This is a genomic window from Rhodococcus opacus, assembly GCF_012396235.1.
Taxonomy (GTDB): domain Bacteria; phylum Actinomycetota; class Actinomycetes; order Mycobacteriales; family Mycobacteriaceae; genus Rhodococcus_F; species Rhodococcus_F opacus.
Window position 1 is genome coordinate 55951 of the sequence record NZ_JAAXPA010000031.1, and the last position, 50926, is coordinate 106876.

Below are 50926 nucleotides of genomic sequence, written 5' to 3' on the forward strand. Positions count from 1 at the left end.
CTGCGCTACTTCAACGTCGCGGGCGCGTACGCCGGACTCGGCGAGAACCGTCTCGTGGAAACACACCTGATCCCGCTGGTGCTGCAGGTCGCTGCCGGGCGACGGGACGAGATCTCGGTGTTCGGCACCGACTGGCCCACCCCGGACGGCACCGCCGTCCGCGACTACATCCACATCCGCGACCTGGCAGAGGCGCATATCCTCGCGCTCGAATCGACCCGGCCCGGAACGCACCGCGTCTACAACCTCGGTACCGGCACCGGGTTCAGTGTGCGGGAGGTGATCTCGTCCTGCGAACGCGTGACGGGCCGAACTATCGCCACCCGGGACGCCCCGCGGCGCGCCGGCGATCCGGCGGTGCTCGTCGCGTCCGGCGCACGTGTGCAGGCCGAACTGGGCTGGCGGCCGAGACACCCGGACCTCGATGAGATCGTGGCCGATGCGTGGACGTATCTGCAGTCGCTGGGCGCGCGGGAACGCTACCGTGGTGCAGTGCGGTCGTGACGAGGCGTGTGGCGCCCCGTGGACCGCGAGAAGGAGGCTGGTGTGGACGTCGCCGATTCCACGAGGCAGGGTCGGATCGTGGAGGTCCTCGTCGAGGCCTTCGCCGATCTGATGGAGGCGGACCCGAGCGCGTTTCGCACGAAGTTCCGGAAGATGGCCGCCGATCCGTTCGCCTTCTTCCGGGGCAGCGCCTGCCTCTTCTACGACGATCTGCGTGACTTCGACGATCCGTGGGCGGACGAGCGCACCGGCCGAGTGTGGATTCACGGCGATCTACACCTGGAGAATTTCGGCACGTACATGAACTCGGAGGGCACCCTCGTCTTCGACGTCAACGATTTCGACGAGGCGTACGTGGGGCCGTTCAGCTGGGATCTTCGTCGGTTCGTCGCGAGTCTCGCACTGATGGGCTGGCAGAAGGCCCTCCCCGAGAGCGATGTCCGGGCACTCGCCGACACGTACCTGCGCAGCTATGTCGAGCACGTCCTGCACTACGTGCAGCGGGAAGCGGACGACGCGTACGCGCTGCGCCTGGACAATTCGCGCGGCGCCATCCAGGACCTGCTGCTGAGCGCGCGCCTCGCCACCCGGGTGGACCTGCTCGAGTCCGTCACGGTGATCGAGGACTACGACCGGCGTTTCCGGCGGGGCCGCGGTGTCCGCGAACTCGACGAGAAGGAACGCAGGACCGTGTGCGAGGCGCTGGACACGTACATCGAGAGGGTGCCCCGCAGCAAGCGATCCGCGCGACCGGTGTTCTACCGAGTCAAGGACGTGGTCGGGCGGAAGGGTTTCGGGATCGGCAGCGCCGGCCTCCCGGCGTACAACGTGCTCATCGAAGGGGCGACCCAGGCGCTCGAGAACGACATCGTGCTCTCCCTCAAGCAGGGCAACGTCGCCGCACCGAGCCGCATCGTCGACGAACCCCGGGTCCGCGACTACTTCGAGCACGAAGGCCACCGCACGGTGGTGAGTCAGCGCGCGTTGCAGGTCCACACGGATCCGCTGCTCGGCTACACGGAGATCGGCGGCACCGGTTTCGTGGTCGCCGAACTCTCCCCGTACGAACTGGACCTCGACTGGTCGGATCTCACCGAACCGGAGGACATCGCGCCGGTGCTCGAAGACCTCGGCCGGGCCACGGCGAAGGTGCATTGCGTCTCCGACGAGGACAGCGACCAGACCCTCGTCACGTTCCAGACCGAGGACGCCATCCAGAACGTGGTCGACGGCAGGCTGGACGAGTTCGTCGGCGAGATCATCGACTTCGGCATCGCGTACGCCGAGGTGAGCCGCAAGGATCACCAGCTGTTCGTGAACGCCTTCCGGGAGGGCGAGATCGCGGGCGTCTCCGCGACGTAGCCGAACTACAGACGGACGGTGTTCAGTTCCTCCAGAACACCTTCCGCGCTGCGGGCCGCGACGGTGCAGGCCCTCGCGGTGAACTGGTCGAGCAACGGGTGGCGCGCCCGTTCGCGCCACTTCCGGACCGCGGCGAGGGCCCGCATCCGCTGCAACTCCACGGAGTCGTGGCCGTCGGTGCCCAATCGTTCGGCGATCTGGATCCCGAATCCGCCGATCAGGCGTTGCAACTCGGCCACGTCGTCGGCGGGCAACCCCACGTCGGTGGACCGCAGCCGCCCGAGCAGCCGCAGTTCCTGGAAACCGTGCACGTCGGAGAGCAGCCGTTCGGCCGACATCAGGATCTCACCCGCACCCTGCACCGGATGTGCCGTGAGCACCCGCTTGAGTGCCACGAGTGCCGAATGGGTCTTCAACTGATCGGTCCGCTGCCCGAACTGGATGTCGATCACCTGACGCAATTCGTCGAGGCCGCTGCGTTCCACCAGTTCCGCCGCCAGCGTCGGCGAGTCCTTGGTGCCCAACCGGATCAGGGTCACCGCCATCCGGATCCCGAAGAGCCCGAAGCGGTCTGCCAACTGAGCCCGCATCCGGGCGTCCACGGGAAGCGGACTGTCCTCACGCGCGAACCGGTCGGCCGACAGCATCGCCAGGTTCAGATCGTCCACCGGAACCTCGGCCAGATGCTGGAACGCGCTGAACTCCGCCTGACGCATCGTGCGCGCGCCGAGCGCCAGCAGACCCGCGACGGGGACGACGGCCTGACACAGCCCGGTGCGCTCGAGCTCGCCCGCGAACCGGGACGCCACCTCCTTCGCGGACATCATGGCGTCCAGGCGTCCCGCCCCCACCTCGTCGGCCCGCGACACGACACCGACCACCCCGAGCGGTCCCGATTCGTCGCCCACGTGGTCGCCGATCTGACCGAGGAACTGGACGTCGGTCGCGTTGAGCGTGCGCAGCAGGTAGACCACGGCGTCGGCGCCGGACGCCTCGTTGTCGGGTGTGAGCATCTCGAGGGTGCGGGCCGAGACGTCCCGCGACAGTGAGGACGTGCCCGGGGTGTCGATGATCGTCGTGTGCGCCAGGGCGGACGACGGCCACTCCACGTCGAGGCGGTCCACCCGGTCGGCGGTGAGGTGGCCGAGGTCGAACGTGAGATGTCCGTCCCGGCGCAGCACCGGGACGTTGGCGGAACGCTGAGCGCCGCTGCCGTTGTCCGGCTGATACCAGGCCGTCACGGTGGGCGTCGACCCGCTCCGATACCAGGTGACGACGCGGGTGCACTCGGTCGCGTCGGTGGGCGCGATATCCTGCCCCACCAGGGAATTGAGCAGAGTGGACTTGCCGGCCTTCAGCGAACCGGCCAGGGCCACGCGCAGCGGTTGTTCCAGTCGCCGGGCACATTCGGTCAGCTGATCCCGAATCTCGGGTCTGCCCGCGTACAGCTGCCGGGCGGACGCGATGAGTGCCCGGGCCTCGTGAAGTGGAGCGGCCGTCATGCCGTGACCGCTCCCGCGTCGCCTGCGACGAGTTGCGCGGCTTGCTGTTTCAGTTCGGATGCGACGTGGAGATCCTTTTCGAGCTGCGCGATCCGACGGGTCCGTTCGGTGGACTCGAGGTTCGCCGCCTCCTGCGCGCCGCGCAGCGAGTCGTTGATCGACCGCAGCGCCTGCTCGGCGATCGCGCTGAAATGATCGCGCAGCAAGCGCTGGATCGACCGGAGCCGATCCTTCGACTCCTTGCCCACCTGGAAGCTGGCGTCGTCGGCGAACCGGCGGATCGCGGCCTTCGCCTCCGCACGCCGCTTCAGGATCCGGCTCTCCTTGTCTTCCCGGTACGCCTTGGTGCCGAGGAGGACTCCGGCGCCGATCGAGATCGGATTGACCAGGGCCATCCCCATCATCGTGGTGATCAGACCGAACATGAGGACGCCGCCGTACGATCCGCGCATTCCGACGAGAACCTTCTGCGTGATGCCGATGCGTCCGGCCTCGAGGTCCGCGAGCGAGGCCACCGGTTCGAGAACACCGTCGACGTTCGCGACGTCCAGGTGCGGCAGTTCGACGGCACCCGTCTCGGCGAAGTGCTGCGCCACCACCTCGGCCAGCCACAGCGCGCGGTCGTGGGCCCAGACGAAGTTGTCGCCGATCGCGGTGGCGAATTCCTGCTCGAGCCACTGGCCCAGCGCGTCCCAGTCCTTGCCGGGGTCGCCCTCGTCTACGGTCTCCTCCGCCTCACGGGTGACGCGGCGCAACCGGTCCCGGAGGTCGTGGTCGATGTCCGCGGCCAGGTCGGCGATGCCGTCGCCGAGCGTCTGCTGCCACAGCGACGTCTTCTTGTGCAGCTCCTCGGCGGCGGCCTTCGCCTTCTGCAGTTCGGCGACCGCTGCGACGCCCTTCGCCGGATCACGCAGGGCGGCAAGCTCACTGCCGATCCCCAGGGTGAGATGCTCGGCCGCGGAGGACACGTCCAGCGACACGGCCCGCCGTGTGTTCGCCTCCGCCCGCGCCACCACCCGTTCGCGCAGGAACGCGTACAGGTCGACGAAACCGGATTCGGTGTTGAGTTCCTCGTCCTGCAGTCGCAGCGCGTGCGACCGCAGCACCGAGGAGATCGGGATCAGGGGAACGTCGAGACCGGCGCGCGCGAGGTGCCCGCGGTCGGCCTCGACGATCTCGCGCCAGTGCGGGTACAGGTCCGTCTTGCTGATCAGGCACGCCACCGACGGGCACAGGCTCGTGACCTGACGGATGAAACCGAGCTCCGGTTCGGTGAATTCCTGGCTGGCGTCGGAGAGAACGAACACGGCGTCCGACGCCGGAATCAGCCCGAGTGTGCTCGCGGCGTGCGGGTTGCCGGCGCCGCCCACGCCGGGTGTGTCGACCAGGACCAGACCGTCCGCGAGCAGCGGACTCGGGACGTTGACCTCCACCCGCAGCACCTCCCGGCCCTCGGCGCGGGGCGAGGCCGGCGTGATGCCGTTCAGCTCGTCGAGCGGAAGAGGAACCCGGATCGGGTCGGCGCCCGGATCGGCGAGGAGCAGTTCCGCCGACGCCGTCTCGGCGTTCTGGACGACGGTCGGGATCGCGGTGGTCTCGTCGTCACCCACCGAGCACACGGTGAGGTTGAGAAGGGAATTCACGAACTGGCTCTTGCCCTGCTTGAGCGGTCCGACCACCACGATCCGCATCCGTGGGTCCTGCACCCGGGTCCGGGCCGAGTCCAGGCGCTGCGCCAGGTCGCCGCGCCCGAACCTCTTCGCCACGTCCAGGGCCTGCTCGAGCAACGCCGTCATCGACTGGGACCCGGCTGGACTCTTCTCGGCGGCTGCACTGTCCATGAGCTTCGTTGACCCGCAATTCTTCCGACCTCTGTGCGGACACCACGTTCAGTGCACCGACACCCGACTGTGAAACAGCCCCGCACGCATAACGCGTCCGGGGCTGATTTCGTTACATCGTACGGCGGTTCCGGCCGCCCCGTCTGGGGGATGCCGGAACCGCCGTCTCATCACGGCTCGAGGTGATCGACCACGTCCGTGACGTCGTGCGTCGTGGCCACCGAGGAGTCGGTGTCACCGAACAGCGAGCCGTCGGTGTCCGCGTGCAGGCCCGAGTCGGCGCCGAACGCGTTGTCCGCGTCGATCGACGACCAGGTGTCGGCGCCGGTGTCGACGGCACCGCCCAGGGTGGACCCCAGTCCGCCTGCGATCGACCCGGTGGTGTCGGCCACGACCCCGCCGACCGCACCGAGGTCGGCCGCACCGTCCGTGGTCGCGTCCGCGTCGGCGGAACCGCCGGCCGACGCTCCACCGTCGACCGAACCACCGGCGGACGCTCCGCCGTCGACGGCACCGCCCACTGCGGCTCCACCGTCGACCGCTCCGCCGACCGCACCGTCGAGTGCGCCTCCGACCGAGGTGCCGAGCGATCCGAGGCCACCCACGCCACCGGACAATCCGGCGCCGAGGTCGGTGACCGCGTCGGTGGTGGCGTCCAGGCCACCGGTCAGACCGGCAGTGGCGTCGACCGCGCTGTCCAGGCCGCCTTCGACTCCACCGGCCACGTCGCCGCCGATTCCGGCCGCGGCATCCACGGTGCCGCCGAGACTTCCGCCGACATTCGCAGCCGTGTCCAGAGCGCCACCGACCGTGCCACCCAGATTGGCCGCCGTGTCCAGCGCGCCACCGAGATTCGCGTCCACGTTCGCACCGGCGTCGGCGACCGCGCCGACCGAGGCGCCGGCCTCACCCACCGCGTCGACGGCACCGCCGACGCTGCCGGTCAGTGCCGAGCCGAGGCCCGCACCGGTTTCGAAGATTCCACCCAGACCACCGGTGAGGCCGCTGGTCAGACCGGCGCCCAGGCCACCGGCCGTGTCCAGTCCGCCGACCAGGTTGGTTCCGAGGCTGCCGCCCAGGTCCGCTCCGGCGTCGGCAACCGCACCGACACCCGCCGCGACACCGGCACCGATGCCTGCCGCGGCGTCCGCGCCGCCTGCGACGCCGCCGCCGACCGCGCCGCCCACGTTGCCCGTGACGTCACTGCCCACGTCGAGCAGTCCGCCGAGCGCGCCGTCGATGCCGCCCGTCAGGCCACCCGCGAGATCGGTGCCCGCGTCGAGCGCACCGTCCAGGGCGCCGCCCACGCCTGCTGCGGCGCCGAGTCCGAGGTCGGCGTCCAGAGCGGAGTCCAGATCGAGTCCGCCACCGGCCTCCAGAGCCGTCTCCAGTGCGGAACCGAGGGTCGCGCTGAGATCGCCGTCGGTTCCGAGGACGCCGCCGAGCGCGGTGCCCAGCGTGCTGCCGATGCTGCCCTCCGCGCCGAGAACGCTGTCGAGGTCGAGGGCGCCGCCGGTCTCCAGCGCACCGCCGAGCACTCCGCCGAGCGCCGCGCCGAGGTCGGCGCCCGCGCCGCCACCGACACCGAACGCACCGCCGAGCAGGCCGCCCAGGTCGGTAACGCCGCCGAGGTCGACTCCGCCGTCCGCGCCGAGCACCGCGTCGAGGGCCGCACCCAGACCGGCGGTGGCGTCACCGTCGACTCCGAGCACCCCGCCGAGCGCGCCACTGATGGTGGTGCCCAGGTCGGCGCCCGTGTCGAGGACACCGCCCAGCCCGAGGCCGCTCTCCAGGGCGCCGCCCAGGACCGTGCCCAGATTCGCGCCTGCCTCGCCACCCAGCCCGAGGGCTCCGCTCAGCGCCGTCGTCAGCTCCGACGTCAGTTCTCCGCCGAGACCGAGGTCGGCGCCCAGTCCGCCGTCCAACAGACCGCCCAGGTCGATGTCCGTCACGCCGCCTGCGCCGAGCACGGCGTCGAGGGTGCTGCCCAGTTCCGCGGCCAGGCCGCCGTCCAGGCCGAGGGCTCCGCCGAGGACCGTGCCGAGTGCGGCGTCCAATCCCAGTCCGCTGTCGAGTGCGCCGGACAGGGCTCCGCCGAGGCCACCCTCCAGATCGAGGGCGCCGCCGAGCAGACCACCCAGGGCTCCACCGAGATCGCCGCTGACGTCACCGCCCGCGCCGAGGACGCCACCGAGGATGCCGCTCAGCGCGCCACCGAGGTCGCCGTCGGCACCGAGAACGGCGCCGAGGTCGAGGCCGCCACCGGCACCGAGAACGGCGTCCAGTGCGGTACCCAGACCGGCCGTGAGGTCGCCGCCGACTCCGAGTTCACCGCCGAGCAGTCCGCTCAGCGCACCGCCGAGGCTGCCGCCCGCACCGAGGATCGCGTCGAGGTCCAGTCCGCCGCCCAGGTCCGCGATCGAACCGAGGGTCGCGCCGAGTGCGCCACCGAGGTCTGCGCTGAGGTCGCCGCCCGCACCGAGGACGCCACCGAGTGCGCCACCGAGAACCGCGCCGAGGTCGGTGCCGAGGACTCCGCCGAGCGAGCCGGCGACGTCACCGAGCAGTTCACCGCCGAGCAGCCCTTCGAGGGTGGCGCCCAGTCCGCCGCCGGCGCCGATCGCCGCGTCGAGGGCACCGCCCAGCGCGCCACCGAGACCGGCGTCGACCCCGAGCACGCCGCCGAGGGTCGTTCCGAGCACCCCACCGAGGTCGAGGCCGCCACCGAGTCCGGCGAGGATGTCACCGTCCAGGCTGCCACCGAGGTCGACGACGCTTCCGAGAGCGGCACCGAGAGCCGCACCCAGCTCGGCGCCCAGGTCGCCGCCGATCGACAGTGCGGGGGCGAGGATCCCGGTGAGACCACCGGCCACGTCGACCACCGGCAGGGCCGTGATCGCCGCGGTGAGGGTGGTGGCGAGCTGCGCGGTCAGGTCGGCGCCCAGTCCGAGGGCACCTCCGAGGGCTCCGCTGATCGCGGCGCCGATGTCGAGGGCGCCGCCGAGATCGAGGCCGCCGGTGAGGGAGAGTGCTGCGTCGAGGGCCGCACCCAGCGCGGCGCCGAGCTCCGCACCGATCTCGCCGCCGATCTCCAGGGCCGCACCGAGCGCTGCGCTCAGGCCGGCGGCCAGTTCCGCGGCGAAGTCGAAGTCGCCGCCCAGTCCGGCACCGAGACCGAGGCCTGCGCCGGCACCGATACCGACCGCACCGCCGAGTCCGCCGCCGAGACCGAGGCCACCGCCCAGGCCGCCACCGACACCTGCGCCGATACCGCCCGCGACGTCACCGGCGACGTCGGCACCGGCGTTGACGATCGCGGCCAGGTCGGCCCCGCCGCCTGCGAACAGTCCCGACTCCGCGACCAGGGGAGCGACGGACACGATGTCCGCGTGGCTCACACCCTGCAGGCCGGCGGCGCACAGCGCCTCGGTCGGGTTGGCGCAGTAGGCCGCCGCAGCCTGCTCGTCGCGAAGAAGTCCGAGGATGAAGTCGAGGACGGCGTTGGTAGCCATGGCAGCTCTCCTGTAGTCGAGGTTCGGGGAGTTCGGGTGGCCACCACAACTGCTGTGACGGCGAGTGAAATACACGTTATGGATCGGCGGCCCCCTTCCCAACGGGGCGGCGCCCCCTATTCGGGGACCCCGGCATCGGGGATCTCCCATCGGGGGTCGGGTCCTCCCCGTTAGGGGATAGGGGGCCATTAGGGGATCGGCCCCGTGACTGCCGTCGACCAGCGGCGTCGCGTAACGAAACGGCCGCCACCGGCGACAATTCGAGTGACCACGACGGCATCGGCCGTTACATACGACGGCGGCACCGTCCGCCTGACGCAGGCGGCGTGACGCCCGCCCGGACCACAGGAGTGGAACATGGCTGCAGCGCTCGGCATCGGTGTCGGATCGGTCAATACGGTGGCCGCCGTCGACACGGACGGGGCGAGCGTGACGGATGCCGCCGACCTCACCGTCCTGTCCCGCGCAAGTGTTCTCCACCTCTCCCCCGACCGCGCACCCGTCCTCGGCGACGACACGAGCGAACCGGACGCGGTGACGGTCTCCGACTTCGCGAACCGGGTGGGCGACCCGGTCGGGATCCTCACTGACGACGGCTCGACCTACTCCGGTGAAGACCTCGTGGCCACCGCCGTGAGCTGCATCGTGCACGAGGCCGCGTCGGGTCGGCACGGCCTCCCGACCACCGTCGTCGCCCACCCGACCGTCTGGCCGCCGTACACCGTCGGTGTCCTCGCCGACGCGCTCGAGCAGGCCGGCGTCACGGGTGCCACCCTGGTCTCGGAGGCGCAGGCGGTGATGACGTGGCTCGAACGGACCCGCGGCACCCTCGGCGACGCGTTGACCGTCATCTACGACCTCGGCGGCACCTCGCTCGACATCACCCTCTTCCGTTCGGACGCACACGGCACGGAGACCGGCGTCCTCGGCAAGCCGGTGCGGTCCGAGGACTTCGGTGGCGCCCACTTCGACCACGCCACCATGCAGTACGTCCTCGGCAACGTCGCCGAGGAGTTCGGCGACATCGACCCGTTCGCCCCCGACACGGTCGCCGCCCTGACCCGGCTGCGGACCCGCTGCACTACGGCGAAGGAGGCCCTGTCGTCCGACACCGAGGCCACGATCGGCATCGAGCTGCCCGGCATCTCCACCGACGTGCGGCTCGTGCGCTCGGAACTCGAAGACCTGATCCGCGAGTCCCTGCAGGAATCGGTGACGCTGGTGCGCGAGAGCATCCACGCCGCCGGCCTCGAATCCAGCGACGTCACCCAGGTGGTGCTCACCGGCGGCAGCGCCGCGATCCCGCTGGTCGCCGAACTCCTGTCGGCGGAACTGCGTGTTCCCGTCGTCGCGGCCGAACGTCCGGGCCATACCGCGGCCCTGGGCGCCGCCCTGCTCGCCGCCGACGACGATGCGGGACGCGCCGCCGCCCCGACCGTCGCGCGGATGCCGGTCGTCGTGCCCACCGCGGCACCCGCAGCGCCCGTCGCCGCCCCGACCGTCGAGCCGGACGCCGAGACCGTCGTCCTCGCCGCCCGCACCCCCGCACCGACCCTCGCCGAGCCCGCCGCCACCGGCATGTCGCGGAAGAAGAAGGCCGGGATCATCACCGCCTCCGCCGCGGCCATCGCCCTGCTCGCCGCGGGTGGGCTGTCGCTCGGCACGGCCCTCGACATCGCCCCGTCGTCGTCCGGCTCGGGTTCCACCACCTCGCAGTCGTCGAGCACGTCGGCGGGCGCGGCGTCCACGTCCGGTGTTCCTGCCGAGGCCGCCGCGACGGGCGCCACCACTCCCGGCACCGAGGCGGCGGGCATCGCCGCCGCGACCGGTGTCCCCGGCACCGCTGCCGGCGTCGCCACCCCGGTCGCCGCACCCGGCACCGTCCCACCCGGCACCGTCGCACCGGCCGCGGCCGCACCGGTTGCCGCAGCTCCCGGTACCGCACCGGCTCCCGCGGCCGAAGTACCCGCACCCGCACCGGCCCCTGCTCCCGCACCCGCCCCGGCCCCCGCTCCGGCCCCGAGCGTTCCCCAGACCGACGGCGGCGCCGCGATCGCCAACACCATCGTCGGCGGAGCCGGCGCGGTGGGTGACACCGTCAACGGAGTAGGCGACACGGTCGGCGGCGTCGTCGGCGGAGTCACCGGCCTGGTGCCCGGCGTCCTCGGTAACGGCGGATAGGGCGCCGGTGTCCACGCTGCCCTCACCGCTTCCTCCCACGGAACTCGCGGAGCTCGACGGCCCCCAACTGTCCGCTCTCGCACTGGTTCTGCTCGGCAGCGACCTCGACGAGATCGTGGTCGCCCGAGTACTCGACATCGAACCCGCTAGTGCCCGTGCCGCCGTGGACGCGCTCCGCGCGGACGGCTGGGTCGACGAACGGGACACGCTGGTTCACGCGGACCGCACGCATCTCACGAAGACGCTCGGCGAGAACCGGCTGAACACGCTCGCTCGCCGCCTGCTCACCCATCACGTCGACAGCGGAACGCTCACGCTGCCCGTCGCCCGCGCGGTCGCCGCGACCGGCATACCGAGTGACGAACTGAGCCGATTCCTCTGCGCCCAGGCCGGACTCGCCGAGCCGGCCACCGCCGTCGCGCTGTATGCCGAAGCCGGCCGGGCCGGCAGGCTCGGCGACACCGCAATCGTCGCATACGCCGAGGCCTGCGCCCTGAACGGCGACCTCGACACCGCGGTCGGGCTGGCCGATTCGGTCCTCGAACGGTCCGGCACCGTCGACGATGCGGAACTCGCTGCGGCGGTCAGGATTTCGGCCGCCGGCGCCGCGTTCTGCGGCATGATCGATCGCAGCGCCGAACTGTACGCCTGGCTCGGCGCGGACCGGGCCGGCGCCGACGCCTCCCTCGCCGCCTCCGTCCTGGTGGTCGCGGGGCGACTCGACGACGCCGAAGCCGTCCTCGCGACGAGCGCGGGCGCACCCCCCACTGCCGCCACCGCCGGCGCCGCACTCGTCGCGACCGGACTCGTCCAGTCGGTGACCGCGTCCGCAAACGCGGCACTGAACTCACTGACGCGTGCGCTGTCGCTGCCCGGTCGCGCGTCCCGGCCACGGGTGCTGCCCGACTCGCCCGCCGCGATCACCGCCCTCGCCGCGCTCCACTGCGGCGAACTCGCCCACGCGGACGCCGTCCTCGCCCGGGCACGGGAAGCCGAACAGCCCGGCAGTGTCACCGCGAACCGGCATCAGCTGCTTACCGCCTGGACGTCCATGGTCCGCGGCGACCTCGCCGCGGCGCAGTCCCGGCTCGACGGTCTCGACGCCGCGTCGATGCGGCAGCGCGATCTGCTGTTCGTCCACGGTCTGCGGGTCGGGCTGGCCCGGCGCACCGGCGACAACGCGGCACTGCTCCAGGCCTGGGCGGGCGCGCAGGGCGTGCTCGCCGAGTACTCGGTGGACCTGCTGAGTCTGCTGCCGCTCGGCGAACTGTGGCTGACGTCGATCCGGGTCGGCGAACCCGCCCGGATCACCCACCTCGTCGAGGACGCGCAGTCGTTGCTGCGGACGCTCGGCGAGCCGGCGATGTGGGGATCGGCGCTGCACTGGTACGGCGTGCAGGCCTCGATCCTCGCCGAATGCCCCACAGACCTGATGCCCCACGCCCGCGCGCTCGGCGAGGCCGCCCAGGTCAGCACGTACGCGTCCGGGCTCGCCACCGCCGGTCGCGCCTGGCTGCGTGTGCTGCAGGGCGACATCGACGCCGCATCCGTCGAAGACGCGGCCCGCACCCTCGACCGGATCGGCCTGCCGTGGGACGGTGCACGCCTCGCGGGTGAAGCCGCGCTGCGCGCGTCCGACACGCGGGTCGCGACCACGCTCCTGCAGGTCGCGAGGGCCCTGCGACAGCCGACGTCCGCGGGCAACGACACCGACTCCGCGGTCGTGTCGAGTCCGAGCACGCCGGGATCGCTCACCGACCGCGAGGCCGAGGTGGCCGAATTGCTCGTCCAGGGGCTGACGTACCGGGAGATCGGGTCACGCCTCTACATCTCCGCCAAGACGATCGAGCACCATGTGGCCCGGATCCGGCGGCGGCTGGGCGCCGGGTCGCGGTCGGAGCTGCTGTCGATGCTGCGTGCGATGGGCCACGGGTATTCCGCCGACTCCTGACCCGTGAGTACTTATCAACCGCGGGTGGTTGACAAGTACTCACGGCGCCGAAGGCGCAGCAGCGCCCCGTGTAACCATTCGACTGCGACAGGCGACACACTGTGCATGGTGCGATGACGCACTCCCTCGAACCGTGCCAGTAAGGATCTTTCATGACCACCGGAGTCGGACTCACCGTCGGCGATTCGGTTTCCACAGCGGTGGTGACCGCTTCCGGAACCGATGTGAGGACGATCGAACACCCGTCCGTCCTGTTCACGGCCCCGGACGGCACGGTTCAGCTCGGCGACCCCGGCACGGAATCGACCGGCGCCGTCCGCGACTTCCTCGCCCGCGTCGGTGAGCCCGCGGGCATCGAGTACGCGGGTTCGTTGACCCGCGCCGAGGACCTCGTCGCGACGGCGATGTTCTGCCTGTTCCGGGAGGCCGCAGACGGACTGTCGGGGACGGTGAAGGTCACCGCGACCCATCCGTCGGACTGGGCACCGGAGATCGTCACGAAGCTGCGCGAATCCCTCGACTACATGGGTCTGGGCGAGGCGACTCTCATCCCGGAGTCGGTGGCGCTCGCCGCTTCACCGGAATCCCCGGCCCACGGCGCGGCACTGCTGGCGGCCGGGCTGGCACTGACCGACGAGGACACGAGCGCCGACACCGAGTCGATTCCGGTCGTCGAGGCCCCGATGCACACCGCGTACTCCGCCGTGACGGCGGTGCCCGCGGCCGCTGCCGCCGACGCGTATCCGCCCGCCGAGACCGAGGCGTCCGCTCCCGCGAGTACACCGACGCCACCCGCCAAGCGCACGAACCGTCGGCCGCTGATCATCGCCGGTGTCGCCGCGGCCGCACTGGTGGCGGCCGGTGGGGCGCTCGCGTTCGCGCTCACCGGCAACGGCAGCACCGCGGTCCCGACGATCCAGGACGCCCAGACCGCGTCGGTGACGACGTCCAGCGCACGACCCACGCAGGCTCCACCCGCGGTCTTCCCGACGGCGAGCACGCAGGAGGTGGCCGTGACGACGGAGGTTGAAGCCCCGGTCCCGGTCGCTCCCCCGCCTGCACCGGTGGAGACGACACCCGTGTTCGTGCCGCCGCCTCCGCCCTCGACGACGCCGGTCATCACCCTCCCCTCGATCACCACGGTCCCGCAGACCACTACGACCACGACCGCCGCGACGACCACGACGACGCCGCCGGAGACGACCACCACCACAACAACGACAACAACCACGACGACGACGATGAAGGAACCCGCGGCCGCGATCACCACCACGACAACGCCCGCGAAGCCCGCTGCGAAAAGTCCAGGTCAGTGAGGCTTCGGTCACACCTCCCCGACGGGCCGACCCGTCCGTAGCTTAAGGTGGGGCGCTGATACCCACCCCAGAAGGAATCCTCAGTGAACGGATTCCGTGCAGAAGGGATTTCATGCGTAACGTGCTGGCGCACCGCGCCGCTGTTGTAGGCGCCTCGGCAATGCTTCTTCTCTTTCCGTTTTCCACTGCCGCCCAGGCCGACCCTGTTACGCAGCCCGACACCACTCAGCTGAGCGCCGACAAGTTGCCGGCCGAACTCGTCGAGGCCATCACCCGCGACCTGAAGATCAGCCCGCAGGAGTACCTCGACCGCGCCGCGAAGGCACAGGAGCTGGGCAGTTACGCCGAGGACTTCCGGGAGCAGCATCCCGACGACTTCGCCGGGGCCTGGATCGGCCTCGACGGTCAGCCCGTCGTCGCGGTCACCACGGACGAGGCCGCCGACGCCGCAGCCAAGGCCGGGTACGACACCCGCATTGCGCCCGTGTCCGCGAACGGCCTGGAGAAGACCCTCTCCGACGTGAACGGCTGGATCGCGGGACTGCCGAAGGACGTGGCTTCCCAGGTCAACTCCGCGTCGATCGACGTCCTCGAGAACCGCGTCGTCATCGACGTCGTCAACAGCCCCATCGGCCAGGCGTTGAACCTGCCGACGCTGCTCGCCAACGTCAAGGTCATGCTGAGCCCTGGCGGCGGCGGTCCGGTGGAGCGGGGCCCCCTCGCCGGTGACACCTACATCACCACCGCGGGTGAGCTGCCGAAGACGCCGATCTCGGAGATCTCCGTCTGCTCGCTGGGCTTCAACGCCGTGGACGACAGCGGCCAGGCCGTGAACATCAGCGCCGGACACTGCAACCCCGCCGAGGGTCAGCCGTCGCCGGTGTTCCTCCCCAACCACCAGAACGTCGACGACAGCCAGCAGATCGGCGCGTTCTCGAAGTCGTCGGTGGGCAACCCGGCCGACAAGCTGGACTACTCGGTGATCAAGCTCAACGAGGCGGGCGTCAAGGCCGGTCTGGACCGTCCCGCGGTTCGCGGCGCGAACGGCACCACGCTGGAGATCACCGGCACCGCCCGGCCCGTCGTCGGCGCCCCGATCTGCAAGTCGGGTCAGACGTCGTCGTTCACGTGTGGCGTGGTGGCAGCCGATCACGTCGAGACGCAGCTGTTCGTCGCCGACGGTTCGAGCCGCGTGGTCAACGGTTTCGCCGGCACGGCCTGCACTCTCGCGGGTGACAGCGGCGGCGCCATCGTCACCGGAACCCTCGCGCTGGGTATCACCAGTGGTTCCAACGCCAGTGGCGCCCCCAACTGCACGGAGGCGAACCTGGTGCTGGCACCGGAGGGTGGCACCGCCAGCCTGGGCATCCCGGTCGCGGACATCGTGGACACGATCGGATCCGGGATGCGCGTGCGCACCATCTCCGACTAGTTCTCCCTTGCTCCACCCGGTGCCCGGTGTCCGTTGCTCTCGGACACCGGGCACAGGTGCATTCAGGGGTGGTGTCCGCTTTGTCCTGCTGCGCCGTCCACCGAGAGTGTTACAGGTGGGAATAGACGGGGCGAACCCATATAGTCGACTCCGACTGTGTACGGCCTTACCTGTCGGGGGGTCGTATTCGTATGCGCCCGCGAGGCAACTGCGAACAAACAAACATCAGAAAGGCCCCCATGCGAAGCTCCATCGCACGTCGTGCCGCCGTGTTCGGCTCCGCCGCGCTGCTGCTCCTAGGTCCGGTCGCCGCCTCCGCTCAGGCCGATCCGGTCGAGCCCGGAGTGTCCGACCAGGCCGCCAAGCTTCCCGCGGAACTGATCGACGCTATCCAGCGTGATCTGTCGCTGAGCCCGGACCAGTACCTGGAGCACTCCGAACTGGGCCAGAAGCTGGCCGAGTTCGCGAAGATCGCCCGCACCCAGTTCCCGGATGCGTTCGCCGGAACGTGGCTCGACAATGCCGGCACCCCCATCGTCGGGCTCGCCGACGGTGCGGACAAGGACGCCGCCGTCGCCGCGGCCGAGAAGGCCGGCTTCCAGGTCAAGGATGTGGCCCAGAGCGAGAGCAGCCTGCAGGCTCAGGTGAAGTCGCTCGACGGGTGGCTGGACACCCAGCCGCCTGCCGTCGCGGATCTCGTTCGCGGCGTGGCCATCGACATCGTGAACAACGATCTCGTGCTCCGTGCGGACAACGTGGGCGGGTTGCAGCTTCCGGACTTCCTGAAGGGCGCACGCGTCGTGCAGTCGCCTGCCACGGCCGCTCCGCTGCCGTCCACCGACCTCACCCCCATCGCCGAACCGCTCCCCGCCGACGCCCTGCTGGGCGGCGACGCGTACGGCTCGCTCGGCGGCGGAGTCGGACTGCGCTGCTCGCTCGGTTTCAACGGCACCGACAGCTCGGGCGGTCCGGTGAACATTACGGCAGGACACTGCGACCCCAACCGGGACGCTGCCGGCACCTCGGAGGCGTCGGAGGCGTTCTCCCTGGTCCCGGGTGGCACCGGTCCGCGAATCGGCACCTTCGCCAAGACCAGCCTGGACATCCACGACTACTCGATCATCCGGGCCGACGACAGCGCCGCACACCGGTTCGAGAACAACGGCGTCCGGGTTCCCGGCGCAGCGCCGGTCGCCATCACGGGTACGGCCGACCCGATTGTCGGCGCCCCGGTGTGCAAGTCGGGTCTGACCACCGGTTTCACCTGCGGTGTCGTCACGTCTGTCGCGCAGACCGTCTCGGTCGGTGAACGCACGCTGGCCGACAGCTTCTCGACGAGCATGTGCGCCCTGCAGGGCGACAGCGGCGGCACGATCGTGACCGGCACGCTGGCACTCGGAATTTCGAGCGCCTCCAACGTCGGGCAGTACCCGATCTGCCAGGTCGCGGACGTCGTCACGTTCGTCCTCGGCGAGAGCCCCGAGTTGTTCGCCACCCCGATCAACGAGGTGCTGGCCGAGAACCCGGGTCTGCGCGTGCGCACCTCGTAACGCACTCCACCTGCGACAGCGGCCCGCTTCCCATTCGGGAGGCGGGCCGCTGTCGTCGGACGCGCACTCAGGCCGCGTTGGGCCGGACCGCCCGGGCATCCCGCAGGGTGGTGCCCCACCATTCGATCTGGTCGAGCATGTTCTTGACCGCACTCGAGCTGACTGCCGGGTCCAGCGGCTCCCCGTGCTCGTCGAACACCGCCCACGCACCGTGAAAGCTGACACTGTCGCGGACCGTGACCGCGTGGAGTTCCGCGAACACCAACCGCAGCTGTTCCACCGCACGGACCGAGGCCGACGTCTCCACGCGCACGATCTACAACCACTTCGAGGGCAAGGAACAATTATTCTTCGCCGTGATCGAGGACAGCGCGACGCGGGTGGCCGACAGTCAGACGGACATGATCGACCGGCACCTCGGCGAGGTGAACGACCTCGAGTCGGACCTCGTCGCACTCGGCCGTGAGTGGGTCACGATCCCGACCCAGGTCTTCGCGGACCACTTCGCCACGGCGCCGTCCCCCTCGGCGAACGAGGTGTCGGCCATCGTCACCGACGGGGTCGCGGCCTTCCTCGACGGCTACCGTGGGCGCGGGAACTGATCAGGCGGTGGGCTCGGGCGCGGGCGGGACGAACGGCGTGTTGATGGTGACGAGGTACTGGATTCCGAGGATCACCAGTGCGGCGCCGCCCACGAAGATGGTTCCGGCCAGCCCGCCGGCGGCGAAACCCGCCAGCAGCCCGCCGAGGCACCCGACCGGCGTGCCGATCACGGTCACGGCGAACAGGCCGCACCCGACCGCGAGACCCACGGCGCCGAATATCACACCGAAGATCAGGCCGCCGATCAGCGTCGCGTAACCGAGGTAGCTGTTGAAGTCGGCGAGCGCCGAGTCGTCACGCTCTTCCTGAGTGTCGAATCCGTCCTGCGCAACCGATTTCACGGACGACGCGACGTCGGCGGGAACCTGCGGGGTGAGCGTCACCCTCCGCCCGTCGAGGTCGGCGTCGATCGGATAGACGGCGTCGCCGACCCGAATCGTGAGCGGCAGTGCAGCCACCAGCTTGCCACTGTCGTCCACCACCTCGATCGCTTCCCGTGTGTCGGCGATCCGGAAGGCGCCCGCGTCGATCGACGTGACGACGGACTCCCCCTCGGCGTGCGCCTCGTAGCCGATGTCCGACGAATCCTGCTGCGTCAGTGGAGCTGTGTGTGCGGTCCCGGCGGAGATCCCGAGGGCCGCGACGACGAGGAACACTGCTCCGGTGACGGCCCGCAGGTTCCGTGCGAACCGGCCGCTCATGCCGTGGGTTCCGGTGCGACGAACGGACTGTTGATGGTGTTGAAATACTGAATGCCCAGAACCACCAGGGCGCCACCGCCGACGACGATGGTGCCGGCGAGCGCGACGACGGGTGCGACGATCAGCGCACCCCCGATGCACCCAGCCACGGGCCCGGCGAGGCCGAGGAAGGGAATCACCAGCGCAGCCGTGCCGGGGATGACGCCGATCGCGCATCCGATCGCCCCGCCGATGATGGCGGCGACGATCGCGGTGATCGCGCTCGTGATCCCGAGTTGCTGCTGGAAGTCGTCGAGTGCGCGGTCGTCGCGTTCCTGTTTGTCCTGCGGTGCGGCGACGTCGTCGAGGGTGAGGCGTTCCGACACGGGGACGGGGGTCGCTGCCGACGGATCCATGTTCGGGACGAGTCGCAGGACGCGAGCGGACTCGTCGACCGCCACGGCGAAGGGATGCTGCAGGTCGTCGACCCGGAAGAGAGTGGGAATGGAGGCGACGACGCGTCCGCCGTCGTCGACCACGTCGACGGTGTCGTTCGCGGCGTTGATCGAGAAGGCGCCGGCGTCGAGGGTGGCCACAGCGGCGTCACCGTCGCGAGCGGTCTGGTAGTTGATGTTCGGGATGCCCTGTTCCGCACCCGGCTGGGGTGCGGCGGCCGGATCGGCGTATGACGTGGCCGCTCCGACGCCCATCGCCGCGACGACGAGCATGGAGGTGGCAGTAATCCGTCGGAGGTTCATCGAGATCCGTTTCGAGAGCAGCGCTGTGACGGACGAAGGTTAGCCTAAGCATGGGCCGGTCAGGCAGGTCAGCTCTGCGGGTGTGACGAGGTTCACGGTCGCGAGGTCACACAACGACGAACCGCCCGCCTCCGAAGGGAGACGGGCGGCGTCTGAGGTACTGCGGGGTGCGGCTACTTCACCCACTTCGTGGTGCCGGGCGGTGCGTTCAGCGTGTTGATCAGGTCGATACCGGCGATGGCCAGCGTGGGGCCGCCCACCACGATCGTGCCGAGAAGGGCACCGATTCCCGCGCCCGTCACACCGAACGGCAGGCATCCGAAGACCGCGACCGGCGTCCCGACCACGCAGCCGACGGCGAATCCCAGGATTCCGCCCACGATGGTGCCGCCGAGACTGCCGACCGTCATCGCGATGCCGAGCTGCTGCTGGAATGCCGACTGGGCCCGGGTGTTCTCGTCGATCGACGCCACGTCGTGCAGCGCGATGGGCGTGATCCGATCCTCGGGCGAAATCGGCATCGCCTCGGCCTTGTCGACGCTCGGCGTCAGGCGCAGGGTCTTTCCGTCTTCGGTGATCTCTTCCTCGAACGGGAACTGCAATCCGTCGAACCGGTACGCGAGCGGGAGGGAAACGACAGTTGCCCCACCCGCATCCTTGATCGCGACGGACTTCCCGTCCGATGCAAGCGCGAAGGCGCCGGCGTCGATCGTGGTCACGACCGTGCGGTCTTCGATGTGGGACTCGTATCCGATTTCGGTGCCGGGCTCGGCGACGGGTTCCGCGACCGCCACCCCGGACCCAGTCGCGAGCACACCCACCAAAAGTGCCGAAGTCGTAACGAAACGACGCAACTTCATTCCATCCCCTTAAGGTTTCAACCCCATCCGTTGCTAAACAGTAACTTGTGGGTCTGACAGATCCCAATTGAGTCTCGACTCGAGGAAATGGCGCTCCGGAAATAGTCTGCGCAGGGCTATGAAAAACTGCGCTCAGAACTGCAGCGGGATCGAATTTCAAGAATTGCACCAGTCAGGGATGTAGTTATTCCTACACAAAGCGGGGAACCGGTCGGTTTCTTCCCGGCGGCCCCCACGCACGACTCGGCCCCGCCGTGCGGGACACGACGGGGCCGGGCGCCGAGGCGTGGCGCTCTACTCGTCTCTGTCCGCATAGATCGACGTCCCCGGAGCGGCGTTGTACGTCTCCCACAGCTGGTACGCACTAACGCCGAGGGTGGGGCCACCGGCGACGATGGTTCCGACGACCCCGCCGATACCGGCCCCAGTCACCAGTCCGGCGACGCAGCCAGCGGGAAGTGTTGCGATACAGCCGATTCCGGCCCCGGCAATCGTTCCGACCAGGCTTCCGACCGTGACGGCAATGCCGACCTGCGCACCGAACTGGCCGAACGCCCTGTCATTCTCCTCGCGGGACGCGACGTCGTGGAACGGCAGCGAAGGAACCGCGGGCGCCGCCGTTGCCGGGACGGGCGCCGCAGGAGCGGGTGCTGCCACTGGCCCCGCATGCGACACTCCGGCAGCAAGACCCATGGCGGCCACCGCCATGCCTGCCGTCACTGCAGCTTTTCTCACGATCATTGATGCCTCATTTCAGGAGCGTCCCGACGAAGTACTGGTGTGATCGAAGTGCACTGCACGGCCCCCCGTGCGGCCGCTGGCCAGGGCCGGAAAACACGCTCAGAGTAACAGCGGAATCACGGCCGAAATGTTCATTGACGAAAAATTCATCGCGCCCGCAAGTTACCGATCGGTAGCAAATCGAGCGGGTGTAATTCGCGCGAATTACACGAGATGAATTACGTCACTCGGCGTGGTTATCGACAGGACGGACGTGAGTGCGCGGAATATTTGCCCATCGTTATCCGGCCGCAATGCAACCGCGTCGAATTCGTGACGAAAACGACCCCTGAAGCCCTCTCACGAAGCCGCTCGGACGGCCTCCGGCGGCTGCCGGCCGAAGTTAGGGCGACCTTGGGTGAGCGCCGCAATTCCGACCCTTTAACGTGACGAACAGAAAGTCCGATTGTGGCATGCACCACATGCCCTATCGGCGCCCGAGCTGCAGAGATCCCGCCGAACACCGGTATGTTACCCACAGGTAGACTAATTAAGTTACTAGCCGGTAACTTAGCAAGCGTTAGGATCACGAGCAGTCCCGAGGTGGCCGCCCTGCCGCCCTGAAACGAAAGGCCGCGACATGAATGCCCTGACGATCACGTTGGGCACCATCGGCGTGCTGCTGAGCCTCGTATGTTGGTTCTCCTTCATCACTGGCGCATTGAAGATGGTCAACGTCGTCCGGATCGGCCAGTCGGCCCCGGACCGATGGCGCCCCTTCTTCCCGCGCTTCAAGCAGATGTGCGTCGAGTTCATCGCGCACACCCGCATGAGCAAGTTCCGCACCGTCGGCTGGGCTCACTGGCTGGTCATGGTCGGCTTCATGCTCGGAGCCATCGTGTGGTTCGAGGCGTACGGGCAGACGTTCGACCCGGCGTTCCACTGGCCGCTGGTCGGCAACACCGCCGTCTACCACTTCATCGACGAGATCCTGGGTCTCGGCACGGTCATCGGTATCACCACACTGATCGTGATCCGCCAGCTCAACCACCCCCGCGTGCCCGCCCGGCTGTCCCGTTTCAGTGGTTCCGACTTCAAGGCCGCGTACTTCGTCGAGGCCGTCGTCCTCATCGAGGGCCTGGGCATGATCTTCGTGAAGGCCGGCAAGATCGCCACCTACGGCCACGCCAACCCGTGGACCGACTTCTTCACGATGAACCTCGCGAAGCTGCTGCCCGCGAGCCCGAACATGGTCGCGTTCTTCGCCTTCGTCAAGCTGATGTCGGGCATGATCTGGCTCTACGTCGTCGGCCGCAACATCACCTGGGGTGTCGCCTGGCACCGGTTCGCGGCGTTCGCGAACATCTACTTCAAGCGTGAGGACGACGGCGACGTCGCCCTCGGTGCGGCCAAGCCCATGATGTCGGGCGGCAAGCCCATCAACATGGAGGACGCCGATCCGGATACCGACACGTTCGGCGCCGGCAACATCGAGGACTTCTCCTGGAAGGGCTGGCTGGACTTCACCACCTGCACCGAGTGCGGGCGCTGCCAGTCGCAGTGTCCCGCGTGGAACACCGGCAAGCCGCTGTCGCCGAAGCTGCTGATCACGTCGCTGCGCGACCACGGTTATGCGAAGGCCCCGTATCTGCTGGCCGGTGGCCGCAAGGACATGGGCGGCGACGAGGTAGGCCTGGTGAACGGTGACGGCGCCGTGGACGAGGCCAAGCTGGCTGCGATCCCCGAGGCTGCACGCCAGGAGGCCGAGCGCAAGCTGGTCGGCGACACCGTCGAAGGCGAGCTGGCTCCGGTCATCGACGCCGAGACGCTGTGGAGCTGCACCAACTGTGGCGCGTGTGTCGAGCAGTGCCCCGTCGACATCGAGCACGTCGACCACATCATCGACATGCGCCGCTACCAGGTGCTGATCGAGTCGGAGTTCCCCTCCGAGCTGGCCGGCCTGTTCAAGAACCTCGAGAACAAGGGCAACCCCTGGGGTCAGAACTCCAAGGACCGTCTCAACTGGATCAATGAGATGGACTTCGAGATCCCGGTGTTCGGCCAGGATGCAGACAGCTTCGAGGACTACGAGTACCTCTTCTGGGTCGGCTGCGCCGGCGCCTACGAGGACCGCGCCAAGAAGACCACCAAGGCCGTCGCCGAGCTGCTCGCCACCGCCGGCGTGAAGTTCATGGTGCTCGGCGCCGACGAGACGTGCACCGGTGACTCCGCTCGCCGCGCAGGTAACGAATTCCTGTTCCAGCAGCTCGCCATGCAGAACATCGAGTTGCTGAACTCGGTCTTCGACGGCGTCGAGCAGCGCAAGCGCAAGATCGTCGTCACCTGCGCCCACTGCTTCAACGCGCTCGGCAACGAGTACCCGGAGGTCGGCGGCGAGTACGAGGTCGTTCACCACACTCAGCTGCTCAACCGCCTGGTCCGCCAGAAGAAGCTGATTCCGGTCGCGTCCGTCGGTGAGGACGTCACCTACCACGACCCCTGCTTCCTCGGCCGCCACAACAAGGTCTACGACGCACCCCGCGAGTTGATGGAAGCCTCCGGCGCGAAGCTGAAGGAAATGCCCCGTCACGGCGAACGGTCCATGTGCTGTGGTGCCGGTGGTGCCCGCATGTGGATGGAAGAGAACATCGGCAAGCGCATCAACATCGACCGGGTCGACGAGGCGCTCAGCACGGATCCGAAGAAGATCGCGACCGGCTGCCCGTTCTGCCGCGTCATGCTCACCGACGGCGTCACGGCTCGCCAGGAGTCCGGTCAGGGCGAGGGTGTCGAGGTCGTCGACGTCGCCCAGCTGATGCTCTCGTCCATCACGCGTCTCGAGCCCGAGAAGCTGAGCGAGAACATCACGGTCATCCCCCGCGAGAAGCCGGCCGAGCCGGCAGGATCGCCGGCAGCAGCCGAGGCCAAGGCCGAGGTGGTGGAGAAGGAGCGCGTCGAGGAGGTCGAGGAGGCCGCTGCAACGCCGGCCGCCACGGAAGCTCCCGCGGGCAAGGGCCTGGCGATGAAGGGCCTGGCCAAGGCACCCGGGGCGAAGGCACCCGGCGCCAAGGCACCCGGCAAGGGGCTCGGCATGGCAGGCGGGGCGAAGGCACCCGGCGCCAAGAAGGCTGCTCCTGCTACGGCCGAGGCTGCCGGTACGGAGGCGCCCGCAGCGGAGGCACCCAAGCCCAAGGGCCTCGGACTCGCCGGCGGCGCGAAGGCACCGGGCGGCAAGGGTCTGCAGATGAAGGGTGCCGCCAAGGCTCCCGGCGCGAAGGCCGCCGCTCCGGCTGCCGAAGCACCGGCGACAGAGGCTCCCGCAGCGGAAACCCCTGCTCAGGACGCCCCCGCGGCGAAGCAGAAGGGACTCGGACTCGCGTCCAGCGCCAAGGCACCGGGCAAGGGTCTGCAGATGAAGGGCAAGGCGAAGGCTCCCGGCGCGAAGGCCGCTCCCGCGGACGCTCCCGCCGAGCCGGCAATCGCCGAACCCCAGGCTGCCGAGCCCCAGGCTTTCGAACCGCAGGTCGCCGACACGTCCTCCGCTTCGGAGGCCCCCGCTGCCGAGGCGCCGAAGGCTCCCCCGGTGGCGAAGGCCGGTGGGCTCGGCTTCAAGAGCGGCGCCAAGGCTCCCGGAGCTCACAAGGCCGCGGCCCCCAAGGCCGCAGCTCCGAAGGCCGAAGCACCCGCGGCCGAGGCTCCCGCAGCTGAAGCACCGAAGGCCGAGGCAACCGAGACCGCGGCTCCGAAGGTCGAGGAGTCGAACGGCGACGGATCCAACGGCAAGGCACCGGAAACGGTGAAGGCTCCGCCACCGGCCAAGCCTGGCGGACTCGGTTTCAAGGCAGGCGCGAAGGCACCTGGCCGGAAGAGCTAGCCGACAGCAGTGAACAGCAGCGCCCCCACCGATCACGGTGGGGGCGCCGCTGTTTTCCGTGACGGCCCGCGTTGCGCACGGCGTAACCTCCGACATGATGACTTCGGGCGCCGATCTCACTTTTCGCCGCGCCGCCACGTACACGGTGGCGGTCATGGGCGGTGCAGTGGTCGTTGCGCTCCTCTCGGTCGCGTGGATGTCGATCGGGTCCGGTGACTGCGCCGAGTCGATGATGGAGTGTGCCCGCGGAGAAAAGTACGTCCTTGTCTTCGGCCCACCCGCGTTGCTGCTCGTGGGCGGGGTCGGAGCTTTCGTGCAGACCTACCGGGTCTGGCGGGCCGGTGGCCGGTGGCAGGTCTGGCAGGGAGCGGGCTGGATGTTGTTCGTGTTCATGCTCATCTACGCCTCACTGTCGGCTGGCGCTCTCACCGAGATCTGACCTACCGTGGTCCGGCTCCGCCGCGGCCCGGCGTTCCGCCGCCCATCGGCTGGGCGGGTGCCGGGTTCTGCACGGTGTATTCCTGCACGGTGCCGTCCTGTGAAGTGTCGTCCTGCGCAGTCTCGTCGGCGGACGATGCCTGTTCGACGGACGAGGTTGTGGTGGTCGTTGCCGAGGGCGTGTCGTCCCGGCCGACCAGTAGGGTTGCCGCCGCTCCTGCGCCGAGGAGGACGAGCGCGGCGGCGCTTGCCGCAACCATCCATCCCCGGATACCGGACTTCTGTGTCTTCCTCACCGGCACACTGGTCGGCGCGACGCGTCGGGTCGGCGCCTCGGCCGATGCGGACGGGGGCAGCACGCGCGACGCTGCCGCCACGATCGGTCGTGGCGCCGCCGGTGGTTTCACCCGCGGTCCCGGTGCCGACATCACCCGGGAACCCGACTGTTGTAGCGATGCCCGCTCGGCGATGGCCGCCGCACCGCGGGCGGACGCGGTCGCCGGCTCGGGTGACGCGACGAGTGCGACGTTCACGGCCGTCGAGAGCAGTTCCGTCACGAGCGGGACCGCCGCTCCGCCGCCGAGGAGGACGACGGCGTCGACTGGGGTGCCGGTCTCGTCGAGGCGTTCGAGTTCGCGGGCCACCGTGTTCGCGGCGCCGGTGAGTGATCCGCGGATTACTTCCTCGAATTCGGAACGCATGACGCGTATCTGGCGTCGGATGCCGGGAAGCGCGACGGTCACCACGGCAGACGTGTCTTGCGACAACCGCTCTTTCGCACTCCGGCAGCGGGCGGCGAGTTCGGTCAGCGCGCCGCGGTGGGCAGGATCGTCTACGTCGAAGTCCGGGTTCGCGTTCTGGACGAGCGCGACCACATGTCCCATCAGCAGCCGGTCGGCGTGGTCTCCGCTGAAGTCGGTGCTCCGCGTCGATCGGACCACACCGAATTCGGCGCCGCGCCTCGTGGCCAGGGTCAGGTCGAGGGAATGGGCTCCGACGTCGCACAGCAGCAGTGTCGAGAATTCGTCGAGTTTCTCGACCCGGGAGATCCATGTCAGTGCAGCAGTGGTTTCGGGGATCACCGTGACCGTGCGATTCTGCAAGAGGCCCCATCGTCGGATCTCGTCCTCGAGTTCCTCGACGGCGTATCCCGACCAGGCTGCGGGAGCCGCGACCACCACATGGTCGGGCACCGGGGTGCGGCCACGAATGAGGCAGTCGAGCGCGGTGGTCACCAGCTGCACGGCCGGGGTCCGGGTCCCGTCGTCGCCGATCACCGGAACGGGATCGCCGACCCTGTCGATGAAGTCACGAAACACGATGCTGCCCTGAGGAAGCGGTCCGCTGCGGTGCGGGCCGAGGGTGGGTGCGCTGCTCGACGACAGCGCGAGGTCGGCCGAGTGCCGCACCACCGTGAATCCGTCGTCCGCCCGGTGCGTCGGCGATTCACCGTGCATCTGCGCGGACACGAACGAGTCGGAACCCATACTGATCCCCATCGATGTCCGCATGTCGTGATCTCCGTTCCGTGGTGACGGCAGGCGCCTTTCCTGCCGATCGAAACGCTAGACCGCCTTCCTGTGCCGACCGCTGTGTGCTTGCTGCGATGTTCCTGTGTACGTGGCTTCGCGCGCCCCTAGGGAAGGTGCAGCGTCCTCCCATGGTGCGTTCGGTCAGCCGGTTCACCACCGAGGACGCCGATCTCCTGCTGTCGCCCCGGCAACGACGCGACCTTCTCGACTGTTTCGGCCTCTTCGGTATCCGGTTCGCGGTCAGGCTGATTCGCGCGGGCGCGACCGACGCGCCGGCACTGGCCCACGAGCTGACGGCGCACAGTGGTCTCGAGGACCTTCGCCGCACACTGCATCTGCAGTTCGGTCAGCGCAGCACCGAACTGAAGGCACACTCGGCGCTCAGATCGCTGAAGGCCACGCTGGCCCGCACACCGTCGTCGGCGAGCCGCAGCCTGGGCAGCGCTGCCGATCGGCTGCTCGCAGACACCCACGTGTTCCGGGAACTGCGGGTGTTGTCGGGACTGCGCACCAGCGGTCTGCAGTTGCGGGACACGGCCGTCGTCCTGCTCGAGCGGGTGCTCGGCGGCGAGGGCATGTCGCCGCACACGCGGCGCGGTCCTGCGAGGCCATGCTCGCGCGCTGACGCTCAGCGTCGGGCGACTCGCCTGACCTGTTCGCTCACGATGTTGATTGCTCTCTCAGGGCCTGGTTCACGATCGGGCCGACGACGGCGAGAGCGTCGGGTGACGTCATCTGCCAATGTGTGACAGGCACGGCGTGGTTGTGCACTACCCCCGTGACCGCGTTCTCCCATCCGCGGGCCGCCCTCCCGCCGGTGGCATCGTCGGCCGCCGCGGTGAAGAACACAATGTCTCCGTCGAAGCATGCAGGCCGGTACTCCGACATCAACCTCGAGTTTCGGTCCGCCGCCGACACGAGCCGCCTCACGACCTTCTCGGTGTGCTCTACGGAGTGCCCGGATATTTCGGCCAGCGCGACCGCGACACCACCGAGGCTCGGGTCGGAGATGCGCTCGACTGCTGTCGCTTCGATACCGAACCCACCCAGCAACTCACGCACCGAGACATCCGTGGGCGACCCTTCCTCGACCGCCGTCGCGCCGGCGAAGCTGTCCATCATGGCCAGCAATTCCACACCCTCGCCGGCTGCCTGAATCTGGACCGCCATCGCATGGGCGATGACACCGCCGAGTGACCAGCCGAGCAATCGGTACGGACCGGATGGTCGGATCTGGCGGATCTCACGGACGTACCGGTCCGCAAGTTCATCGAGAGACTCCGGAAGATAGCCGTCCTCGAGAATCGACGGACTCTGGATGCCGTAGATCGGCAGATCAGGTTCGATGTACTGACGCAGACCCGAATAGCACCACGACAGTCCGACGATGGGATGGATACAAAACAGCGGCGCTCCCTCTTCACCGTCCGCTCGGATCCGAAGCAGCGGCCCGAACCCTTCCTCCACCGGACCCGTGGCTCCGTTCTCGATCCGAGCGGCCAATGCTTCGACGGCGGGATCCGTGAACAGCCACTGCAACGGAACTGCCGCACTCAGGTCTTGCTTCAGTCGGGCGACGATCCTGGGCGCGACCAGGGAATTGCCGCCCAACGCGAAGAAGTCGTCATCCAGCCCCACCTGTTCGACACCGAGAATGTCGGTGAAGGCCGAGGTCACGATTCGCTCGACGCGCGTCGTCGGCCCCCGGAACTCCCGCTTCGTGAACGCCGGGGCAGGCAAGGCGTTCCGATCCAGCTTGCCGCTCGCGGTCAGAGGCAATTCGTCGAGCACCATCAGCACATCCGGCACCATGTACTGGGGCAGCGACCTGCCGGCCGTGGCACGGACCGATTCCACGTCGATCAACCGACCCCCTGTGGGGACCACGTACCCGACCAGCTGCTGACCGAACTCGCCGTCGTGCACGATCACAGCGGCCTGCACGATCGTCTGCTGCGCCACCAGCGCGGTCTCGATCTCGCCGAGCTCGATACGCAGCCCGCGCACCTTCACCTGAGAGTCCAGCCGACCCAGATACATCAGCTGTCCGCGTGGGTTCCACTTGACCACGTCCCCCGTGCGATAGAGACGCGTCCCTGCTGCCCCGAACGGATCGGCCACGAATCGCTCCGCCGTCAGCCGCTGGCGGCGATGATAGCCGCGAGACAGCTGCACTCCTGCCAGATACAGCTCTCCTTCGACCCCGATGGGCACCGGGTGGAGACGTCGATCCAAGACCAGTGCGGTGGTGTTCCAAACAGGTTCACCAATCGGGACCGATTCCCGCTCGAGTCCGTCGCATCGGTGGGACGTCGCAGTGACCGCATATTCCGTGGGACCGTACTTGTTGTCGAGACGAGCCTTCGACCGCGACGCACATCGCGCAGACAACTCCACCGGCAATTCTTCCCCACCGGCAAAAACACACCGCAACGAATCCGGTAGACACGCCTCCGGATCGGCCAGGAGCGCCGCCAGCATCGACGGTACGAACGCGGCCACGGTAACACCGGAGTCTTGCATCAGTGACAGCAGATAGTCCGGATCCCGATGACCGTCTGGACGCGCGACGATCATCCGGGCACCGACGGCCAGCGGAACCAGTAATTCCCACATCGACACGTCGAACGTCACCGGCGTCTTCTGCACCACGACATCGGAGTCGCCGAGCTCGTATTCGGCTGCCAACCAGGACATTTGGTTGACAATCGCGCGATGGCTGACCGAAACCCCTTTGGGCCGCCCGGTCGATCCAGATGTAAAGATCACGTACGCCAGATTTTCCGGCCGTGCGGGCGTCACGACTTCGGACTCCCCAACCGGCTCGGACGAATACACCGACAAATCGAGGGCGTCAACGTTCAGCACTCGATTCCGGGACGTGTCGAATCCGTCTCGGGAGGTGGACAGGACGCAGACGGGTCCCGTGGTTTCCAGGATGTAGTCGTTGCGTGCCGGGGGTTGATCAGGGTCCAACGGCACGAATGCAGCACCCGCTCGGAGCACCGCGTAAATTCCTGTCACCAACTCCAGCGACCGGCGCATCCCCAATGCCACCAACGACTCCGGTCCTACACCCTCGTCGATCAATCTTCGAGCCAATCGGTTCACCCGAGCAGAGAACTCGGCATACGACAGCGACTCGTTGTCGTACACGATTGCCACCGCGTCCGGTGTTCGGGCCACCTGCGCATCGAATCCGTCGAGCAGCAGTCCATCCGGGACGTCGCGTCCCGTGATGTTCCACTCGCGCAGCATCTGACGCCGCTCGTTCTCTTCGACGATCGAGATGTCGCCCACCGGCATCATCGGATCATCCACCACCGCTTCGAGAATTCGCACGAACCTGCGCGCGATCTCGCGCACCGTCGCGCCGTCGAACACATCCGTCGCGTAGGACAGCCTTCCCACGAATCCACCCCCGCCATCTGCCGACTCACCCACAGTCATCGACAGGTCGAACTGCACCGCTTGCCGATCGACCTCCACCGGCGAGACCGTCAATCCCGGAAGCTCCACCGCCGGCCGACTGAAGTTCTGAAACGCCAACATCACCTGGAACAACGGAGAGAACGACTGAGACCGAATCGGATTCAGCTTTTCCACCAATCGTTCGAACGGAACGTCCGCCCGAGAGAACGCCTCGAGATCGGCATCGCGCATCCGCCTCAGTAGCTCCGCGAACGATTCGTCCGGCTGGTACTGCGCCCGCAACACCAACGTATTGACGAACATGCCCACCAGATCGTCCAACGCCGCATCACCACGGCCCGCGATCGGCGACCCGATCGCGATATCGGTCGCCCCACTCAGCCTCGCCAATAGCACCGCTAACGCCGCATGCACCACCATGAACGGCGTCGCACCCGCCTCTCGCGCCAGCGACACGAGACGCGCCACCGTTGCCGCCGGCACGGTGAAATCCACGCTGGAACCGAGGCCCGACCGCACCGCCGGGCGTGGCCGGTCGGTAGGTAACGCCAGCGCATCGGGCAGCCCCGACAACGCATCCAACCAGTACGCGATCTGCTGCGACATCAACGATCCCGGATCGTCCTCCGAACCCAGCACCTCCCGCTGCCACAACGCGTAATCCGCATACTGCACCGGCAACGGCGTCCAGGACGGCTCGTGCCCTGCGTGCCGCGCGGCATATGCCACCAACACGTCTCGGCCCATCGGCGCGGTCGAGAAACCGTCCGCGCAGATATGGTGCACCACCACCACCAAGACGTGCTCGGACTTCGACATCCGGTACAGCGCCCCGCGCACCGGCACCGATTCCGTGACCTCGAAGCCCGCCGTGAGCAATGCGGCCACCCGCATCCGCAACTCTTCCTCGTCCGCGACCGGAATCGGCGTCAGGTCCATCGACACTCTCGACGCATGCACGATGCGCTGTGCCGGCCCCTGGGCCGAGTCCGGGAACACCGTCCGCAAGGCCTCGTGCCGAGCGAACACGTCGAGCACCGAAGCCTGTATCGCTGCCACATCCAGTTCACCGGACAGGCGGACCACAAGCGGAATGTTGTATGCCGCCGACTCCGGGTCGAACTGGTTGAGGAACCACATCCGCTGCTGCGCCAACGACAACGGAATCCGCGCCGGCCGCACCCGACGGGTCAACGCCGGCCGCCCACCTTCACCGGCATGCTGCTCGGCCCGCACCGCCAGCGCCGCCACCGTCGACGCCTCGAAGATCACCCGAACCGGCACACGGGTGTCCAACGCCGCACCCAACCGGGACACCACCTGCGTCGCAACCAACGAATTACCGCCCAACGCAAAGAAATCGTCGTCCAGACCGACCCGCTCGAGCCCCAGCACCTCCGCGAAAATACCCGCCACGACCTCCTCGACCGGCGTAGTCGGCGCCCGAAACTCCCGGACGACGAACGACGGCGCGGGCAACGCCCGTCGGTCGAGCTTCCCACTGGGATTCAACGGCAACGCGTCGACGACCATCACCTGCGACGGCACCATGTAGGTCGGCAGCCTCTCGCCCACCCTGATGCGCAGGGTCTCCGGGTCCAGGGCAGCCTCGGTATCGGGAACGACGTATCCCACCAGTTGTTCACCGGTGTGGGGATCGTGGCGCAAGACCACGACGGTCTGCGCGACTCCTTCGCACCTGCCGAGCGCTGCCTCGATCTCACCGAGTTCGATCCGCAGACCCCGCAATTGCACCTGTGAGTCGATTCGCCCGACGAAGTCCAGTCGTCCGTCTTTCGTCCACCGCACCAGATCGCCGGTGCGGTACATCAGTTCGCCGGAACCCCTGAAGGGATTGGCCACGAATCGAGCTGCCGTGAGTGCACCGCGGGCATGGTAGCCGCGGGCGAGCCCACTGCCCGACAGATACAGCTCGCCGATCACGCCGACCGGAGAAGGATGCAGCCTTGCATCGAGGACAACAGCTCCGGCACCCTCGATCGGGGTGCCGATCGTGATTCGTTCCTCCGGCACGAGCGGCTCGGTCATGGAGATGATGATGGTGGTCTCTGTGGGACCGTAACTGTTGAAGAAACGACAGGCGGGTGCGAACTTCGCGACCAACTCCGGCGGGCAGACGTCTCCTCCGACGACCACGGCCTGGAGTTCGTCGAGCCCGTCCGGGTCGACGATCCCCAGCGCCGCCGGCGCTGTGATGATGTGGGTGACCCGCTCGACGCGCAGCAACTCCGCGAGCTCGCCGCCACCGATGATCTCGGGTGGAGCGACAACCAAGGTGGCGCCGGCACTGAACCCCGCGATCATCTCGAATACCGACGCATCGAAGCTCGACGACGAGAACCTCAGCACCCGCGAGTCGCCGGTCAAGTCCAGTTCGAGGCGGGCGTCCGCACAGAACGACGCCAGCCCGGCATGGGTTACAACGACACCCTTCGGGACCCCGGTCGAACCCGACGTGTAGATCATGTAGGCCGCATTGGACAACGCGACCGGCGCACCGCGCTCGCCGTCTGTGATCTGTGCCGCCGAAACCTCGTCGCACAGATCCTGCACTTCACCCGCGGTGGGTACCAGCCAGGCAACCTTTCCCGGCAGCGACGTGGTCTCGGCGCTGGTAAGACCGATCACGGCCCCTGAATCGGCCAACATGTACTCGATCCGCTCCACCGGCAGTTTCGGATCGACCGGCACGAACCCGCCGCCCGCCTTCGCGACCGCCCACACCGCAACCACTGATTCGATGGACCGAGCGAAGGCCAACGCGACAAATGTTTCAGGACCGACACCACGAGAGATCAGCACTCGGGCCAGTCGGTTCGATCGGGAGTCGAGGTCCGAATACGACATCTCCACACCACCGCAGGTCAACGCAACACCCACGGGGTTCGACGCGACGCCGGCCGCCAGAATCTCCGGCAGCGTCCGTGCGTGCACAGGCAGTGGCTCAGGGGCCGCAGCCGCGAGCACCCGTTGCCGCTCGGCCGGACCCAGCAAGTCGACGTCGCCCACCGCGACGGACGGATTCTCGATGACCGCGTCGAGCACCCGCACGAACCCCTCGGCGATCCCGTACACCGTCGGAGCATCGAAGATGTCCGCCGCATACGACAGCCTCCCCGCATACCCGCCCCCGGCCGCCTCACTCAGAGCCATCGAGAGGTCGAACTGCGCGGCCTCCCACTCCACTTCCACCGGTGACACCGTCAAACCCGGAAGCTCCACCCTCGACGGCGCGAAATTCTGGAACGCCAACAGCACCTGAAACAGCGGCGAGAAGGACTGCGACCGCACTGGATTCAGTTTGTCCACCAACTGCTCGAACGGCACATCAGCCCTGCCGAACGCCTCGAGGTCCGAATCGCGCACCCGCCCCACCAGCCCCGTGAACGACTGACTCGGCTCACAATCGGCCCGCAATACCAATGTATTGACGAACATGCCCACCAGATCGTCCAACGCCGCATCACCACGACCCGCCACCGGCGACCCGATCGCGATATCCGATGTCCCACTCAACTTCGCCAACAGCACCGCCAACGCCGCATGCACAACCATGAACGGGGTCGCACCCTGCTCACGTGCCAGCGCCGCGAGACGCACCACCGTCGCCACCGGAACCGCGAAATCGACACTTGCACCCACCCCCGACCGTACCGCCGGACGTGGCCGGTCGAGCGGCAGAGCCAGCACGTCCGGCAGACCCGCGAGCGCATCCGCCCAGTACTCGAGCTCTTGCGAAATCAGCGACGTGGGATCGTCCTCCGAGCCGAGAAAGCCTCGTTGCCACAGGGTGTAATCCGCATACTGCACCGGCAGCGGGGTCCACGACGGCGCGTCGCCGGCTGTGCGCGTGGAGTAGGCGTGCACCAGATCGCGGGCGAGTACCTGGATCGACCAGCCGTCGATGCTGATGTGGTGCACGACCATCACCAACACGTGTTCGTCAGGAGCCTCGCACCGCACCAATGTCAGAGCGATCGGGATTTGCGTGGTCACGTCGAATCCGTGTGCCATTGCCTCCCGGATCCGTGTATCCAGAGCAGCGGCCGGGACGACGTCGGGCGCAACGTCGATCAGATCGCCGGTCGCGGCGTGATCGACCGGCAGCACGAGCTGAGACGGGCCGTCAGGGGATTCGGGAAACATCGTCCGCAGCGATTCGTGCCGTTCCAGGATGTCCGCGGCGGCCCGGCGGAGTGCGCCGACGTCGAGGGGGCCGGACAGCCGCAGTGCCGCCGCCACGTTGTAGGCACTCGACGTGGGGTCGAACCGATTGAGGAACCACACTCGGGTCTGAGCCAGGGACAGGGGGAGCCTGTCGGGCCTCGGGCCGGACACGAGCGCGGGGCGCGGTCCTGCACCGGCGTGCATCCGGTCGACGACGGTAGCCAGAACCCCGACGGTGGGCGACTCGAACAGCGACCGCACGGTCAACCCGGTGCCGAGCTCATTGTTGATCCGGGCGACCACACGGGTCGCGATGAGGGAGTTACCCCCGAGGTCGAAGAAATTGTCCGACATACCGATCCGCGAGGCGCCGAGTACGTCCGCGAGAATCTCCGCGAGGACGCACTCCGTCAGGGTGCCGGGCGGGACGAACTGCGCCGAACTCGCGAACTCGGGAACCGGCAGTGCCGTGCGGTCGAGTTTGCCGTTCGCAGTCAACGGCAGTTCCGCGAGCACGACCAGCGCCGACGGCACCATGTACCGGGGAAGCACCGTTGCGGCAGCGTCGAGGAGCGCGCGCACGTCCGGGGACCTCCCGGGCGCAGGCACCACGTATCCGGCGAGGTAGTCGCCGGTGGACCCGTCGTTGCGGGCCAGTGCCACCGCCTGTGCAACATCTGCGTGCCCGTGCAGCGCCGCCTCGATCTCGCCGAGTTCGATGCGCTGGCCGCGAAGCTTGACCTGGAAGTCCGTGCGGCCCAGGTATTCGAGCTGCCCGGTCGGCAGCCACCGAACAAGGTCACCGGTGCGGTACAGCCGACTGCCGTCTCGCACGGTTCCCGCGGCCGCGAGGGGGTTCGCTACGAACCTCTCCGCCGTCAGATCGGACCGGGCCTGGTATCCGCGCGCGAGCTGGACACCGCCGAGATACAACTCCCCCGCCACCCCGACGGGGACGGGACGCAGGCGTCCGTCGAGCACATACGTATGGGTGTTCCAGACCGGTGCTCCGATCGGCACGGTGGTCTCGTCCGGCCCGGTCTCGTAGTAGGTCACGTCCACCGCTGCCTCGGTGGGACCGTACAGGTTGTGCAGCTCCGCCCCGCTCACCCGGTGCAGATTCGCCGCCGTCACAGGCGGCAATGCCTCACCACTGGTGAACACCCGGCGCAGCGAATTGCACCCAACGACATGCGCTCCGGCCAGGAATACGGCGAGCATCGACGGCACGAAATGCACCGTGGTCACAGATTCTGCGCGGATGACCCGCTCGAGATAGGCGGGGTCCCGGTGCCCGTCGGGCTCGGCGATCACCAGTCGCGCGCCGGTCTGCAACGGCCAGAACAACTCCCACACCGACACGTCGAACGTCACGGGGGTCTTCTGGAGAACCGTGTCGTCGTCGCTCAGTGGGTACCGATGCTGCATCCACAGCAGCCGGTTGACGATGCCCTCGTGCGGCACTGACACGCCCTTGGGTCTGCCCGTGGAGCCGGAGGTGAAGATGACATATGCAGGGTTTCGGGTATGCAACGGCCCCACCCGGTCCCGATCCCGGATGGGGTCATCGGACAGCGCCGATACATCGAGGGTGTCGAGGTCGAGGGCCCGCACCTCGGCGGGCAGCGCGACGCGATCCGCGGTGGTGGTGAGAACGACGACTGGACCGGCGGTAGCCACGACGTACGCGATCCGCTCGGCCGGCTGGTCCGGGTCTATCGGGACGTACGCGCCGCCGGCCTTGATCACGGCGTAGATTCCCACCAGCATATCCACCGAGCGTCGCACCGCTACACCCACGAGCGATTCGGGGCCCACACCGCCGCTGATCAGGAACCGCGCCAGCTGATTCGCGCGGGCGTCGAACTCTGCGTACGTCAGCACCGTCCCCTCGAACACGACGGCGGGGGCGTCGGGCGTGTGGGCCACCTGCGCGTCGAACAGCTCGGCGAGGGTGAGGCGCGGTACCTGGTGTTCCGTTGCATTCCAGGAGTCGACCACCAGCTCCCGTTCCTTCGGAACGAAAAGGTCGACGTCGCCGACCGGTGTGTCCGTGTCGCGCGCAATGGTCTCGAGAATCCCGATCACGCGCGCCGCGAGTGTCGTGGCGGTATCGCGATCGAAAATTCCGTGCTGATAACGCAGACTCAGCCGCAGTCGAGGTTCGAGGATGGACAGCAGGGTGATCGGGTAGTGCGTGGCGTCACGCGCATCGAGAGCGGTCACTCGCATTCCCGCGATGTCGGTGTGCTCGTCGAATCCGGACTTGTCGACGGGGTACGACTCGAACACCGACAACGTGTCGAACAGGTTGCCCAGACCTATGCGTGCCTGGATGTCACCCAGTCCGAGGTAACGGTGATCGAGCAGGGAAACTTGCTCACCCTGGAGGCGGGTGAGTAGCTGCGCGCACGTCTCGTCCGGGTCCATCCGCACCCGCACGGGCACGGTGTTGATGAAAAGCCCCAGCATGCTCTCGACACCGGACAGCTGCGGCGGCCGACCCGACACGGTGGCACCGAACACCACATCGCGACGGGAGAGCAACCGGGACAGCAGTATTCCCCACGCCGCCTGGACGACGGTGTTCATGGTGACTCCATGGCGCGTCACCACCGTGTCGAGCGCACCGATCAGGGCCGCGGGCAGTGCGATGTCGACCTCACCCGGCACGCCGTGCTGTTCCGAGGACGCGTGCGGCGCCAGCAGTGTCGGCTCGTCGAGCCCCGCCAGCGCACGTTCCCAGGCGCGTAAGGACGCGTCCCGGTCGAGTGTCGCCACCCATTCCAGGTAGGTGCTGTACGGCCGCGGCTCCGGAAGGGCGGGAGCGTCGTCCGCGGCATAGCGAACCAGCAACTCGCGCACCAGCAGTGGCATCGACCATCCGTCGAGGATGATGTGGTGGTTGGTCAGTGCCAGCACGTGACGCTCGGGTGCGGTGCGGATCAACAGCAGGCGCAACAGCGGAGGACGGGCGAGGTCGAATCGGGCGACGCGGTCGCCGTCGAGGAGACGCTCGAGTTCCACTCCCGCCGCCGACCCGCACCCGGTCAGATCCACCTCACGCCACGGCACGTCCACCCTGTCGACAACCAACTGCGCCGGGATACCGTGATCGTCGTACTCGAATGCGGCACGCAGAGTTGCGTGGTGTGCGAGCACGCCTGCGGCGGCACGGCGCAACCGCGCGGAGTCGACCGCGCCCTCGAGGTCGATGCGCAGTTGCGCGGTGTAGATGTCCAGCGAATCGGCGGCCAGCGTCGAGTGGAACAGCAGACCGGACTGCAACGGGGACAGCGACCAGATCTCTCGTAGCCCCGGGTACGAGTGTTCCCAACGCTCGATCCGACTCTGGCTCACCGTGACCAGCTGGCAATCGGACGGTGTCAGACCACCCGCGACGGGCTGAACCGTGTGCGCGGCAAGACCGTCGAGGGCGCTTCGCCACAGATCCGCAAGGGCTGCGACGTCGGAGTCGCGGATCACCCCGGTCGGATACGCGAACGATGCCGTCAATCGGGGTCCCTCGGGGCTGTCGACCACCATCGCGTTGATGTCGATCACCGCAGCCACGGCCATGCCGGATCCGCTCGCTGTGATCAGGTCCGGTGCCTCGGGGTCCGGCAGCCAGCCGAGATCCTGCAAGTCGCCGAGGTGTTGCACGCCCATGCGGCCCAGGTAGTTGAAACTGATCTGCGGCTCAGGAAGACCCCCGAGAATCGACCTCGCGCTCTCGTCGAGATGCCGGAGCAATCCGAATCCGACGCCACGGGCAGGCACCGCGACGAGCTGTTCCTTGACGGTCTTGATCACGACACCGGCAGCATGTCCACCCTCGAAGGCCCCGCCGAGTTCGACGGCCGGCAGTTCGAGCCGGACCGGGAAGGCGCTGGTGAACCAACCGACGGTACGTGCAAGATCCGCGCCGGCCACCGCCTCCTCCTCGCGCCCATGACCTTCCAACGTCAGTAACACCGAACGCTCGTCGATCCCGTGCGAGTGTCGCCACTGCACGACCGCCATCGCCAGCGCCGACAGGAGTCCGTCGTTGACGCCGCATCCGAACACATCGGGAAGTCGAGCGAGCACCGCATCGGTCACGGCGGGACTCACGTCGATGTGTACCCGCTCGGTCGTGCGCATCGTGTCGATCGCGGGCGCGATCGGTCGTGTGCCGATCTGCGGGTCAGGGCCGCTGAGAACCTCTCGCCAATAGGGCAACTCGCCTCTGTGCGCTCCTCGATCTGCCGCGTCCTGCAGTCCATATGCCCAGCGGCGGAACGACGTGCCCACCGGGGCCGGCGTCGGCGTCTGTCCCGTGCCCAGCTGCAGCCACGCCGTCGCGAGGTCCGGCAACAACACGCGCCACGACACACCGTCCACCACCAGATGATGCGCGAGAACCAGCAGTCGGTCTCGTGCACCCTCGGATTCGGAGACACACCACACCAGTTGAAGCATGACCCCGTTTTCCGGGTCCAGGCGCGCCGCAGCAGCCGCACACTCGACGCTCACTACGTCGGTAAACGCGCGGCTGCCGGGTGCCGCCGCCGTGACGATCCTCGAAATCCGATCCCTGGCCGGCACGCTACCGACGGCCGTCGTTTCGAATGCCCACACACCGTCGCCGTCGGGGACGAACTTCGAACGCAGAGCATCATGGTGATCGAGCACCGCCGCAAGCGTCGCACTCAACCGATCCGGATCGACATCAGACGGCAAGGTCAGCAACAGCGCCTGGAAAAAGTCGTCGAAGCGGCCCCGCTCGATCATCGAGCACATGATCGGCGTCGGCGGGATACGCCCGACGCCGCCGCCATCGAGTTCCTCGAGGACGACCGCCGATTCTGCCTCCACCGGCACCGCCACCGCGGCGATTCCGGCGATCGTCTTGTGCTCGAACACGGCCCGCGCACTGAAGGCGAGACCGAACTCCCTGGCTCGGGCAGCGATCTGCATCGCGACGATGCTGTCGCCGCCGAGCGCGAAGAGACTGTCGTCCACACTCACCCGGTCGAGGCCGAGTGCCTCGGCGACGAGACCCGAGAGCTGCTCCTCCGCCGGTGTCGACGCGGCGCGGAACTTGTGTTCAGCTGATCCGAAGTGTGGTTGCGGCAGTGCACTTCGGTCGAGTTTGCCGGCGGCCGTCACCGGCACGTGTTCGAGCCACATCACCGCCGACGGGATCATGTGGGACGGCACGATTTCGGCGACGCCCTCGACAATCGCGATCGGATCGAATTCGCAACCGGTGTCGAGGCGCACATACGAGACCAGCGCCGTCGTGCCGCCCGCCGTCCGATGAACCACCGTCGCGGCGAAGTTGACGCCGTCCTGGGCGAGCAGTGCCGAGTCGATCTCGCCGAGTTCGATGCGGAAGCCACGGATCTTGACCTGGGTGTCGGACCGGCCGATGAACTCGAGCGTGCAGTGCCCCACCTCGGTTCCTCGCGACGACCGCACCCAGCGCACCTCGTCACCGGTGCGGTAGAGCCGAGACCCCGGCTCACCGAAGGGGTTGGCCACGAATCGGTTCGCCGTCAGCCCGTGCCGATGGTGATAGCCGCGTGCGATTCCGGGGCCGGCGAGGTAGAGCTCACCCACCACCCCGGCGGGCACGGCGCGGAGCTTGCGGTCGAGCACCACGACGCTCGCACCCTGGATCGGGCGGCCGATGGTAATCGGTTCGCCCGGCGTCAGCGGCTCACCTGCGGTGATGATGATGGTCGTCTCGGTCGGCCCGTAACTGTTGGTGAAGCGGCACACCTGCCCGAACCGCTCCACGAGGTCGGGGGTGCACACGTCACCGCCGACCACCACCGCCTCGAGATGTTCGAGCCCACGCGGGTCGACTGTGTTCATCACCGTGGGAGCCGTGATGATGTGGGTTACCTGCTGTTCGCTCAGCAGGTCGACGAGGTCGCTTCCACCATGCATCTCGGGCGGGGCGACAACCATCGTGGCACCGGCGCTGAAAGCCTGGATCATCTCGAACACCGAGGCATCGAAGCTGGCCGACGAGAACCGTAACACCCGCGATTCGTGGTGAATGCCGAGTTCCGGGCGGGCGCCGGCCGCGAAGTTCGACAGACCGCTGTGGGTGACGACGACCCCTTTCGGAAGCCCGGTCGATCCCGATGTGTAGATCATGTACGCGGGGTGACGGATTGACAGCGGGGCGCGGCGATCGACGTCGTTGATCGTGGTGCTCGGCTGTCGTTCACAGCGTGCGCGCAACTCGTCGTCGTCGAGGACCAGCCAGTGAATTCCGTCGGGCAGTGTTGCACGCAGTTCGTGAAGCGTGAGCCCCACCAGTGCCCCCGAATCGGACAGCATGTGCGCGACTCGCTCGGGTGGGAGTTTCGGATCGACAGGCACGAAGGCGGCCCCGGTCTTCGCGACCGCCCAGAACGCGACGAGTGACTCCGCCGATCTGGGAAGACTCAGCACGACGAAGGTTTCCGGTCCGGCCCCCGATTCGATCAGTAGTCGCGCCAGTTGATTGGATCGCTGGTCGAGCTCGTGGTAGGTGACCTCCCGTCCCGACGCCCGAATCGCGACTGCGTCCGGTGCGGCGGCAACGCCGTCGGCCAGCAAGTCGGGGAGGAGCCGCTCCGGCTCTGTCTGCGGACCGCGACATGGCACGAGATCCGCGCGTTCGTCGGCGTGCAGCACGTCGAGAGCGGCGATGCGGTCGGTGGCGGCTGACGCGGCGAAGGCGGAAAAGAATTCGAGGAACCGGGCATGGTGACCGCGCAGCTCCTGTTCGGTGTACAGATTCGGGTTGGCCTCGAAGTCGACCTGCGCAACGTCGCCTGCGACACCGGGATAGATGTTCACTGCGAGGTCCTCCACCGGACCGGTGGTGAGCACGTGGAGCCGGCCGATCGACGGCCCGAGCCGAATCTCGGCGTGGAACATCATGATGTTGATCGACGGACCGAAAAAGCCGCGACGCCCACCCAGGACGCCCGCATCACGTCGTATGTCCTCGTGCCGGTACCTCTGGTGACGTAGCGCTCCGGTCAGCGCCAGTTGCGTACATCTCATCAAGTCGACGGAGGTCGTTTCCTCCCCGACCGAGAGTCGGATCGGAAGGACGTTGGAGATCATGCCGCCCGAGCGGCGCAACCGGGAGGTGGTGCGTGCCGAGACCGGCAAGCTCAACACCACGTCATCCTGGCCGGTCAGGCGGCAAAAGAATGCAGACACGGCAGCCACCGCGGCTGTCGCGAACGTCGCCCCGGGTTCCCGGCCGGTCAGACTTTGCAGTGCGGCTGTCGTAGCAGCGGACAGCGGTGCGCTGCTCACCAGCGACTGCGCGCCGATCTCGGCCGCCCGCCCGGCGAGGCTGATCGTCGGTGGGAGATTGCGGCTGCGCTCCGCCCAGTACGTGCGGTCCGTCTCGAACCGGCTCGAGGTGCGGTAGCGCGCCTCTTCTTCGACCACCTCCCGCAATCCACTCGCGGTGAACTCGGCCGGCGCGCGACCCTCGACCGCCGCGGTGTACAGCTCCGCGGCACGGTTCATGAACGTCATGGCGCCGAAGCCGTCGAGGGCGATGTGGTGAATTCGCGAGTACCAGAAGTAGCAGTCGTCGGCGACGCGCAACATTGCCGAACGGATCAGCCGATCATGGAGGAGATCGATCGGGTTGCTGCATTCGGCGCGCATCCACGCGAGAGCCGCAGCCCGCGGATCAGGGTCGGAACGGAAGTCGAGATGTGTCATCTCGAAGCCGAGCGACTCGTCCACCGTCTGGAGCGGCTCACCGTCCCACTCGACGATTCGGAGCAGTCCGGTACCGAGTTCCCGGAGTGCCGCGGGTCCGATCCGTGCGAGCAGGCCGATGTCGAGATCAGCGATACCGACCTCGACGTACTGAGCAATGACGATCGGAACGTCGCCCAGCAGGTGCTGGGCGAACCACATTCCACGCTGAGCGGCGGAGAGTGGGAACAGCTCGGAGGGCCGTGCAACATTCGCCATCACCGTCTCCGAAAGGACCGAAGTCGTATCGAAATCGTCCAGCGATGACACCCTCGGCCCTCGGCAATCCATATATCGACACTGAAGCGCGCGAAGGGGAACACCCATTTCACTCAGCTGCGGTTATCGACTCCTCTTTCCGACGCTACTCGCGGCCCAGCCGCCGACGCGATACCTCGCTCCGTTGATACCGCGCGGTCTCTAATTCTCGGAGATCAGAGAAGAGCACAACAATTGGTTTGTTTTGTGCATCAAACCCTTCGGATTCCGGGTGGACAGTCAGCCGTTGGGCGGCCGCCAGAGTTCGAGTCGCGGAATATCCGGTGGCTCGAATCCCAATACCTGGCCGTAGAAGGACAGTTCGGCGTTGCGGGAACTGATCAGGGTGGCCAGCTTCCGGAATCCGTGCGACTCCCCCTCGTACTCGAGGTAGGCGTGCGGGATGCCCTTCTCCACGAGCGCATCCCGGAACCGTTCCGCCTGCGACGGCGGCACGATCGGATCGTCGAGCCCCTGCAGGAGCAGAACCGGGCAGTTCAGTCCGCCAACGTTGTTCAGCGGGGCACGTTCGGCGTAGAGGTCGGCCGCCTCGGGCAGCGGGCCGATCAGCCCGTCGATGTATCGGGACTCGAAGTCGTGTGTCTCCTTCACGAACCCGTCCAGTTCGGCCACCCCGAAGTAGGACGCACCGCACGCGAACACGTCCGAGGTGGTCAGCGCCGCGAGCACGGTCCACCCGCCGGCGGATCCGCCCTCGATCGCCAGCCGGCCGGGGTCCGCCATGCCCGCCTCGGCGAGGCCGGTCACCGCCGTCACCACGTCCTCGACGTCGACGACCCCCCACTGTCCCCGCAACCGGTTGCGATACTCGCGACCGTATCCCGTGGAACCGCCGTAATTCACGTCGACGACGCCGATGCCGCGGCTGGTGAAGAACGCGAACACGGGATTCAGCGAAGGCGCGACCCGCGACGTCGGTCCGCCGTGCACGAACGCCACATACGGCGGCAACTCCCCGTCCTCGCCCCGGTACCGCGGGTGACGCGGCGGGTAGGCGATCACGTGGACTTCGCGTTCGGCGCCCTGGAACGTCAACTGCCGGGCCTCGGGCAGATATGCCGCCTCGGGAAGTTCGGTGACGGACAACCGGACGGTGCGGAGTGCACCCGTGTCGAGGTCGAGTTCGCGCAGGCCCGACGGGGTCTGGGCGCCGCCGGTGAGCAGCAGGATCCGGTTGCCGTTGCGGTCCCCGAGGCCGACGCTGGTGAGCCCGTCCAGCGGGATGTCCACGAGCGAACCGGTCGCGGGATCGAGGACGGCGAGGGTGTCGGTTCCGAATGTCCGCACGGTCAGGAGCGTGCCGTCGTCGCGGCGGGTGTGCCAGCGGCCGCCGAGCATCCACAGCGCGCCGCCGAAGTCGGCGTCCATCGGGCACAACGCGACCGGGTCGGGATCGTCGATGCCGACGCGGTAGAGATTCCACCAGCCGCTGCGGTCGCTGATCGTGTACAGGTCGGTGGGACCGACCCATTCCGGTTGCAGCACCGATTCCTCGGGACCGCCGAGAAGTGTCCGCACCTTCCCTGTCACGCGGCCGCCCTCGACCGCCACGACCCTGAGCTCGGTGCCGTCCCACGGCATCTGCGGGTGATCCCACGCGATCCAGGCGAGGTGCCTGCGATCCGGGGACAGCCGCGGATTGGCCAGGAAGTCGGAGCCGGCGACGACGGACCGCACCCTATGCGGGTCGTTCGCCGCCGACCCGTCCAGCGGAATCACGCAGATGTCGCGGGAGACGCCGCCGTCCGTGTCGTGCGTCTCGCGGACGGCCCACACCTCGCCGTCGATCACCGACAGGTCGCCGTACCGCAGCGAGCAGGGCTGCGGCGGCTCCGGTGTCAGCGGCACCGGTGTCCCGCCTTCGAGCAGGTACAGACGCTGATCGCTGAACTCGGCGAACACCAGGCGGCCGGCGTCGGTGACGGTCCAGGCGCCGCCGCCGTACTCGTGAACGCGGGTGCGGGCGTTCCATGGTGCGGGCAGGACATCTTCGGGTTCGTCGTCCAGACCGAGGCGCCGCACCGCGACCCGCCCGCCTTCGCTGGGCCGCAGTTCCGACCACCACACGTCGTCGCCCACGTACCGGCCGCCCTCGACGGGGTGGCCGCTGGAGGCGAGATCCGCCGCCGCGATCGGAGAGGGCCAGGAACCGTAAGGCGCAGAGGTCATCCGCAGAGGATATTCCGCCGTCCGCTACTCCGCAGGCAGCCACGCGCCGTGAAGGCCCGCCGGAACCCGGATCGGCAGCCGCACCTTCCCGATCGGCCCCGACCCTGGGTCGTCGGCGGGCAGCACGAAGAACCAGGACGACATGTCGCCCCGGTCGGTCCCGATCATTCCCCAGTACTCGTACTCGGCGCTGGGCATGAAGATCGGCTCACCCACCGACACACTCCCCGGATCCCAGTGCGCCTCGGTGCCGCGGGCAGTGTCGAAGAACCACAGCGAATCCTGCCGTCCCTGGCTGCGGTCGAGTTTGCCGACGGTCGCCACCGCGCGGTGCCCTCGGGTCAGCTCACGGTCGTCGACTCGCGGGAACTCGACGTCGCGGTCGCACACCACCTCTCGCGTCACCCGTCCGCTGCCGGGGTCGACGACGGCGCGAACCAGCGAGCCGAGCGACGGCTCCGGAGCCTTCGCGAACCCACCGGGGTACGTCCACTCCACGTAGTCGACGCTCACCCTCCCGTCGGGCAGATCGAAGGCGTTCGCGAAATGCCACACCCAGTAGGCATCGTGCGTCGTCCACCGGACCGGACCGCCGTCGCGGGGCACCAGCGCGATCCGCGTGCCGTCCTCGGGCCGCCAGTCGAGCACGGACCCGCCGGTCAGCACGGCGGCGATGTCGAAGACCAGCGGGCACAGCATCAGAACGATGTAGCGCTCGGTCAGTGCCATGTCGTGGATCATCAGCGGCGTGTCCGCACCCGCGACCGGCGTCGGTGTCCGCGCGACCGAACCGTCGGGGTTCACCACCGACCACGTCAGGTACGGGGCGTCGAGCATGTAATTGAACAGCACCATCTGTCCGGTGACCGGGTCGATCTTGGGGTGCGCGGTGCTCCCCACACCCATGGCGCCGTCGCAGTTCTCCCGCCCCAGCGTGCTCAGGTCGGCGGGGTCGAGGCGGAACGGCAGCGTGGTCTCGGCCATCGCGAGCAGCCGCCCGCCGTGCCGGACGATGTTGATGTCGGGCAGCTCGCGCGACGTGCCCGCGAGGCCGGGCCCTACTTCGTCCTCCGTCGGCGTGTAGAGGTCGGTAACCCCGGGCCAGATGACGTGCCCGGCCTTCTCCTCCGCCTGCACCATCGGGGTTCGGACGAAGCGGTTGGTGTACCGGGCGGCACCGTCGGCGACTTCGATTCGGTGGACCATGCCGTCGCCGTCGAGCGGGTAGACGTACGTCCCGATCGGATCGAATCGGGGGTTCGGCCCGTTGCGCAGATAGGCGCCGTGAAGATCGGCGGGTAGTTCGCCGATCACCTCGAGATCCCGGACGTCCACCTCCTCCCGTTGCGGCGCGAACACCCCGACGAGATGGCTGTGGTGCGCGATGTCGACGGGTCCGGGGCGACGGGATACCGGTGCTGACATGTGCGTCATTCCCTCCGGGCGCGGTGAATGCGAGACGGATCCGACCCCCTCTCGAGGGTACGACGGGCACCTGCGCGTGCGGGGTGTTTCCACGACGCGACGGCGGTCTGATACCCACCAGTAGAAATCGGGTTGCCCGGGAGTGGGAGAATGACGCTCGTGAGCAACCCAGACCACGGCCATCACCGCATGCCGCACCGCAAGCTGGAGCAGTCCACCAAGCTTCAGAACGTGCTCTACGAGATTCGTGGACCGGTACATGCCCACGCCGCCCGGCTGGAGGCGGAAGGCCACCGGATCCTCAAGCTCAACATCGGCAACCCCGCACCGTTCGGTTTCGACGCGCCGGACGTGATCATGCGCGACATGATCGCCGCGCTCCCGTACGCGCAGGGTTACTCCGAGTCCAAGGGCATCCTGTCGGCGCGGCGCGCGATCGTCACCCGCTACGAGCTGGTCGCCGGGTTCCCCGAACTCGACGTCGACGACATCTATCTGGGCAACGGTGTGTCCGAGCTCATCACGATGACGATGCAGGCGCTCCTCGACAACGGCGACGAGGTGCTGATCCCGGCACCGGACTACCCGCTGTGGACGGCGATGACGAGCCTCGCCGGCGGCACCCCGGTGCACTACCTGTGCGACGAGGGCAACGACTGGAACCCCGACATCGCGGACATCGAGTCGAAGATCACCGACAAGACCAAGGCGCTCCTGGTCATCAACCCGAACAATCCGACGGGTGCGGTGTACTCGATGGAGGTGCTGCAGCAGCTCGTCGACCTGGCGCGCAAGCATCAGCTGCTGCTTCTCGCGGACGAGATCTACGACAAGATCCTCTACGACGACGCCAAGCACATCTCACTGGCGACGCTGGCCCCGGACCTGCTGTGCCTGACGTTCAACGGCCTGTCGAAGGCGTACCGCGTCGCCGGCTACCGGTCCGGCTGGGTCGCCATCACGGGACCGAAGGAACACGCCGCGGGTTTCCTCGAGGGACTCGACCTGCTGGCGTCGACGCGTCTGTGCCCGAACGTGCCCGGTCAGCACGCCATCCAGGTGGCGCTCGGTGGGCACCAGAGCATCGAAGACCTGATCCTGCCGGGTGGTCGACTGCTCGAGCAGCGTGATGTGGCCTGGGAACGCCTCAACATGATTCCCGGTGTCTCCTGCGTGAAGCCGAAGGGCGCGTTGTACGCATTCCCCCGCCTCGACCCGAACGTGTACGAGATCTACGACGACGAGAAGCTGGTCCAGGACCTTCTGCTGCAGGAGAAGATCCTGATGGTGCAGGGCACCGGGTTCAACTGGCCGGACCACGACCACCTCCGCATCGTGACGTTGCCGTGGGCGCGTGATCTCGCTGTCGCCATCGAGCGGTTCGGAAATTTCCTCACCAGCTACAAGCAGTAGGATCGAGACACAGCAAGCGACACGCGCGTCGCTTGCGTGTCTCCTGGGGGAAAGAATGGTCACCAGCACCCGCGCGCGTTTCGGACAATTCGTCCATCGACGACGGCGTTTGCTGAACCTCACACAGGACGAGGTCACGGCCGCGGGTGGCCCGTCCGACGCAGCTCAGACGCGCGCCGAGAACGGGACCGGCCCGGATCCGAGCATCGAGACCCTCCGCAAACTGGACGTCGCGCTCCGCTGGGCTCCGGGCAGCGCGGCTCGCACCCTCGACGGTGGTCATCCCACTCCTCTCGAGGCGCTCGACGGGGAGGACCGGTCACCGACCTCGCGCCCGCTGACGCTCGGGCCGTCGGAGATTCCGCTGGATCTGGACACGATCATCGAGATCCTGGGGCCGCACACCCAGATCACCAAGCTGAGCGCGGCGCACCCCGAGGTTCCCGGGCTGGCCGAAGCGGCGGGCGAACTGAGCCGGGTGGTCTCGAAGATCACCGGCGCGTACGTGACGCGGTTGCTGGAAGTCAACGGAGGCCCCGCCGGGCCGCGCCAGCCGCTGGTCGAATTCGCATTCGGCCACCTGCTGGAGGAACCGTCCACGGTCACCGACCCGCGTGAACTGGAGGAAGCACGGTATCGCCGTTTCCTCTACGGCCGGGGAGACGGCCTCGACGCGGCCACCCGGGAGCGCTTCTGGCGTCGATGGGAGGACGCGGTGAAACTCGTGGCCACCGAGGATCCCGAACGCAGCGGAGATGCGGAGGTGAACGCATGAACGGCGTGCCGCTGTCGGTGCGGGTCAACCGCCTGTTCTCGCTCGCCCACGACCTCGACGGCCCCGAACCGGGAGAAGACACCGTCGCCGCGGGGGTGTCCCGGATACTCGGCCGGCCCGTCGAGCCGTCCGAGATCGAGTCCCTGCGCAGGAACGATCACCACGCGCCCGAGCCCGACGTCCTGCGGGCTGTCGCGCAGCACTTCCACGCCCCCGAGCAGTACCTCGCCACCGATGGCTACCACGACTACGACACGCTGGTCCGCTTCAAGATCGCGGTTCGCGAGGCCGGTGTCCGGCACTTGTCGATGCGATCGCTCGACGCATCCGCGGAGCCGACCACCGCGGAGATGGAATCGCTGATTCCCCTTCTGGAGAATCTGCGGCGGAGTCACGGACCGGTGCCGGTCGCGGCCCCGGACCCTCGTCAGACCTGAGCGGGGACGCGCGCCGACGGGTCCGCGGGGCCGCCGAACTGAGGGAGGCGACGCGCCCACAGTTCGGCCGCCAGATGCTCGGCGTCCCGCCAGTGATCGGCCAGCCGGGCCAGCTCCCACGGTTCGCCGCCGACGTCGGTCGTGAACAGGTGGGCCGTCCCGCCCGTGCCGTGCGCCCGGTGACCGGCCCTGCGAGCCAGGCACGCGAGGTGCAGCCGCGTCGCCGTGACCACGGGCGGTGCGGTGCCGGAATGCCCGCCGAGTTCGAACACCACGTGTCGGTCGAGGATCATGATCGCGTCGCGGATCTCGACGCTCATGCGGTCGAGGCGGCTCCGGGCCGACAGTGCCCGGCGATCCGCCGGTCGCAGTTCCAGGACCACTTCGGGCACCGCACCGGTCAGGGTCCGCCACATCGGTTGCAGACGCCGGGTGACTTGCCGTGACCGCCACCGGTGACCGAGCGCCCGTACCACCGGTCCGACCGAGATGAGCGCGCCCGCCGACACGACGAGCAGGCGGATGAACGCCCCCGAGTCGCTGTGCGATTCGGTCAGGGCGTTGTCTTCGCTGACCGCGTTGACCACGCCGGTCGTCACGACGACTCCCATGTCGAACACCTCGAACAACGACAGGGCGATGACCGCGAGAAACACCCGGCGCTCGCGTCCCGGTGTCGCGCTGCGCACGGCCTTCAGCGAGATCCACAGGTTGAGCAGGGCGACGGACAGGATCGGAACCGCGTACGTGATGCAGTACGCCGCGAAGGGCCAGCCGCCCTCGTCGGCTATGGCGACGCCCCGCGATCGCGCCGGCGTGCTCAGGCCGATCAGGATTGCCCCCGCGACGGCACACATCGACAGCGAGACGACGTGGATCCGGGGAAGGCGCGCCGGGCCGAGTGCCCACGCGGAGAAGAGGCTGATCAGCGACGCCGCGGTGAGGATGATGCAGACGTTACTGAGGGTGTTCGCGAACCCGTACCCGAACCAGCGGTCGAGCCAGATCTGTGCCAGTGATCGCTGGAGGACCAGGGAGAGGGATGCGAAGACGAGGGCGGCGTTCATCCGGCGTTCGGCGACAGTCGACCGGACGAGGGCCAGGCGCAGGAGAGTCGTTCCCCAGACGACGGCGAGGAGCGGCCAGCTCACATAGGTGGGCGGTTCGTACACGGCGTCAGAACGTTCCGAGCATCCGCGACACCCGTGCGTCACCGACGGTGTCGTCGCTCGTCCCCGCTCGACGACCCGCCATGATCAGGGTGGCGAGAAGTTCCGCCTCGTATTCCTGGTCGTTCGAGTAATTGGACCGGCCGAGCATTTTGACCACGCGCGCCGTGTCGACCGTTGGCGCGGCGACCGACAAGGCCGTCGAATCGACGGTGGTGTCCCCGATCGTGTCGCGGTCGTGGCCGAGCTCCATGTGTGCCAGTTCGTGGCAGATGATGTGGGTGGCGTGCACGTCCGACGTCCCTGCTGCGTACAGGATCACGTCGTCGTCGGCCCGTGCGAGCCAGAGACCGGAATGACCGCCCTGGACGAGGGCGTGCGAGACCGGGACCAGGTGAATCGGGCGCCCGCGACGGGCCGCGACGCCGGCGACGAGCTGATCCCTGTTCCAGGGCACGGGAATAGCCATCTCCGCCACGATCCGGCGAAGATGGTTGCTGGATCGCGACTGCCGCGAGATTCGCACTGGAACACCTCCGAACGGCCATAATCCTAGGCTGTCGGGGTACGAGGTCACGACATGTGGGCGATTTCACCTACCCGGTTGACGAATACCCCTACCGTGTCGGTAGATTGGCTACCGGCACCTCGAGTGCCTCGAGCACCTGTCGCCCCTCCCCCCTGTGGGCGCCAGGTTGGTGGCGGGGTCAACCCCCCTGTACCCCGCCACCCAGCTCGGCAAATCTCTCCACGCAGCGGCTCTGCGTCCGCGGAACACACCCCTCGTTCGGAGTTCCGGACCACCCCTGCGTGGAGTTCGGCGTTCGCTGCAGATTAGCTGCTGCGTGCCATGCTTCGATATCTATTGACGTCCTCTCGGCTGTGAACGACCGAGATTCCCCTCGAGACTCGCGTCCCGAGGTTCCTGTTTCACCGACAGTTGCCTCCCCACACTTTATGTGCGGGGCGGTCTCACACCATCTCCGCAGGCTGCCACCGTCAGTCCGACGGCCAAAATGTTCTTCGCCGCGTTCACATCCCGATCATGGACGGCGCCGCATCGGCACGCCCACTCCCGCACGTTCAGCGGCATCGTCGAGGCGATCGCCCCACACACCGAGCAGGCCTTCGACGACGGATAGAACCGGTCGATCACCACCACCCGCCGCCCGCACCAGTCGGCCTTGTACTCGAGCATCGACCGGAACTCGGACCAACCCGCATCCGAGATCGCCCGAGACAACGACCGATTC

Annotated in this window: 29 protein-coding genes (1 of these 29 cut by a window edge); 14 read left to right on the forward strand and 15 right to left on the reverse strand. The window is 68.1% G+C overall.

The annotated features are described in order from the left end of the window. Together galE and HGB39_RS30930 are read left to right on the forward strand one after the other, a co-directional pair. A protein-coding gene (gene galE / locus HGB39_RS30925; RefSeq protein ID WP_005560815.1) for a UDP-glucose 4-epimerase GalE crosses the window boundary here: on the forward strand, positions 1-504 show its 3' portion. It extends 489 nt beyond the left edge of the window; only the last 504 of its 993 coding nucleotides appear in the window; its start codon lies beyond the left edge, outside the window; it ends in the stop codon at positions 502-504. Positions 505-546: 42 nt separating this feature from the next. After that, on the forward strand, positions 547-1866 hold the full coding sequence (locus tag HGB39_RS30930; RefSeq protein ID WP_043786974.1) for a DUF2252 domain-containing protein: 1320 nt from the start codon (positions 547-549) through the stop codon (positions 1864-1866). Between the two features lie 5 nt (positions 1867-1871). Here the strand turns inward: HGB39_RS30930 and HGB39_RS30935 are convergent, their stop codons facing one another. The 3 genes from HGB39_RS30935 to HGB39_RS30945 form a co-directional block, all read right to left on the reverse strand. Continuing rightward, positions 1872-3368, reverse strand: a complete 1497-nt coding sequence (locus HGB39_RS30935) for a dynamin family protein (protein ID WP_005560813.1) — start codon at positions 3366-3368, stop codon at positions 1872-1874. Continuing rightward, positions 3365-5209: a dynamin family protein gene (locus HGB39_RS30940; RefSeq protein ID WP_005560811.1), complete on the reverse strand. Its 1845-nt coding sequence runs from the start codon at positions 5207-5209 to the stop codon at positions 3365-3367. The genes HGB39_RS30935 and HGB39_RS30940 overlap by 4 nt, the downstream gene beginning before the upstream one ends. 170 nt (positions 5210-5379) lie before the next feature. Then, positions 5380-8721 (reverse strand): IniB N-terminal domain-containing protein, encoded by a 3342-nt coding sequence (locus tag HGB39_RS30945; protein ID WP_064080341.1) that lies wholly within the window; start codon positions 8719-8721, stop codon positions 5380-5382. Positions 8722-9078: 357 nt separating this feature from the next. On the opposite strand from HGB39_RS30945, the gene HGB39_RS30950 reads away from it, so the two are divergent. The 5 genes from HGB39_RS30950 to HGB39_RS30970 all read left to right on the forward strand — a co-directional run bounded on the left by HGB39_RS30950 (position 9079) and on the right by HGB39_RS30970 (position 17151). Then, a complete protein-coding gene (locus HGB39_RS30950; RefSeq protein ID WP_133986320.1) occupies positions 9079-10902 on the forward strand; it encodes an Hsp70 family protein in 1824 nt (607 codons plus the stop codon). A gap of 7 nt (positions 10903-10909) precedes the next feature. Then, the gene (locus tag HGB39_RS30955) at positions 10910-12853 is read left to right on the forward strand and encodes a LuxR C-terminal-related transcriptional regulator (RefSeq protein ID WP_005571037.1); all 1944 of its coding nucleotides are present in this window, start codon (positions 10910-10912) and stop codon (positions 12851-12853) included. A 152-nt stretch (positions 12854-13005) separates the two neighbouring features. Then, positions 13006-14169, forward strand: a complete 1164-nt coding sequence (locus HGB39_RS30960; protein ID WP_005571032.1) for a hypothetical protein — start codon at positions 13006-13008, stop codon at positions 14167-14169. Between the two features lie 112 nt (positions 14170-14281). Beyond that, positions 14282-15601, forward strand: a complete 1320-nt coding sequence (locus tag HGB39_RS30965) for a S1 family peptidase (protein WP_005238294.1) — start codon at positions 14282-14284, stop codon at positions 15599-15601. 239 nt (positions 15602-15840) lie between these two features. Further along, positions 15841-17151, forward strand: coding sequence for a S1 family peptidase (locus HGB39_RS30970; RefSeq protein WP_005571025.1), 1311 nt, complete (start codon positions 15841-15843; stop codon positions 17149-17151). Positions 17152-17218: 67 nt separating this feature from the next. Here the strand turns inward: HGB39_RS30970 and HGB39_RS40360 are convergent, their stop codons facing one another. Next, positions 17219-17350 (reverse strand): hypothetical protein, encoded by a 132-nt coding sequence (locus tag HGB39_RS40360; protein WP_257237406.1) that lies wholly within the window; start codon positions 17348-17350, stop codon positions 17219-17221. Positions 17351-17387: 37 nt separating this feature from the next. Between HGB39_RS40360 and HGB39_RS30980 the strand changes: the two genes are divergently transcribed. Beyond that, positions 17388-17753 (forward strand): TetR/AcrR family transcriptional regulator, encoded by a 366-nt coding sequence (locus tag HGB39_RS30980; RefSeq protein WP_005574932.1) that lies wholly within the window; start codon positions 17388-17390, stop codon positions 17751-17753. Here HGB39_RS30980 and HGB39_RS30985 read toward each other — a convergent pair whose 3' ends face one another. The 4 genes from HGB39_RS30985 to HGB39_RS31000 all read right to left on the reverse strand — a co-directional run bounded on the left by HGB39_RS30985 (position 17754) and on the right by HGB39_RS31000 (position 20793). Next, positions 17754-18455, reverse strand: coding sequence for a DUF8020 domain-containing protein (locus HGB39_RS30985; protein WP_005574933.1), 702 nt, complete (start codon positions 18453-18455; stop codon positions 17754-17756). Then, positions 18452-19192, reverse strand: coding sequence for a DUF8020 domain-containing protein (locus HGB39_RS30990; RefSeq protein ID WP_005574935.1), 741 nt, complete (start codon positions 19190-19192; stop codon positions 18452-18454). The genes HGB39_RS30985 and HGB39_RS30990 overlap by 4 nt, the downstream gene beginning before the upstream one ends. A 173-nt stretch (positions 19193-19365) precedes the next feature. Beyond that, on the reverse strand, positions 19366-20052 hold the full coding sequence (locus HGB39_RS30995) for a DUF8020 domain-containing protein (protein ID WP_043794134.1): 687 nt from the start codon (positions 20050-20052) through the stop codon (positions 19366-19368). A gap of 294 nt (positions 20053-20346) precedes the next feature. Beyond that, positions 20347-20793: a hypothetical protein gene (locus HGB39_RS31000; RefSeq protein ID WP_043794138.1), complete on the reverse strand. Its 447-nt coding sequence runs from the start codon at positions 20791-20793 to the stop codon at positions 20347-20349. A gap of 619 nt (positions 20794-21412) precedes the next feature. On the opposite strand from HGB39_RS31000, the gene HGB39_RS31005 reads away from it, so the two are divergent. Next, the gene (locus HGB39_RS31005) at positions 21413-24646 is read left to right on the forward strand and encodes a (Fe-S)-binding protein (protein ID WP_005568709.1); all 3234 of its coding nucleotides are present in this window, start codon (positions 21413-21415) and stop codon (positions 24644-24646) included. Between the two features lie 94 nt (positions 24647-24740). Then, positions 24741-25085, forward strand: coding sequence for a hypothetical protein (locus tag HGB39_RS31010; protein ID WP_063885194.1), 345 nt, complete (start codon positions 24741-24743; stop codon positions 25083-25085). A gap of 1 nt (position 25086) precedes the next feature. Here the strand turns inward: HGB39_RS31010 and HGB39_RS31015 are convergent, their stop codons facing one another. Further along, positions 25087-26571, reverse strand: coding sequence for an Hsp70 family protein (locus HGB39_RS31015; protein ID WP_064080123.1), 1485 nt, complete (start codon positions 26569-26571; stop codon positions 25087-25089). A 173-nt stretch (positions 26572-26744) separates the two neighbouring features. On the opposite strand from HGB39_RS31015, the gene HGB39_RS31020 reads away from it, so the two are divergent. Further along, entirely contained in the window at positions 26745-27365 is a 621-nt protein-coding gene (locus HGB39_RS31020; protein WP_240483108.1) for a hypothetical protein, read from the forward strand. On the opposite strand, the gene HGB39_RS31025 is transcribed toward HGB39_RS31020, so the two are convergent. The 3 genes from HGB39_RS31025 to HGB39_RS31035 form a co-directional block, all read right to left on the reverse strand. Further along, positions 27277-42297 (reverse strand): non-ribosomal peptide synthetase, encoded by a 15021-nt coding sequence (locus tag HGB39_RS31025; RefSeq protein ID WP_081276485.1) that lies wholly within the window; start codon positions 42295-42297, stop codon positions 27277-27279. The genes HGB39_RS31020 and HGB39_RS31025 overlap by 89 nt on opposite strands. A gap of 207 nt (positions 42298-42504) precedes the next feature. Beyond that, on the reverse strand, positions 42505-44454 hold the full coding sequence (locus HGB39_RS31030) for a S9 family peptidase (protein WP_064080121.1): 1950 nt from the start codon (positions 44452-44454) through the stop codon (positions 42505-42507). A 24-nt stretch (positions 44455-44478) separates the two neighbouring features. Then, positions 44479-45879, reverse strand: a complete 1401-nt coding sequence (locus HGB39_RS31035; RefSeq protein WP_043791896.1) for a carotenoid oxygenase family protein — start codon at positions 45877-45879, stop codon at positions 44479-44481. 150 nt (positions 45880-46029) lie between these two features. On the opposite strand from HGB39_RS31035, the gene HGB39_RS31040 reads away from it, so the two are divergent. The 3 genes from HGB39_RS31040 to HGB39_RS31050 are packed head-to-tail and all read left to right on the forward strand — an operon-like array spanning position 46030 to position 48504. Then, positions 46030-47292, forward strand: coding sequence for a pyridoxal phosphate-dependent aminotransferase (locus HGB39_RS31040; RefSeq protein WP_005238257.1), 1263 nt, complete (start codon positions 46030-46032; stop codon positions 47290-47292). Between the two features lie 55 nt (positions 47293-47347). Further along, entirely contained in the window at positions 47348-48067 is a 720-nt protein-coding gene (locus HGB39_RS31045) for a helix-turn-helix domain-containing protein (protein ID WP_005238256.1), read from the forward strand. Continuing rightward, positions 48064-48504, forward strand: coding sequence for a hypothetical protein (locus HGB39_RS31050; protein ID WP_005570461.1), 441 nt, complete (start codon positions 48064-48066; stop codon positions 48502-48504). Before HGB39_RS31045 ends, HGB39_RS31050 begins: the two co-directional genes overlap by 4 nt. On the opposite strand, the gene HGB39_RS31055 is transcribed toward HGB39_RS31050, so the two are convergent. From HGB39_RS31055 to HGB39_RS31065, 3 genes are all read right to left on the reverse strand, one after another. Then, a complete protein-coding gene (locus HGB39_RS31055) occupies positions 48495-49676 on the reverse strand; it encodes an MAB_1171c family putative transporter (RefSeq protein ID WP_005570462.1) in 1182 nt (393 codons plus the stop codon). The genes HGB39_RS31050 and HGB39_RS31055 overlap by 10 nt on opposite strands. Positions 49677-49680: 4 nt before the next feature. Continuing rightward, positions 49681-50142 carry a hypothetical protein gene (locus HGB39_RS31060; RefSeq protein ID WP_210753088.1) on the reverse strand — a complete coding sequence of 154 codons (462 nt, stop codon included), beginning with the start codon at positions 50140-50142 and terminating at the stop codon, positions 49681-49683. A gap of 486 nt (positions 50143-50628) precedes the next feature. After that, the coding region (locus HGB39_RS31065) for an RNA-guided endonuclease TnpB family protein (RefSeq protein WP_168442981.1) at positions 50629-50926 on the reverse strand (298 nt) is incomplete at its 5' end.

Bases quoted from the DNA above. Each gene is read 5' to 3' on its own strand.
- HGB39_RS30935 (WP_005560813.1), bottom strand. From the start codon at position 3,368: ATGACGGCCGCTCCACTTCACGAGGCCCGGGCACTCATCGCGTCCGCC.
- HGB39_RS30940 (WP_005560811.1), bottom strand. From the start codon at position 5,209: ATGGACAGTGCAGCCGCCGAGAAGAGTCCAGCCGGGTCCCAGTCGATG.
- HGB39_RS30945 (WP_064080341.1), bottom strand. From the start codon at position 8,721: ATGGCTACCAACGCCGTCCTCGACTTCATCCTCGGACTTCTTCGCGAC.
- HGB39_RS30950 (WP_133986320.1), top strand. From the start codon at position 9,079: ATGGCTGCAGCGCTCGGCATCGGTGTCGGATCGGTCAATACGGTGGCC.
- HGB39_RS30960 (WP_005571032.1), top strand. From the start codon at position 13,006: ATGACCACCGGAGTCGGACTCACCGTCGGCGATTCGGTTTCCACAGCG.
- HGB39_RS30965 (WP_005238294.1), top strand. From the start codon at position 14,282: ATGCGTAACGTGCTGGCGCACCGCGCCGCTGTTGTAGGCGCCTCGGCA.
- HGB39_RS30970 (WP_005571025.1), top strand. From the start codon at position 15,841: ATGCGAAGCTCCATCGCACGTCGTGCCGCCGTGTTCGGCTCCGCCGCG.
- HGB39_RS30985 (WP_005574933.1), bottom strand. From the start codon at position 18,455: ATGAGCGGCCGGTTCGCACGGAACCTGCGGGCCGTCACCGGAGCAGTG.
- HGB39_RS30990 (WP_005574935.1), bottom strand. From the start codon at position 19,192: ATGAACCTCCGACGGATTACTGCCACCTCCATGCTCGTCGTCGCGGCG.
- HGB39_RS30995 (WP_043794134.1), bottom strand. From the start codon at position 20,052: ATGAAGTTGCGTCGTTTCGTTACGACTTCGGCACTTTTGGTGGGTGTG.
- HGB39_RS31000 (WP_043794138.1), bottom strand. From the start codon at position 20,793: ATGATCGTGAGAAAAGCTGCAGTGACGGCAGGCATGGCGGTGGCCGCC.
- HGB39_RS31005 (WP_005568709.1), top strand. From the start codon at position 21,413: ATGAATGCCCTGACGATCACGTTGGGCACCATCGGCGTGCTGCTGAGC.
- HGB39_RS31010 (WP_063885194.1), top strand. From the start codon at position 24,741: ATGATGACTTCGGGCGCCGATCTCACTTTTCGCCGCGCCGCCACGTAC.
- HGB39_RS31015 (WP_064080123.1), bottom strand. From the start codon at position 26,571: ATGGGTTCCGACTCGTTCGTGTCCGCGCAGATGCACGGTGAATCGCCG.
- HGB39_RS31020 (WP_240483108.1), top strand. From the start codon at position 26,745: ATGGTGCGTTCGGTCAGCCGGTTCACCACCGAGGACGCCGATCTCCTG.
- HGB39_RS31025 (WP_081276485.1), bottom strand. From the start codon at position 42,297: ATGGATTGCCGAGGGCCGAGGGTGTCATCGCTGGACGATTTCGATACG.
- HGB39_RS31030 (WP_064080121.1), bottom strand. From the start codon at position 44,454: ATGACCTCTGCGCCTTACGGTTCCTGGCCCTCTCCGATCGCGGCGGCG.
- HGB39_RS31035 (WP_043791896.1), bottom strand. From the start codon at position 45,879: ATGTCAGCACCGGTATCCCGTCGCCCCGGACCCGTCGACATCGCGCAC.
- HGB39_RS31040 (WP_005238257.1), top strand. From the start codon at position 46,030: ATGACGCTCGTGAGCAACCCAGACCACGGCCATCACCGCATGCCGCAC.
- HGB39_RS31045 (WP_005238256.1), top strand. From the start codon at position 47,348: ATGGTCACCAGCACCCGCGCGCGTTTCGGACAATTCGTCCATCGACGA.
- HGB39_RS31050 (WP_005570461.1), top strand. From the start codon at position 48,064: ATGAACGGCGTGCCGCTGTCGGTGCGGGTCAACCGCCTGTTCTCGCTC.
- HGB39_RS31060 (WP_210753088.1), bottom strand. From the start codon at position 50,142: ATGGCTATTCCCGTGCCCTGGAACAGGGATCAGCTCGTCGCCGGCGTC.